At 71.1% G+C, this 56,528-nt stretch carries 55 protein-coding genes, 1 pseudogene and 1 riboswitch (2 of these 57 running past the window's edge); of the genes and pseudogenes, 44 read left to right on the top strand and 12 right to left on the bottom strand.

Features of this window, described 5'->3' with window-relative positions:
• The 7 genes in view from F6W97_RS05575 to ccsB are tightly spaced (at most 49 nt apart) and all read left to right on the top strand, a layout consistent with a single transcriptional unit that may run on beyond the window.
• On the top strand, positions 1-264 hold the 3' portion of the coding sequence (locus F6W97_RS05575) for an FAD-binding oxidoreductase (protein WP_155369052.1). 933 nt of this gene lie to the left of the window's left edge; only the last 264 of its 1,197 coding nucleotides appear in the window; the start codon falls outside the window, past its left edge; its stop codon occupies positions 262-264.
• A 10-nt stretch (positions 265-274) separates the two neighbouring features.
• Complete coding sequence (gene hemL, locus F6W97_RS05570; RefSeq protein WP_155369051.1) at positions 275-1,600, top strand: glutamate-1-semialdehyde 2,1-aminomutase; 1,326 nt, start codon at positions 275-277, stop codon at positions 1,598-1,600.
• Positions 1,597-2,226 carry a histidine phosphatase family protein gene (locus F6W97_RS05565; RefSeq protein WP_155369050.1) on the top strand — a complete coding sequence of 210 codons (630 nt, stop codon included), beginning with the start codon at positions 1,597-1,599 and terminating at the stop codon, positions 2,224-2,226. The genes hemL and F6W97_RS05565 overlap by 4 nt, the downstream gene beginning before the upstream one ends.
• 8 nt (positions 2,227-2,234) lie before the next feature.
• Positions 2,235-2,801: a TlpA family protein disulfide reductase gene (locus F6W97_RS05560; protein ID WP_230686440.1), complete on the top strand. Its 567-nt coding sequence runs from the start codon at positions 2,235-2,237 to the stop codon at positions 2,799-2,801.
• 32 nt (positions 2,802-2,833) lie between these two features.
• Entirely contained in the window at positions 2,834-3,613 is a 780-nt protein-coding gene (locus F6W97_RS05555; RefSeq protein ID WP_155369049.1) for a cytochrome c biogenesis CcdA family protein, read from the top strand.
• A gap of 49 nt (positions 3,614-3,662) precedes the next feature.
• Positions 3,663-5,216 (top strand): cytochrome c biogenesis protein ResB, encoded by a 1,554-nt coding sequence (resB, locus tag F6W97_RS05550; RefSeq protein WP_155369048.1) that lies wholly within the window; start codon positions 3,663-3,665, stop codon positions 5,214-5,216.
• Positions 5,216-6,208, top strand: coding sequence for a c-type cytochrome biogenesis protein CcsB (ccsB, locus tag F6W97_RS05545; RefSeq protein ID WP_155369047.1), 993 nt, complete (start codon positions 5,216-5,218; stop codon positions 6,206-6,208). Before resB ends, ccsB begins: the two co-directional genes overlap by 1 nt.
• A 255-nt stretch (positions 6,209-6,463) precedes the next feature.
• Here ccsB and F6W97_RS05540 read toward each other — a convergent pair whose 3' ends face one another.
• The gene (locus F6W97_RS05540) at positions 6,464-7,108 is read right to left on the bottom strand and encodes a GNAT family N-acetyltransferase (protein ID WP_155369046.1); all 645 of its coding nucleotides are present in this window, start codon (positions 7,106-7,108) and stop codon (positions 6,464-6,466) included.
• Between the two features lie 180 nt (positions 7,109-7,288).
• Positions 7,289-8,134 carry a hypothetical protein gene (locus F6W97_RS05535; RefSeq protein ID WP_230686439.1) on the bottom strand — a complete coding sequence of 282 codons (846 nt, stop codon included), beginning with the start codon at positions 8,132-8,134 and terminating at the stop codon, positions 7,289-7,291.
• A gap of 102 nt (positions 8,135-8,236) precedes the next feature.
• Between F6W97_RS05535 and F6W97_RS05530 the strand changes: the two genes are divergently transcribed.
• Both F6W97_RS05530 and mqnP read left to right on the top strand, forming a co-directional pair.
• Complete coding sequence (locus tag F6W97_RS05530; protein WP_155369045.1) at positions 8,237-9,730, top strand: menaquinone biosynthesis decarboxylase; 1,494 nt, start codon at positions 8,237-8,239, stop codon at positions 9,728-9,730.
• A complete protein-coding gene (mqnP, locus tag F6W97_RS05525) occupies positions 9,727-10,653 on the top strand; it encodes a menaquinone biosynthesis prenyltransferase MqnP (protein WP_155369044.1) in 927 nt (308 codons plus the stop codon). Before F6W97_RS05530 ends, mqnP begins: the two co-directional genes overlap by 4 nt.
• Before the next feature lie 141 nt (positions 10,654-10,794).
• Here the strand turns inward: mqnP and F6W97_RS05520 are convergent, their stop codons facing one another.
• Positions 10,795-11,436 carry a UbiX family flavin prenyltransferase gene (locus tag F6W97_RS05520; RefSeq protein WP_155369043.1) on the bottom strand — a complete coding sequence of 214 codons (642 nt, stop codon included), beginning with the start codon at positions 11,434-11,436 and terminating at the stop codon, positions 10,795-10,797.
• Between the two features lie 58 nt (positions 11,437-11,494).
• Between F6W97_RS05520 and F6W97_RS05515 the strand changes: the two genes are divergently transcribed.
• On the top strand, positions 11,495-11,956 hold the full coding sequence (locus F6W97_RS05515) for an SRPBCC family protein (RefSeq protein ID WP_155369042.1): 462 nt from the start codon (positions 11,495-11,497) through the stop codon (positions 11,954-11,956).
• A 113-nt stretch (positions 11,957-12,069) separates the two neighbouring features.
• Here the strand turns inward: F6W97_RS05515 and F6W97_RS05510 are convergent, their stop codons facing one another.
• Both F6W97_RS05510 and F6W97_RS41360 read right to left on the bottom strand, forming a co-directional pair.
• Positions 12,070-13,386, bottom strand: a complete 1,317-nt coding sequence (locus F6W97_RS05510) for a VirB8 family type IV secretion system protein (protein ID WP_155369041.1) — start codon at positions 13,384-13,386, stop codon at positions 12,070-12,072.
• A gap of 203 nt (positions 13,387-13,589) precedes the next feature.
• A complete protein-coding gene (locus F6W97_RS41360) occupies positions 13,590-13,859 on the bottom strand; it encodes a BldC family transcriptional regulator (RefSeq protein ID WP_155369040.1) in 270 nt (89 codons plus the stop codon).
• A gap of 223 nt (positions 13,860-14,082) precedes the next feature.
• On the opposite strand from F6W97_RS41360, the gene F6W97_RS05500 reads away from it, so the two are divergent.
• Together F6W97_RS05500 and cds1 are read left to right on the top strand one after the other, a co-directional pair.
• Positions 14,083-14,532 (top strand): Lrp/AsnC family transcriptional regulator, encoded by a 450-nt coding sequence (locus F6W97_RS05500; protein ID WP_155369039.1) that lies wholly within the window; start codon positions 14,083-14,085, stop codon positions 14,530-14,532.
• 31 nt (positions 14,533-14,563) lie between these two features.
• Entirely contained in the window at positions 14,564-15,655 is a 1,092-nt protein-coding gene (cds1, locus tag F6W97_RS05495) for an L-cysteine desulfhydrase Cds1 (protein ID WP_155369038.1), read from the top strand.
• Between the two features lie 214 nt (positions 15,656-15,869).
• Here the strand turns inward: cds1 and F6W97_RS05490 are convergent, their stop codons facing one another.
• Positions 15,870-17,648, bottom strand: coding sequence for a DEAD/DEAH box helicase (locus F6W97_RS05490; protein WP_155369545.1), 1,779 nt, complete (start codon positions 17,646-17,648; stop codon positions 15,870-15,872).
• 343 nt (positions 17,649-17,991) lie between these two features.
• Positions 17,992-19,395, bottom strand: coding sequence for a C40 family peptidase (locus tag F6W97_RS05485; protein WP_155369037.1), 1,404 nt, complete (start codon positions 19,393-19,395; stop codon positions 17,992-17,994).
• A gap of 150 nt (positions 19,396-19,545) precedes the next feature.
• Between F6W97_RS05485 and mqnE the strand changes: the two genes are divergently transcribed.
• From mqnE to F6W97_RS05455, 6 genes are all read left to right on the top strand, one after another.
• Positions 19,546-20,715, top strand: a complete 1,170-nt coding sequence (mqnE, locus tag F6W97_RS05480) for an aminofutalosine synthase MqnE (protein WP_155369036.1) — start codon at positions 19,546-19,548, stop codon at positions 20,713-20,715.
• Between the two features lie 3 nt (positions 20,716-20,718).
• Positions 20,719-21,153 carry a hypothetical protein gene (locus F6W97_RS05475; protein WP_155369035.1) on the top strand — a complete coding sequence of 145 codons (435 nt, stop codon included), beginning with the start codon at positions 20,719-20,721 and terminating at the stop codon, positions 21,151-21,153.
• A 59-nt stretch (positions 21,154-21,212) separates the two neighbouring features.
• Positions 21,213-21,515 (top strand): DUF4229 domain-containing protein, encoded by a 303-nt coding sequence (locus F6W97_RS05470; RefSeq protein ID WP_155369034.1) that lies wholly within the window; start codon positions 21,213-21,215, stop codon positions 21,513-21,515.
• A gap of 84 nt (positions 21,516-21,599) precedes the next feature.
• Positions 21,600-21,658, top strand: a riboswitch (cobalamin riboswitch).
• A gap of 129 nt (positions 21,659-21,787) precedes the next feature.
• Entirely contained in the window at positions 21,788-22,705 is a 918-nt protein-coding gene (locus F6W97_RS05465) for an ABC transporter substrate-binding protein (RefSeq protein WP_155369544.1), read from the top strand.
• Positions 22,706-22,713: 8 nt separating this feature from the next.
• Positions 22,714-23,742, top strand: coding sequence for a FecCD family ABC transporter permease (locus F6W97_RS05460; RefSeq protein ID WP_155369033.1), 1,029 nt, complete (start codon positions 22,714-22,716; stop codon positions 23,740-23,742).
• A complete protein-coding gene (locus tag F6W97_RS05455) occupies positions 23,742-24,509 on the top strand; it encodes an ABC transporter ATP-binding protein (RefSeq protein ID WP_155369032.1) in 768 nt (255 codons plus the stop codon). The genes F6W97_RS05460 and F6W97_RS05455 overlap by 1 nt, the downstream gene beginning before the upstream one ends.
• Here the strand turns inward: F6W97_RS05455 and F6W97_RS05450 are convergent.
• Positions 24,502-25,821 carry an aminotransferase class V-fold PLP-dependent enzyme gene (locus F6W97_RS05450; RefSeq protein ID WP_155369031.1) on the bottom strand — a complete coding sequence of 440 codons (1,320 nt, stop codon included), beginning with the start codon at positions 25,819-25,821 and terminating at the stop codon, positions 24,502-24,504. The two genes, F6W97_RS05455 and F6W97_RS05450, sit on opposite strands and share 8 nt — an antisense overlap.
• Positions 25,822-25,927: 106 nt before the next feature.
• Positions 25,928-28,030: a HelD family protein gene (locus tag F6W97_RS05445; protein WP_155369030.1), complete on the bottom strand. Its 2,103-nt coding sequence runs from the start codon at positions 28,028-28,030 to the stop codon at positions 25,928-25,930.
• A gap of 134 nt (positions 28,031-28,164) precedes the next feature.
• On the opposite strand from F6W97_RS05445, the gene F6W97_RS05440 reads away from it, so the two are divergent.
• Together F6W97_RS05440 and F6W97_RS05435 are read left to right on the top strand one after the other, a co-directional pair.
• Positions 28,165-28,734 (top strand): ArsR/SmtB family transcription factor, encoded by a 570-nt coding sequence (locus tag F6W97_RS05440; RefSeq protein ID WP_230686438.1) that lies wholly within the window; start codon positions 28,165-28,167, stop codon positions 28,732-28,734.
• Between the two features lie 76 nt (positions 28,735-28,810).
• Positions 28,811-29,659 (top strand): menaquinone biosynthetic enzyme MqnA/MqnD family protein, encoded by an 849-nt coding sequence (locus F6W97_RS05435; protein WP_407924544.1) that lies wholly within the window; start codon positions 28,811-28,813, stop codon positions 29,657-29,659.
• Position 29,660: 1 nt separating this feature from the next.
• On the opposite strand, the gene F6W97_RS05430 is transcribed toward F6W97_RS05435, so the two are convergent.
• Both F6W97_RS05430 and F6W97_RS05425 read right to left on the bottom strand, forming a co-directional pair.
• A complete protein-coding gene (locus tag F6W97_RS05430) occupies positions 29,661-30,599 on the bottom strand; it encodes a serine hydrolase (protein ID WP_155369029.1) in 939 nt (312 codons plus the stop codon).
• A 70-nt stretch (positions 30,600-30,669) separates the two neighbouring features.
• Entirely contained in the window at positions 30,670-31,671 is a 1,002-nt protein-coding gene (locus tag F6W97_RS05425) for a serine hydrolase (protein ID WP_407924543.1), read from the bottom strand.
• A 225-nt stretch (positions 31,672-31,896) separates the two neighbouring features.
• Between F6W97_RS05425 and paaA the strand changes: the two genes are divergently transcribed.
• The 9 genes from paaA to F6W97_RS05380 all read left to right on the top strand — a co-directional run bounded on the left by paaA (position 31,897) and on the right by F6W97_RS05380 (position 38,719).
• Positions 31,897-32,919, top strand: coding sequence for a 1,2-phenylacetyl-CoA epoxidase subunit PaaA (gene paaA / locus F6W97_RS05420; protein ID WP_155369027.1), 1,023 nt, complete (start codon positions 31,897-31,899; stop codon positions 32,917-32,919).
• Complete coding sequence (gene paaB, locus F6W97_RS05415; protein WP_155369026.1) at positions 32,916-33,200, top strand: 1,2-phenylacetyl-CoA epoxidase subunit PaaB; 285 nt, start codon at positions 32,916-32,918, stop codon at positions 33,198-33,200. The genes paaA and paaB overlap by 4 nt, the downstream gene beginning before the upstream one ends.
• Complete coding sequence (gene paaC, locus F6W97_RS05410; protein WP_196278988.1) at positions 33,197-33,895, top strand: 1,2-phenylacetyl-CoA epoxidase subunit PaaC; 699 nt, start codon at positions 33,197-33,199, stop codon at positions 33,893-33,895. Before paaB ends, paaC begins: the two co-directional genes overlap by 4 nt.
• A 47-nt stretch (positions 33,896-33,942) precedes the next feature.
• Positions 33,943-34,416 (top strand): 1,2-phenylacetyl-CoA epoxidase subunit PaaD, encoded by a 474-nt coding sequence (gene paaD / locus F6W97_RS05405; protein WP_155369025.1) that lies wholly within the window; start codon positions 33,943-33,945, stop codon positions 34,414-34,416.
• Positions 34,417-34,426: 10 nt separating this feature from the next.
• Positions 34,427-35,476, top strand: a complete 1,050-nt coding sequence (locus F6W97_RS05400; RefSeq protein WP_155369024.1) for a 2Fe-2S iron-sulfur cluster-binding protein — start codon at positions 34,427-34,429, stop codon at positions 35,474-35,476.
• A 62-nt stretch (positions 35,477-35,538) separates the two neighbouring features.
• Complete coding sequence (mqnC, locus tag F6W97_RS05395) at positions 35,539-36,729, top strand: cyclic dehypoxanthinyl futalosine synthase (RefSeq protein WP_155369023.1); 1,191 nt, start codon at positions 35,539-35,541, stop codon at positions 36,727-36,729.
• A gap of 167 nt (positions 36,730-36,896) precedes the next feature.
• Positions 36,897-37,703, top strand: a complete 807-nt coding sequence (locus F6W97_RS05390; protein WP_155369022.1) for a hypothetical protein — start codon at positions 36,897-36,899, stop codon at positions 37,701-37,703.
• 55 nt (positions 37,704-37,758) lie between these two features.
• Positions 37,759-38,454 (top strand): demethylmenaquinone methyltransferase, encoded by a 696-nt coding sequence (locus tag F6W97_RS05385; protein WP_155369021.1) that lies wholly within the window; start codon positions 37,759-37,761, stop codon positions 38,452-38,454.
• A 49-nt stretch (positions 38,455-38,503) separates the two neighbouring features.
• Positions 38,504-38,719 carry a hypothetical protein gene (locus F6W97_RS05380; RefSeq protein WP_155369020.1) on the top strand — a complete coding sequence of 72 codons (216 nt, stop codon included), beginning with the start codon at positions 38,504-38,506 and terminating at the stop codon, positions 38,717-38,719.
• 311 nt (positions 38,720-39,030) lie between these two features.
• Here the strand turns inward: F6W97_RS05380 and F6W97_RS05375 are convergent, their stop codons facing one another.
• A complete protein-coding gene (locus tag F6W97_RS05375) occupies positions 39,031-40,026 on the bottom strand; it encodes an LPXTG cell wall anchor domain-containing protein (protein ID WP_155369019.1) in 996 nt (331 codons plus the stop codon).
• A gap of 262 nt (positions 40,027-40,288) precedes the next feature.
• Here F6W97_RS05375 and F6W97_RS05370 point away from each other — a divergent pair, with 262 nt between their 5' ends.
• From F6W97_RS05370 to nuoN, 15 genes and pseudogenes are all read left to right on the top strand, one after another.
• The gene (locus F6W97_RS05370; RefSeq protein WP_155369018.1) at positions 40,289-41,557 is read left to right on the top strand and encodes a geranylgeranyl reductase family protein; all 1,269 of its coding nucleotides are present in this window, start codon (positions 40,289-40,291) and stop codon (positions 41,555-41,557) included.
• Positions 41,558-41,635: 78 nt separating this feature from the next.
• On the top strand, positions 41,636-42,004 hold the full coding sequence (locus F6W97_RS05365; RefSeq protein ID WP_155369017.1) for an NADH-quinone oxidoreductase subunit A: 369 nt from the start codon (positions 41,636-41,638) through the stop codon (positions 42,002-42,004).
• Between the two features lies 1 nt (position 42,005).
• Positions 42,006-42,662: a NuoB/complex I 20 kDa subunit family protein gene (locus F6W97_RS05360; RefSeq protein WP_155369016.1), complete on the top strand. Its 657-nt coding sequence runs from the start codon at positions 42,006-42,008 to the stop codon at positions 42,660-42,662.
• The gene (locus F6W97_RS05355; RefSeq protein ID WP_230686436.1) at positions 42,635-43,294 is read left to right on the top strand and encodes an NADH-quinone oxidoreductase subunit C; all 660 of its coding nucleotides are present in this window, start codon (positions 42,635-42,637) and stop codon (positions 43,292-43,294) included. The genes F6W97_RS05360 and F6W97_RS05355 overlap by 28 nt, the downstream gene beginning before the upstream one ends.
• Positions 43,291-44,619, top strand: coding sequence for an NADH-quinone oxidoreductase subunit D (locus tag F6W97_RS05350; RefSeq protein WP_155369014.1), 1,329 nt, complete (start codon positions 43,291-43,293; stop codon positions 44,617-44,619). Before F6W97_RS05355 ends, F6W97_RS05350 begins: the two co-directional genes overlap by 4 nt.
• Positions 44,616-45,308, top strand: a pseudogene (gene nuoE, locus F6W97_RS05345) (NADH-quinone oxidoreductase subunit NuoE); the annotation flags it as partial. The gene F6W97_RS05350 and the pseudogene nuoE, both read left to right, overlap by 4 nt.
• A 26-nt stretch (positions 45,309-45,334) precedes the next feature.
• Positions 45,335-46,651 (top strand): NADH-quinone oxidoreductase subunit NuoF, encoded by a 1,317-nt coding sequence (nuoF, locus tag F6W97_RS05340; protein ID WP_155369013.1) that lies wholly within the window; start codon positions 45,335-45,337, stop codon positions 46,649-46,651.
• Positions 46,652-46,653: 2 nt separating this feature from the next.
• On the top strand, positions 46,654-49,083 hold the full coding sequence (locus tag F6W97_RS05335; protein ID WP_155369012.1) for an NADH-quinone oxidoreductase subunit G: 2,430 nt from the start codon (positions 46,654-46,656) through the stop codon (positions 49,081-49,083).
• Positions 49,080-50,453 (top strand): NADH-quinone oxidoreductase subunit NuoH, encoded by a 1,374-nt coding sequence (gene nuoH, locus F6W97_RS05330; RefSeq protein ID WP_155369011.1) that lies wholly within the window; start codon positions 49,080-49,082, stop codon positions 50,451-50,453. The genes F6W97_RS05335 and nuoH overlap by 4 nt, the downstream gene beginning before the upstream one ends.
• Positions 50,454-50,463: 10 nt before the next feature.
• Positions 50,464-50,991 carry an NADH-quinone oxidoreductase subunit NuoI gene (nuoI, locus tag F6W97_RS05325; protein ID WP_407924557.1) on the top strand — a complete coding sequence of 176 codons (528 nt, stop codon included), beginning with the start codon at positions 50,464-50,466 and terminating at the stop codon, positions 50,989-50,991.
• Positions 50,991-51,776, top strand: coding sequence for an NADH-quinone oxidoreductase subunit J (locus tag F6W97_RS05320; protein WP_155369539.1), 786 nt, complete (start codon positions 50,991-50,993; stop codon positions 51,774-51,776). Before nuoI ends, F6W97_RS05320 begins: the two co-directional genes overlap by 1 nt.
• A gap of 4 nt (positions 51,777-51,780) precedes the next feature.
• The gene (gene nuoK / locus F6W97_RS05315) at positions 51,781-52,080 is read left to right on the top strand and encodes an NADH-quinone oxidoreductase subunit NuoK (protein WP_120317851.1); all 300 of its coding nucleotides are present in this window, start codon (positions 51,781-51,783) and stop codon (positions 52,078-52,080) included.
• 7 nt (positions 52,081-52,087) lie between these two features.
• Positions 52,088-54,052: an NADH-quinone oxidoreductase subunit L gene (gene nuoL / locus F6W97_RS05310; RefSeq protein WP_407924542.1), complete on the top strand. Its 1,965-nt coding sequence runs from the start codon at positions 52,088-52,090 to the stop codon at positions 54,050-54,052.
• A 2-nt stretch (positions 54,053-54,054) separates the two neighbouring features.
• Complete coding sequence (locus F6W97_RS05305; protein ID WP_155369009.1) at positions 54,055-55,596, top strand: NADH-quinone oxidoreductase subunit M; 1,542 nt, start codon at positions 54,055-54,057, stop codon at positions 55,594-55,596.
• A gap of 2 nt (positions 55,597-55,598) precedes the next feature.
• A protein-coding gene (nuoN, locus tag F6W97_RS05300) for an NADH-quinone oxidoreductase subunit NuoN (protein ID WP_155369008.1) crosses the window boundary here: on the top strand, positions 55,599-56,528 show its 5' portion. It continues 624 nt past the right edge of the window; the window shows 930 of its 1,554 coding nt (coding positions 1-930); the start codon lies at positions 55,599-55,601; its stop codon lies off the right edge, out of view.

Raw genomic sequence — 56,528 nt, 5'->3', positions numbered from 1 at the left:
GCGGTGCGGCTGTATGCGCCCGAGGGCGACCTGCACTCGGTCTGCTACACGCTGGTCGACGCGATCGGGTCGCCGGTGCCGGTGCGCGGCAGCATCGGCGTCGGGCAGGCCTGGGCCGCGGTGCCCGGCGAGCTGCCCGCGGGGCGGCTGGTGTCGGTGCTGGAGACGTTGCGGGAGGTGCTGCTGGCACGCAGCGGCTCCGCTGTGGTGCAGGCCGCCCCACCGCACCTGCGTGGGCTGCTCGCGCCGTACCGCGTGCCATAATTCGTACGCTGTGATCGACTTCAACGAGCCGGTGGGTTATCCGGCAGACGCACCCGCCTCCCAGGAGCTTTTCGACCGGGCGGCGGCGATCGTGCCAGGCGGTGTGAACTCGCCCGTACGGGCGTTCCGCGCCGTCGGTGGCACCCCGCGCTTCATGGTTCGCGGCGAGGGCCCCTGGCTCTTCGACGCGGACGGCCGCCGCTACGTGGACCTCGTCTGCTCGTGGGGCCCACTGCTGCTCGGCCACGCCCATCCCGAGGTCGTCGGCGCCATCCAGGCCGCCGCCGCGCGGGGCACCAGCTTCGGCACGCCCACCCCGGGTGAGGTCGACCTGGCCGAGGAACTGGTCTCGCGCACCGCCGCCGAGCAGGTCCGGCTGGTCAACTCGGGCACCGAGGCGACCATGTCGGCGATCCGGCTGGCCCGCGGATTCACCGGGCGGACGAAGATCATCAAATTTGCGGGCTGCTACCACGGGCATGTCGACGCGCTGCTGGCCGCGGCCGGCTCCGGCGTCGCGACCCTGGCGCTGCCCGACTCGCCCGGGGTCACCGGTGCGGGCGCGTCCGAGACCATCGTGCTCAAGTACAACGACCTCGACGCGGTGGCGCAGGCGTTCGAGACGCACGGCGCGGACATCGCCGCGATCATCACCGAGGCCGCCGCGGGCAACATGGGCGTGGTCGCGCCGCTGCCCGGCTACAACGCGGGCCTGGCCGAGATCGCGCACCGGCACGGCGCGCTGCTCATCATGGACGAGGTGATGACCGGCTTCCGGGTGTCGCGCGGCGGCTGGCAGGGCCTCGACCCCGTCGACGCCGACCTGTGGACGTTCGGCAAGGTCATGGGCGGTGGCCTGCCCGCCGCGGCGTTCGGTGGGCGCGCCGACGTGATGTCGAGGCTGGCCCCGGCCGGCCCGGTCTACCAGGCGGGCACCCTGTCCGGTAACCCGCTGGCCTGCGCCGCCGGCCTGGCCACGCTGCGGCTGGCCGACGACGCGCTGTACGCCAAGCTGGACGCCACTGCCGCGACCATCGGCGAGCTGGCCACGAAGGCGCTGGCCGAGGCGGGCGTGCCGCACCGGCTCGCCACCGCGGGCAGCATGTTCTCGATCTTCTTCACCGACGCCGAGGTGCGCGACTACGACGACGCCCGTCGCCAGGACACCGCCGCGTTCAAGGCGTTCTTCCACAGCATGCTGTCGCAGGGGGTCTACCTGCCGCCGAGCGCCTTCGAGTCGTGGTTCGTCTCGGGCGCGATCGGTGACGAGGCCCTCGAACACATCGCCGCCGCCCTGCCGGGCGCGGCCAGGGCGGCGGCGGCAGTTCAGCGATGAGGACGATCGTCCACCTACTCCGGCATGGAGAGGTGCAGAACCCCGCCAAGATCTTGTACGGGCGGCTGCCCGGCTTCCAGCTCAGCGGTCTGGGCCAGCAGATGGCGAAGGCGGCCGCCACGGCGCTGGCCGACCGGGATGTCACCTACCTGGTGTCGAGCCCGCTGGAGCGGGCCCAGCAGACCGCCCAGCCGTTCGGCGAGCAGCTCGGGCTCGACGTGCACCTCGACCCGAACCTGATCGAGAGCGGCAACTACTTCGAGGGCATGCGGGTCGGCGTCGGCGACGGCGCACTGCGTGATCCGCGCCACTGGTGGGTGCTGCGCAACCCGATGACCCCCAGCTGGGGCGAGCCGTACCGGCTGATCGCGGCCCGCATGATCATGGCCCTGGACGCCGCCCGCGAGCACGCCCGCGGGCACGAGGCGGTATGCGTGTCGCACCAGCTTCCGATCTGGACGCTGCGCATGGCCATGGAGGGCAGGCGGCTGTGGCACGACCCGCGCCGCCGCGAGTGCGGGCTGGCCAGCCTCACCTCGTTCGTCTTCGAAGGTGATCAGTTGGCGCAGATCACATACTCCGAGCCGGCAGCCCACCTGGGGACCGGAGCCGGGCGCGGGGCATGATGGGGCGCGTGACATCACGCCCCCGCACCCGCCGCGCCGTGCTGGCGCTCGCCGTGGCCGGGCTGGCCACGACCGCGCTGGCGGCCTGCGGCGACGACGAGAAACCGCCCGCTGTCGGTGACGTGCTGCGCTTCCCGCCGGCCGAGCGCAAGGCGGCCCCCGCGGTCACCGGCGAGCTGCTCGACGGCAGCGCGTACGACATGGCGGCCCAGCGGGGCAGCGTGGTGGTCGTCAACTTCTGGGCGAGCTGGTGCGCGCCCTGCCGGCTGGAAGCCGCCGACCTGGAGCAGACCGCCAAGGACACCGCCGCCTCGGGCGTGGTGTTCCTCGGCGTCAACAACCGCGACGACCGCGACAAGGCCAAGGCGTTCGTGGCCGCCCGCAATTCGTACCCCAGCATCTTCGACCCGGGCGGCCGGCTGTCGCTGCGCTTCGTCGACGTGCCCCCGGTGTCCACCCCCTCCACGCTGATCATCGACCGGCAGGGCCGGGTCGCCGCCGTGCTGCGCAAGGCGACCAACGCCGCCGAGCTGGGCCCGATCGTGCGCGAGATCGCCGCCGAGCAGGCCGGCTGATGACGGTGCCTGCTGATGCGTGAGGACCGCTGATGGGTGAGGACTTCGCCGCCGTGGTCAACGGCGGCCCGCTGGTGCTGGCCGTCGCCGTCGCCGCGCTCGCCGGGCTGGCCAGCTTCCTGTCGCCGTGCGTGCTGCCGCTGGTGCCCGGCTACCTGTCGTACGTGACCGGCCTGGTCGGCGCGGACCTCGACGCCACGCTGGGCGACGACCGCACCGGCCTGGGCCGGGCCCGCCGCGGCCGGGTGCTGGCCGGGGTGCTGCTGTTCATCGCCGGGTTCGCCGCCGTGTTCCTGACCACCACGATCGTCGCGGCGCAGGTCGGCCGCCTGCTGCTCACCTACGAGCGGGCGCTGCAGGTCGGCATCGGCGCGCTGATCGTGCTGTTCGGCCTGGCCTTCCTCGGCGTCATCCCAGGCCTGGACAACGAGAAGCGCATCCAGCGCCTGCCCCAGGCCGGGCTGTGGGGCGCGCCGGTCTTCGGCGCCGTGTTCGCGCTGAGCTGGGTGCCGTGCCTGTCCCCGACGCTCGCCGCGGTCGGCGCGCTGGCCGGGGCGTACGGCGACACCGGCCGGGCCGTGGTGCTGGGTCTGGCCTACTGCCTGGGCATCGGCATCCCGTTCCTGGTGCTCGGCCTGGGCATGCGCAAGCTCACCGGTGTGGTCGGCTTCATCCGGCGCAACTCGCGCTGGGTCACCCGCTTCGGCGGGGCGCTGCTGATCCTCGTCGGCCTCGCCCTGATCACGGGCGCGTGGGGCGACTTCGTGATCTGGCTGCGGGTCACCTTCGGCGCCGGGGAGATCTCGATATGACCGCGCGCAGCACGACTCGCCGCCTCGCGACGGGCCCGGGGACCGCCTCATGAGCGTCACCGAGGCCGCCGTCGAGAACCCGCCCACGGGCGAGCCGCCACGCCGGCGTACCCCCCGGATCGTCGCGGCCGGATGGGCCGCGGCGCGCAACGGATGGCGGCAGCTCACCAGCATGCGCACCGCGCTGATGCTGCTGTTCCTGCTGGCCGTCGCGGCGATCCCCGGCTCGGTCCTGCCGCAGCGCTCGGTCAAGGTCGAGGACGTGCAGGGCTTCTACGCCGCCAACCCCGACCTCGCGCCGGTGCTGGACCGGCTGTGGGGCTTCGACGTGTACGCCTCGCCCTGGTTCGCCGCGATCTACCTGCTGCTGTTCACCTCGCTGATCGGCTGCATCGCCCCGCGCCTGCGCGACCACGTGAAGGCGCTGCGTTCCGCCCCGCCGGACGCGCCCAAGCACCTCGATCGGCTGCCGCAGTCGGCGGTGCTCGACACCGTCACCGACGAGGCGGCAGCCAGGGCCGCGCTGCGCGGCTGGCGCACCGTACGCCGCGAGCACGCCGACGGCACGGTCACCCTCGCCGCCGAGAAGGGCTACCTCAAAGAGGCCGGCAACCTGCTGTTCCACAGCTCGCTGCTGGTCATCCTGGTCGGTGTCGGGCTCGGCTCGCTGTGGGGCTGGCACGCCGGCCGGCTCATCGTCACCGGTCCGGAGCAGGTCTTCTGCAACACGGTGCAGCAGTACGACGACTTCGGGCTCGGCCCGCGGGTCGGCGCGGGCGACCTGCCCGACTTCTGCCTGGAGCTGCTCGACTTCCGCGCCGAGTACCGCCCGGACGGCATGCCGATCTCCTTTGCCGCCGACGTCGCCGCCACCGACTCCGCGCACGGCGACCTGGGCCGGCACACGTTCAGCGTGAACCACCCGCTGCGCCTGTCCGGGGCCAACGTGTACCTGCTCGGCCACGGGTACGCCCCGGTGCTGCGCTACACCGACGCCGCCGGGGTCACCCAGGAGACGGTGGCGCCGTTCCCGTACACCGACGCGACGCTGACCAGCGAGGGCGTGGCCGCGTTCCCGGACGCCAACGGCAGCGACAAGACCAAGCAGATGGCGTTCTCCGGCACGTACATGCCGACCCGTGACGGCCCGCCCTACCTGCGCTCGGACCACCCCGAGGAGCGCAACCCCGCGCTCATGCTCACCGCGTACCGCGGTGACCTGGGGCTGGACGCGGGCATCCCGAGCTCGGTCTACGACCTCGACCAGCGCCAGCTCGACGCCGGACGGCTGACGAAGTACGGCGAGCCGAAGCTGATGCGGCGCGGCGAGACGTGGACGCTGGCAGACGGCAGCAAGCTCGAGTTCGTCGGCACCCGGCAGTGGATCACGGTGTCCATCCGGCACGACCCCGGCGAGCCGATCGTGCTCACCGGCGCGGTCCTGCTGCTGGTCGGCCTGCCGCTGTCGCTGTACGGCAAGCGCCGCCGGGTCTGGCTGCGGCTGCGCCCCGACGGCAGCGCCGCGGCGGGCGGCCTGCCCCGCACCGAGTACCCCGGTTTCGAAGACGAGTTCCGTTCCCTGGTCGAGAGGTGGCAACGGTAGTGGCAGAACTGTCCGACGGTCTTCTGATCGTCACCCTGCTTTCGTACCTGGCCGCGATGCTGCTGCACGCGGGCGAGTACGCGTTCGGCAGCCGCGGCCGGATCGCGAACGCGGTCGCCGCCCCGGCTCCCGCCCGTGAGCTGGTCGGCGCGGGCGCGCCGGTGGTGACCGAGGCCCCGCACGCGTACGCCGCCCCGGCGGTCACCACCCCGGACGGCCCCGCCGAGGCCCGCTCCAAGGCCGCGTGGCTCGGGCCCGCCGCGGTCCTGGCCACCGGAGTCGGCGTGGTCGCACACGCGATCACCGTGGTGACCCGGGGCATCGCCGCCGAGCGGCTGCCGTTCGGCAACATGTACGAGTTCGTGCTGGCGATCACGCTGCTGGGCACCGTGGTCTGGCTGGGCACGCTGTTCTTCCAGCGGCAGGTGCGCCACCTGGGCCTGTTCGTGATGGTCTTCGAGGTGCTGCTCGTCGGCGTGGCCGGCATGATCCTCTACACGCCGGTCGGGCCGCTGGTCCCGGCGCTGGACTCGTACTGGTTCGGCATCCACATCGGTGCTGTCATCACCTCGTCCAGCCTGTTCATGATCGCCGGCGCGGCTTCGATCATGTACCTGGTGCGGACCGGCTACGACAACGGCAAGCGCGGCTTCCTGTACGCCTTCGGCGGCCGCCTGGCCAACGCCGAGGCCGTCGAGCGGCTCTCCTTCCGGCTGCACGCCTTCGCGTTCCCGATCTGGACCTTCGGCGTGACCGCGGGCGCGATCTGGGCCGAGGTCGCCTGGGGCCGGTACTGGGGCTGGGACCCGAAGGAGGTCTGGGCGTTCATCTCCTGGGTCGTCTACGCCGGCTACCTGCACGCGCGGGCGACCCCGAGCATCAAGCGCTCCACCGCGGCCTGGATCGCCGTCATCGGCTTCCTGACGATGATGATGAACCTGTTCGGCGTCAACATCTTCTTCACCGGCCTGCACTCCTACGGCGGCGTGTAACCCGCGTCCCAGCCTGGGTCCGAAGGAAGGGCACCTTCTTAACGCTATGCGTTATAGAAGGTGCCCTTCCTAACGTCTCTGCCGCGCTGAGCTGGGACGCGGCGAGGTGGGGGGCGGTTTCGGGGTGGCCGCAGCGGTGGAAGCGTATTGATCGCTGTTTCGTGTCGGAACCTGCGGTCTGACCCCAGGTTTCGACACGAAACAGCGATCAAGCCTGGTCGACGGGACGATCCGCCGAGTAGGGGCAGGTTGCGTTCACCAGAGGCGGTCGATGAGGCCGGGGTGCAGCGCGATGCGGGCGTCGGTGAAGGAGTCCGCGTGCCGGCGGGCGGCCGGCGAGAAGAAGCCCGCCATGGTGACCTTGTCGAACAGGTCGCTGGGAAAGGGATCGTCGGCGGTGCCGCCCACCAGCACCGCGCCCGTCACCAGCTGCCAGCCGGCGCTCTCGTAGAAACCCTGCAGCGCCCGGTCGCAGGTGAAGATGCCCAGGTCCGCGCCGCTGAGACGGATCGCTTCGCGCGCATGCGAGACCAGCTGCCGGCCATGCCCCCGCCCGCGGTGTGCCGTACCGGTGACCACCCTGCTGAGCCCCCGGGCGCGGTAGCCCCGGCCGTCGTGCCGGATCTCCTTGGACAGCACGTCGAGACTCGCGAGCAGCGTTCCGCCGTCGTCGACCAGCAGCATCGTCACCGGGTCGAGTGCCGGATCGTGCCAGTCGCCGCTGCCTGTGCGCTGCTCGCCGTCCTCGCCGTCGGTGCCGCTGCCGCTGATGTCGTCAGCGTCGGCAGCGCCGTCGGCAGCGCCGTCGGCCGTGGGCGGCCAGGCCTGCGCCTGCAGAGCCACCACCTGCGCCCGCAGCGCGTCGGGGGTCTGCCGTTCGGGAAAGGTCAGGATTCGCACGAGGCCGAAGGCTAGCGGAGCCGGCCGCCTGGCGGCCTGCGATTTCATCGGCTCCCGCCGGTTCACCGGCATCCGCCCTGCGACTCGTCACCCTGCCTGGTCAGGGCGCTGAGATGGAGGAGGGGCACCCTCTACGACGCCGACCGTCAAGAAGGTGCCCTTCCTTCGCCCCGGGAGGGGCTAGCAGGTGGTGGTGGTCCAGGAGGTGTACGGGAGGCGCCAGTCGAGGCAGTAGGTGGCGAAGTCGGCACCGGGGCTGGTGGGGACGTCGGCGTTCCAGGGGCGCAGCCCGGCATCCGGGGACGACTTGAGCTGGACGTTGTCGATCGCGAGCCGGGGGATGGTGACCGTGCCCGGGTCGGCGGGGTCGGCGTGCACCTCGACGTACTGCTCGATCTCGGCCTGGCCGGACAGCGGCAGCGGGCGGCTGGTGAGCAGGTTCCACCGGTCGCCCCACCACAGCCAGGCCTGCCAGGACGGCTGGTCGCCGGCGGACTCGGTCTGCAGGTGCAGCCACAGCCGGTCGCCGGGAGCCACCGCGTACTGGTCGTAGAAGGCCCAGGCGCGGGTTGCCGTGTCGTAGGTGTAGACGCGCTGGCGGGCGTCGCCGGACCAGCCGGTCTCGGTCCAGCCGACCTCGAGCCAGGCCTGCTCGGCGCCCCGGCCCGCCTTGGCCATGAACCGGGCCGCGACGAAGTCGTACGTGCCCGGCCGCACCCCGGTGTCGCCGACCTCGATTCGGCCCAGCACGCCGGACCAGCGGCCCCGCGTCGTCGCGCCGAGGTGGTGGTAGCCGGGGCTGGGCACCGCATGGGCGACGGGCTGCACCACGGTGGCGTGCGAGCGGCAGACGCCCGGCGTGGACAGGCTGGGCGGCCCGGTGGGCGCGCTGGTGGAGGCGGGCCGGTCGGCGGGGCAGTCGGGCATCGCGCCGGCGGTGGTTGCGGGGGCGCATCCGGCGGCCAGCGCCAGCAGCGTCGCCGCGAGCAGCGCCACCTTCGCGACGTGGGTGAGGCGGGGGTTCACATCCGGGTCAACCGGCCGGGCCGGGCGGGGGTGACGATGGCGTACGCCGCAGCGCGTCGCCCCTCCCCGGCGGAGTGACGGGGCAGATGCGAGGATGCCAGCATGGCGGCACCGCGTTTCCCGTTCGACGACCTGCAGGGCTTCCTCGGCGCGCTGGAGCGGGCCGGGGAGTTGCACCGGGTCACCACCCCCGTCGATCCGACGCTGGAGATCAGCGAGATCGTCACCCGTACCGTGCGGGCCAAGGGCCCGGCGCTGCTGTTCGAGAAGCCGACCCGCGGCATGATGCCGCTCGCGATCAACATCTTCGGCAGCGACCGCCGGATGGCGATGGCGCTGGGTGTGCAGGACTTCGACGAGATCGGGGCCCGGATCGCCGACCTGGCCAAGCCCGAGCTGCCGCAGGGCTTCAGCGGGATGATGGACGGCCTCGGCAAGATCATGCAGCTGAAGTCGCTGCCGCCGAAGAAGGTCAAGAGCGCGCCTTGCCAGGAGGTCGTGCTCAAGGGCGACGAGGTCGACCTCAACATGCTGCCCGGCCTCGTGATGTGGCCCGGCGACGGCGGCATCTACCACAACTACGGGTTGACCCATACCAAGCACCCGGAAACCGGAAAGCGCAACCTTGGCCTCTACCGGCTGCAGCAGCACTCGCACAACACCGTCGGCATGCACTGGCAGATCCACAAGGACTCGACCGCGCACCACGCCGTCGCGGAGCGCCGCGGCGAGCGGCTGCCGGTCGCGATCGCGTTCGGCGCGGACCCGGTGGTGTCGTACGCGGCGAGCGCGCCGCTGCCCGGTGACATCGACGAATACCTGTTCGCGGGGTTCCTGCGCGGGGAGCGGGTCGAGCTGGTCGACTGCCTGACCGTGCCGCTGCAGGTGCCCGCGAGCGCCAACGTGATCCTGGAGGGCTGGGTCGAGCCCGGCGAGCGGCTGCCCGAGGGTCCGTTCGGCGACCACACCGGCTTCTACACCCCCGTCGAGCCGTTCCCCGTGCTGCACGTCGAGTGCATGACGATGCGCCGCGACCCGGTCTACCACTCGATCATCACGAGCAAGCCGCCACAGGAGGACGGGCCGATCGGCCGCGCCACCGAGCGCATCTTCCTGCCGCTGATCAAGATCCTGGTGCCGGACATCGTGGACTACCACATGCCCGAGGCGGGGGTTTTCCACAACTGCCTGATCGTCGCGATCAACAAGCGGTACCCCAAGCACGCGCAGAAGGTGATGAGCGCGGTCTGGGGCGCGCACCTGCTCAGCCTCGTCAAGCTGATCGTGGTGGTGGACGACGACTGCGACCCGCGCGACCTGACCGAGGTCGCGTTCCGCGCCTTCGGCAACGTCGACTACGCGCACGACCTGGTGCTGACCCAGGGGCCCGTCGACCACCTCGACCACGCGTCGTACCAGCAGTTCTGGGGCGGCAAGGCCGGCGTCGACGCCACCCGCAAGCTGCCCACCGAGGGCTACACACGCGGCTGGCCGGAGGAGATGCGGATGGCCCCCGAGATCGTCGCGAAGGTCGACAAGCGGTGGAAGGAGTACGGGTTCCCGGAGAGCCCGTCGCGGAAGGGTTGGGGCAAGTGAGCACCGCTTCGCAGGACTCCGTCGGCGTCACCGCGTCCGGTGGCCCCGCGCTCAAGGAGCCGGGCCGGGTCAAGGCGTTCCTCAAGCTGGTCGCGATCGAGCACTCCGTGTTCGCGCTGCCGTTCGCGTACCTGTCGGCGCTGGTCGCCATGGACCGGACGCTCGGCCGGGTGGACTGGCTGACCCTGCTGCTGATCACGATCGCGATGGTCGGGGCGCGCACCTTCGCCATGGCCGCGAATCGGATCATCGACCGGCACATCGACGCGCGCAACCCGCGTACCGCCCAGCGTGAGCTGGTCACCGGAGCGGTGAGCGTGCGCACTGCCTGGCTCGGCGCGGCGGCGGCCCTGGTCGTGTTCATGGGCGCGGCGCTCGCGCTCAACCCGCTGTGCGCGCTGCTGGCGCCGCTGGCCGTGGTGCCCCTGGTGCTGTACCCGTACGGCAAGCGCTTCACCGACTGGCCGCACGCGATCCTGGCGCTGGCGCAGGCCGTCGGACCGATCGGTGCCTGGCTCGCGGTCACCGGCGCCTTCGCCGGATCCGGCCCGGCCTGGCTGCTCGGTCTCGCGGTGGGGCTGTGGATCGGCGGCTTCGACCTGATCTATGCCTGCCAGGACGCCGAGGTCGACCGGCAGATCGGCGTTCGCAGCGTGCCCGCCCGGTACGGCGTGCGCAACGCGCTGCTGATCTCGACGCTGACCCACGTGGTGACGTTCGTGCTGTTCGTGGCGTTCGGCGTGTGGGTCGGCCTGGGCTGGCCGTGGTGGATCGGCCTGGCACTGACCGCGGCGGCCTTCGGATACCAGCACGTCATCGTGACCCCCACCGACCTGTCCAAGGTCAACCGCGCCTTCTTCACCGCCAACGGCTTCGTCGGGATCGCCCTGTTCGTCTTCGCCGTCCTCGCCCTCCTGGTCTGACCCGCCACCCCCACCTGCGCAACTCTTAAAGAGTCGCGCCTTCCGGGCAGTCCGGAGGCCGCGACTCTTTAAGAGTTGCGGCCGGGCGGCCGGGCGGCCGGGCGGCCGGGTGGGCGGGCGGCCGGGTGGGCGGGGCGCGGGTCAGCGGTGGCCGAGGTGGCCGGTCCAGCGGGTGAGGAGGGTGTGGGGGACGGCGGCGGCGTCGAGGACCTTTCCGGCGACGAAGTCGATGAGCTGCTGGGCCTGGGCGTTCGCGCCGGTGCCGTAGAAGCCGGGGCTGGCCGGCAGGACCACCGCGCCGGAGTCGATCAGCTCGACCAGGTGCAGCAGGTGGCTGCGGGTCACCGGCGTCTCGCGCGGCACGATCACGACCGGGCGGCGCTCCTTGAGGTTCACCTCGGCCGCCCGCTGCAGCAGGTCCTTGGACAGGCCCAGCGCGATGCCGGCGCACGCCGCGGTCGAGGCCGGGACGACGATCATGCCCTTGGCCCGGTACGAGCCGCTGCTCGGTCCCGCCGCGAGGTCGCCGGCGGGCCAGTAGCGCAGGTCTGCGTCGTCGAGCGGGTTGTCGAGCCAGGTGGCGAGGTCCTCGCGCCAGTGCGCGTCCCGGAACGGGTGCCCGGTCTCGTCGAGGATGGTCAGCCGGGCCGCCCGGGACACCACCAGGTCGACCGCCTCGCCCGCCGCGCACAGCCCCCGCAGCACGGCGGCGGCGTACGGGGTGCCGGAAGCCCCCGACACCCCCAGCACCCAGGGCGTGCGCGGTGTTACGTCGGCAGACACACCGATGACACTAGCCGGGCTGGTTGACCGGCTGGACACGGCTGCCTAGCCTCAGCGCATGCCAGCCCAGCCAGCCAGTTTCCGGGTCGCGGTCGAGATCGTGGTGAACCGGCCCGTCGCGCAGGTCTTCGCGTACCTGTCCGACCTGAGGCACGATCCGCAGTGGTGGGGCGGCCTCCACTCGTCGCGCCGGATCAGCGGCGACGGCGGCGTCGGCACGCTGTACGAGCTGGACGCGACCCTGCTGCGGGTGCGGCACCGGACCCGGATCGAGGTCACCGCGCAGGAGCCGCCGCGCCGCCAGACGATCACGGTCCGCAGCGGACCGCTGCCCTACACAGCCCACTACGAGTGGTCCGAACTCGCCCCCGGGCGCACCCGCTTCGGCCTGGTCGCCGAGATCGTCGCCGCCCGCCCCTGGGCCTGGTTCGGCCCCCTCCTCAGCCCCCTGCTGTCCCTCCTGGCCCGCCGCTACTTCCGCCGCGTCCCCGCCATCATCGAAGCCGCCACCCCAGCCTGACCCCCACCTCGGCCACATGATCGCGACGATCTTGCGCGAGCGGTCGCCCTTACGACCGGTTCGCGTGTGTCGTCCCCACAGTTCACGCAAGATCGTCCCGCGGTCGGGGTGGGTCAGATGGCGTACTCGCCCAGGGGGTCGGTGTGGGTGTGGGAGTACATGCGCTCGTGGAAGCGGACGAAGCGGTCGATCAGGGTGGTGGCGCGGCGGTCGTCGAGGCGGGCGTCGAGGGCGGCCAGGCCGGCGGCGAGGCGGGCGCTGTGCAGGGCGTAGAGGCCTGCGTGGTAGCTGAGGCTGTCGGCCAGGGCGGTGAGGGCCGCGGTGGCGTCACCGGCCCGGCGGGCGTGCCAGAGCGCGACGTTGGCCTCGCCGTTGACGATGTCCTTCTGGAGCCGGGTGAAGGCGGTGTCGGGGTCGACGGCGAGCACGTCGAGGGCGGCTGCGGCGGTGTCGTGGCCGTCGGCGTCGCAGGCCCGCAGGATGCGGTTGATCAGCGCGTGCTGCTGCACCGCGGGCATGCGCAGCAGGCGGGTGCCCAGGTCGTTCTGCAGGCGCACCAGTAGCGCGGCGTCGGACAGCAGGTCGCTGAGGGTGCCGTCGGCGAGCACAGCCCGGTGTGCGGGCACCGGGGCCACCACGTCGTTCAGCACGCAGACGAAGTAGGCCAGCGTCGGCACCACCAGGATGCTCTGGCCGCCGAGCGAGGCCAGGTCGAGCCTGGACAGGTGTTCGGCGCGCAGGGTGCGCTCGACGGCCCGGTACCGGTCGGCGAGGCCCTGGCGGACCAGGGAGGCGGTGGGTGCGCCGTCGATGCCGTCGACGAGGTCGCGGCAGCTCTCGACGTTGGCGACGAGCGCGGCCCACAGGCCGTACTCGACGTCCTGCAGCAGGGGCGCGTCGGCGCCGACGTGGCGGGCGTAGTCCTCGGCCATGCCGGCGCGTTTGCTCTTGACCAGGCTCTGCTCGAAGCCGGAGGCGTGCCGGGCGGCGTCGCGGGCGGGCCCGGACAGCAGCAGCATGGCGGGAGTGTTCCGGCCGGGGGCCAGCGCCTGGAGCATGGCCCGGTTGAGCGCGCCGATCAGGTCGAGGCGGCGGCCCTGGGCGGCGTCGAGCACGGGGTGTCCCAGGCCGATGGCCAGGTCGTCGGAGACCACCTCGAACACCTGGTACGCGTTCATGCGCCCGGCGTGCTCCAGTAGGACGGGCCAGTCGTCCTCCTCGACCAGGCCGCTGAGCATCCGGGTGTTCATGGTGACGAGCTGGATCACACCGGTGCTCTGCAGGTATTCGTGCCGCCGGGGATTGTCCGCCGAGTAAGCCCACGCGGTGAAGTCCCGGTAGGGGCCGGCGGGCATGTGCCGCCCGATGGTCTCGGTCAGCGCCGAGCACGTCGCGGCCAGCAGCTGGGCGGCGCGCCGGTTGGTTGGCATGCGGCGACTCGATCCTCGGGTCCGGCACGGGCCACACGGTTCGGTGGCCCGTTCAAGGAACGTGGTGAGTCCCTTCCCTGACGGGAGGCGAGCGCCGGGACATGCCGTGTTCCTGGCGCCGGGTCAGCGCCGCTGATGAGGGTACGACCATATGGACCGCCGTGTCGTACCACTCGGTAGAGATCCTGGTTGGACCGTGGCGGTCAGTATCCGCCCGGCCGGCTGCCCGCCGCCCGCGGTGTGGCGCCGGCGCCGGGTTGCGGTGCCGGGCTGCCCGGAGGGTTGTCCTCGTCGAACTCGCCCTCGCCCTCCAGCAGTGCCCGCACCTCCGACTCGCGGAACCGGCGGTGGCCGCCCGGCGTGCGAATGCTGCCGATGCGTCCGGCCGCTGCCCACCTGGTCACCGTCTTTGGGTCGACCCGGAACAGCGCGGCCACCTCGCCAGGTGTCAACAGGCGATCTCCTGTGTCCACGCCCACCTCCTTGCGTCGACGGAGTTGGTTCGGGCGCACCCGGTGCCGCCTCCGCTGGCACGTACGCCCAATTAGAGCACCATCACTAGCTGATGTCCCTAAAATGGTCGTATGCACCTTTTGGGGGGTTCGCATCCATATGTTGCGAACCTCATTCGTATATTGCCCGAAGATGCGCCCCTCCGTGCCCACTCTGGAAGAAACTGCCTCTAAGGTGCTCTGTGTGGACGCGATCGACCGCAACCTGCTTGACCTGCTGCGCAACAACGCCCGCCTCTCGTACGCGGAGCTCGCGCGCCAGGTCGGCCTCTCCGCGCCGGCGGTGCACGACCGGGTCGGCAAGCTGGAGGCCTCGGGCGTGATCCGCGGCTACCACGCGGACGTGGAGCCCAGCTCCATCGACCTCGGCGTGACCGCGCTGATCGGCATCGTCGCCGACCCGGCCGTCGACATGGAGGACGTCTCCGCGGCACTGCAGGGACTCGACCAGATCGAGTCCTGCTACTTCATGGCCGGCGAGGAGTCATACCTGGTCAAGGCCAGGGTCGGCACCATCGCGGAGCTGGAGCAGCTCATCGTGCAGCTCTCGCGCACCCGCGGGGTGGCACGCACCCGCACCGCGATCGCGCTGTCCACCACCTTCGAGGGCCGCCCGAGGCCGCTGCTCAGCTGAAACTCATTCGCGAAATGTTACGGTCCGGGGCATGGAGCAGCTGGACAGGTGTTGTGACGACGACCGGGCCTGGGTGACGGAGGCGATCGGCAAGGTCGCGGCGGACGCCAACCGCAGCGCCGACACCCACCTGCTGCCGTTCCCGCTGCCGCTGTCCTGGGGCATCGACCTCTACCTCAAGGACGAGTCGGTGCACCCCACCGGCTCGCTCAAGCACCGGCTGGCCCGCTCGCTGTTCCTCTACGCGCTGTGCAACGGCTGGATCCGGGCCGGCACGACGGTGGTGGAGGCGTCGTCGGGCTCCACCGCGGTCTCCGAGGCGTACTTCGCGCGCATGCTGGGGCTGCCGTTCATCGCGGTGATGCCGGCCTCCACCAGCAAGGAGAAGATCGAGCTGATCGAGTTCCAGGGCGGCGAGTGCCACCTGGTCAACGATCCGGCGCAGGTCGTCGTGGAGGCGAAGTGGCTGGCCGAGGACCGCCGCGGCCATTTCATGGACCAGTTCACCTACGCCGAGCGGGCGACCGACTGGCGCGGCAACAACAACATCGCCGAGTCGATCTTCCAGCAGATGGAGCTGGAGCGGCACCCGGTGCCGTCCTGGGTCGTGATCGGCGCGGGCACCGGCGGCACCTCGGCCACCATCGGCCGGTACGTCCGCTACCAGCGCCACTGCACGAAGATCCTGGTGGTCGACCCGGAGAACTCCGCCTTCTACCCGTCCTACGAGTCGGGCGATCCGACGGTGACGACCGCCAGGGGCTCCCGGATCGAGGGCATCGGCCGGCAGCGGGTGGAAGCCTCGTTCCAGCCCCACATCGTGGACCGCATGGTGCGGGTGCCCGACGCTGGCTCGCTCGCCGCGATGCGGGTCGCCTCCGAGGTGCTGGGCCGCAAGGTTGGCGGCTCCACCGGCACCAACCTGTGGGGCGCGTTCGGCCTGATCGCCGGGATGCTGTCGCGGGGCGAGACGGGTTCGGTGATCACGCTGCTGTGCGACGGCGGCGAGCGGTACGCCCACACCTACTACGACGACACCTGGCTGGCCGCACAGTCCCTCGACCTGGCCGCCCCGCTGACCACCGTCCGCCACTTCCTCGCCACCGGCGCCTGGCAGGACTGACCCGGGTCGGCCGCGGCCGAAGGTCGCCCGCGAAGATCGCTGTTTCAGGTCATGATCTGCGGTCGGACCTGACATGTTGACACCAAACGGCGATCATGGCCGCCATGCGCCGCCGCAACCGCGCCCCGCCGGCAGCCCGGTCGGCGACTGGACATGGAGAAGGGCCCCGGTCCGCCACGAGGCGGTGGACCGGGGCCCTTCCAGGTTCGGCAGGTCAGCCGGCGTTGCGGCGGTCGCCGTAGGAGCGGTCGCCCTGCGGGCGGTCGCTGAACGAGCGCTCGCGGAACGGCCGGTCGCCCTGGGGCCGGTCACCGAAGGTCCGCTCGCTGCGGACCGGACGGTCACCCTGCGGGCGGTCACCGCGGAACGGGCGGTCACCCTGGGGCCGGTCACCGTACGTGCGGACCGGGCGGTCACCCTGCGGACGGTCGCCGTACGTGCGGACCGGGCGGTCACCCTGCGGACGGTCGCCGTACGTGCGGACCGGACGGTCGCCCTGCGGACGGTCACCGTAGGTGCGCTCGCTGCGGACCGGCCGGTCGCCCTGCGGGCGGTCACCGAAGGTGCTGCGCTCGCGGAACGGCCGGTCACCCTGCGGGCGGTCGCCGAACGTGCGCTCGCGGAGCGGCCGGTCGCCCTGGGGACGGTCGCCGCGGAACGGGCGGTCGCCGTACTGGCGCGGGCCGCGGTCGCCGTAGCCACGGCCACCGCCGTCGCGACGCTGGCCGCCGCGCTGGAAGCGCGGCTCCGGCTCCTCGACCACGGGCTGGCCCGACGGCTCCACGGCGCCGGTCAGCTCGACCAGCTTCGGGTCGTCCACGCGCAGCCGGTGCTCGGCGGGCTTGGCCACGCCGGCCTTCTCCATCATCGAGATGGTGGAGCGGCGCTGCTTGGGCAGCACCAGGGTGGCCACCGCGCCGGACTCGCCGGCACGCGCGGTGCGACCCGCGCGGTGCAGGTAGTCTTTCGGGTCCTTCGGCGGGTCGATGTGCACGACGAGCGAGACGCCGTCGACGTGGATGCCGCGGGCGGCGACGTCGGTGGCGACGAGGACGCTCATCCGGCCCTCCTTGAACTGCGCCAGGGTCCGCGTACGGACACTCTGGGTCTTGCCGCCGTGCAGGCCGCCGGCCCGCACACCGACCTCGCGCAGCTGGTCGACCAGGCGGTCCACGCCCATCTGGGTGCGCGCGAACATGATCGTCCGACCCGGACGGTTCGCGATCGCCGCGGTGACCTTGAACTTCTCCTGCGGCGGGATCAGCAGCATCATGTGGTCCATGGTGGACACAGAGGCCTCGGCCGGGTTGGTCGAGTGCGTCACCGGGTTGTTCAGGAACCGCTTGACCAGCGTGTCCACGTCACCGTCGAGGGTGGCGGAGAACAGCAGGCGCTGCCCGCCGGCCGGGGTCTTGGCCATCAGCTCGGTGACGTCGGGCAGGAAGCCCATGTCGGCCATCTGGTCGGCCTCGTCCAGGACAGTGACCTCGATGTCGTCCAGCGCGCAGGCACCGCGCTGGATCAGGTCGCCGAGGCGGCCCGGGGTGGCGATCATCAGGTCGAGACCGCGCTGCAGGCCGAGGATCTGCCGGTCGTACGGCACGCCGCCGACCGCGGTGCCGGTGTAGAGGTCCATCGCCTTGGCCAGCGGGCGCAGCGCGTCCGCGACCTGCATGGCCAGTTCACGGGTGGGCACCAGGATCAGGGCCTTGGGGTGGTGCGGACGGGCCGGCTTGCCCTCGGCGATGCGCGCCAGCAGCGGCAGTCCGAAAGCGAGGGTCTTGCCGGAGCCGGTCTGGCCGCGGCCGAGCACGTCGCGTCCGGCCAGCGCGTCCGGCAGGGTGGCGGCCTGGATCTCGAAGGGCTGGGTGATGCCGGCCCGGGTCAGCTCGCGCACCAGGGCGCGCGGCACGCCGAGCTCGGCGAAGCTGGGGACGTGCTCGGTGGTGTCCTCGACGGCGGCGGCGGTGTCCGCGGCCTCCGTGACGGTCACGACATCCGGGACGTCGGTGGTGGTGACGGTCGCCGCTGCGGCGTCCTTCTCGGCGGCGGCCTTCGCGGCCGCGGCCTTGCCCTCGACATCAATGTTGATCTCGAAGACGGACGGGAACAGGGCAGGGTCGTGCTGAGTCAAAGCGAAACCTCTCGGGTGGCGCATCCCCGCGCCGCGCGGCCTCGTGCCGCTGCAAGTCACCCGCAGGAACGCTCAAGGGCGCGCCGAGCGCGCCCAGAACAATCCCGTTCAGTGTACCGGGCTTTGCCGCCACCGCCGCGCGATTAACACGGCGGTGTAGTGGGCGTCACCCCGCGGGCCTGTCGTGGCGGGGTGACCTGCGTCACGCCGCGGGCGCCGGGCTGGGGCTCGGCTCCGGCGACGGGCTCGTTTTCGGGCTGGTGCTCGCGGGTGCGACGGGCGACGGCGAGTCGGCCGGCTCAGGAGACGGCGACGTGCTGGCCGGCGGGGCGCTCGGCGAACTGCTGCTCGACGGCGACGTGCTGGCCGACGGGCGCGGCGAGGTGGTCTTCGTGGGCGACGGGCCGGCGGTCTGCGTCGGGCCGGGCTGGTTCGGGGCCGGCAGCGCGTCCACCACCCGGGTGGCGAAGTCGATGCTGCTCAGGCTCACCGGCGCGATCCGCACCACGTCGCCCGTGCGGGGGGCGTGGACCATCTTGCCGTCGCCGAGGTACATGCCGACGTGGTGGATGGTGCGCCAGTCGCTCGGGTCGGTCGCGAAGAACACCAGGTCACCGGGGAGCAGCGCGTACTTGCTGACGGTCTTGGCGCGGGTGCCGTAGTACTGGTCCTTGGCGACGCGGTTGAGGCGGACCCCGGCGGAGTTGTAGGACGCCAGCATCAGGCCGGAGCAGTCGTAGGTGTTCGGCCCCTCGTCGCCCCAGCGGTAGGGCTTGCCGCGCTGGCTGAGCGCGAACAGCACGGCCTTCTGCGCCTTGGCGGCCGCGACCAGGCCCGCGTTGCTCTTGCCGGGGCTGTAGCCCGAACCGAGGTTCTGCTCCTGGAGCTCGCGCAGCCGGTCCGCTTCGGACTGAAGCTCGGCGAGCCGCCGCTTCAGCTCCAGGAACGCGGTCTCCTTGCGCTTGAACTCCTTCTCCACGGTCGAATACGCCGTGGACGCCTGCTGCTCGGCGGTGATGGCCGCGGTGAGCACCGTGTAGGCCTGGCGCTCCTCGTGCTGCGCGGTGGCGAGGTCGTTGAGCACGGCCTCGGTCTCCGGTGTCGACTCGGTGCGCGGGATGAGCTGGCCCAGCTCCCCGAGCGAGTCGCCGAGCCGCGGCGGCGCCTTGACGGCGGCCTGGTACTCCGCGACCGCGGCGGCCTCGGCGGCCTCCTTCGCGGTGCGCAGGGTGTCGGCGGTGGCGCGCCAGGCGTAGTCGGCCATCGCCTTGGCCACGGTCGCGTTGGCGTAGGCCTGGTAGAGCTCGCTGCGGCGCGCGCCGAGCACGGACAGCTCCAGCTCGGCGGCGCTGTACTGCGCCAGCAGCGCGGCCTGGGCCGTCAGCGGCGTGGTGCGCGGCAGGCTGAGCGAGCCGAACGGAAGGGACGGCAAACCGTCAGGCTGGGGGCGCAGGCCGGCATCCGGAATCGCAGTGATCTTCGAACCGACCGGCGGATCAGCGGCGGCGGGCACGGCGATGCCACCGGCGATGAGCGCGCTGAGCACGGCCGATCCGACTGCGATCTGGCCCTGCCGTCGAGCCTGCCCGCTTCGACGCTTGGACATCAGTGGCCCCGTCCTCCCCTTTGTTCCCACAGAGTTCCTACCGGAAATCAGGTTCCGTGTCGACCCTTCTGTCCCGGTGGCGTCAAGCTGAACAGTCGCTGTCAAGGGCCGCAACAGGCACGCGGGACGGCACGTCGTAGGCTCACTGCCATGGACGTGGGTTTGAAGCGGGAGCTGGAGCAGAAGGTCTATGCCGGAGAGCGGCTCAGCCGCGAAGACGGCGAGGCTCTCTACGCGAGTGACGATCTGGCCTGGCTGGGGCGGCTCGCGCACCACGTCCGGACGGAGAAGAACGGCGACCGGGTGATGTTCAACGTCAACCGGCACCTGAACCTGACGAACGTCTGCTCGGCCAGCTGTGCATACTGCTCGTTCCAGCGCAAGCCGGGCGAGAAGGACGCATACACCATGCGGGTGGAGCAGGCCGTCGCCAAGGCGCTGGAGATGAAGGACGAGCAGCTCACCGAGCTGCACATCGTCAACGGTCTGCACCCGACGCTGCCGTGGCGCTACTACCCGCGCGTGCTCAAGGAACTGAAGCAGGCGCTGCCGAACGTCAAGCTGAAGGCGTTCACCGCGACCGAGGTGCAGTGGTTCGAGAAGATCTCCGGCCTGACCGCCGACGCGATCCTCGACGAGCTGATGGAAGCCGGCCTGGAGTCGCTGACCGGCGGCGGGGCCGAGATCTTCGACTGGGAGGTCCGCCAGCACATCGTCGACCACGCCTGCCACTGGGAGGACTGGTCGCGCATCCACCGGCTGGCGCACAGCAAGGGCCTGCGCACCCCCTCGACGATGCTGTACGGCCACATCGAGGAGCCGCGGCACCGCGTCGACCACGTGCTGCGCCTGCGCGAGCTGCAGGACGAGACCGGCGGCTTCACCGTCTTCATCCCGCTGCGCTACCAGCACGACTTCCACGACAGCGCGGACGGCAAGATCCGCAACCGGATCCAGGCGCAGACCACGATGGCCTCGCCGGCCGAGTCGCTGAAGACGTTCGCGGTGTCCCGGCTGATGCTGGACAACTTCGACCACATCAAGTGCTTCTGGGTCATGCACGGCCTGTCGCTGGCGCAGCTGTCGCTGAACTTCGGCGTGGACGACCTCGACGGCTCGGTGGTCGAGTACAAGATCACGCACGACGCGGACTCGTACGGCACCCCGAACACCATGCACCGCGACGATCTGCTCCACCTGATCTGGGACGCCGGGTTCACCCCGGTCGAGCGGGACACCCGCTACCAGGTCGTCAAGGAGTACGGCGCGCCGGTCAGCATGGCCGAGCGGCGCAGCGAGCCGCAGCAGGTCTGGGCCTGACGGGTGGCCGACCCGCAGTCCCCGGCCGAGGAGCAGCGCAAGGGCCCGCGGCGTGACGCCTCCGGGCGCATCGTCTCGCTGACCGACCTGGTGGCGTACGCGCTGGCCGGGTTCGTCATCAGCGTGCTCGGCATGGTCGCCTTCGACGGCCTGTTCGCGCTGCTGGGCATGGGCGAGTTCGGCGACCTCACCGGCTGGCTCGCGGTGATCTTCCCGGCGATCATCTTCGTGGAGCAGTTCAAGGCGGCGGCGGGCCACCGCGGGCGGCTCGCGGTGGCCCCGGCCGCCGCCCTGCTCGCGGTGGTGCTGGGCGTGCTCGCCGTCGGCGCGGCGTCGGGGTTCCCGCCGCTGGTGTCCGGCGGGCTGGGCGCGCTGGTCACCACGGTGGCGTACGCCGTGCTCTGGCACCTCGGCCTGGCGGCCGCGGACCGGGGCTGACCCGCGGCCCCGAGCGGGGCTGACCGAGGGCGGGCAGGTTCGGCGGCTACCCTGGAGCGGTGAGTCCTGCTGTCAAGTACACGCTCGCCAGGCTGGTCCTCTTCCTGGCCTTCTTCGCCGCCCTGTGGTTCGTCCCGAACCTGAGCCTGCTGCTCAAGCTGATGATCGCCATTCTGGCCTCGGCCGCGGCCAGCTGGTTCCTGCTGCGCAACCTCCGTGACGACGTGACCGCCCAGGTCGAGAGCGCCGTGGACCGCCGCAAGGCGGAGAAGGACCGGCTGCGCGCCGCCCTGGCCGGCGAGACCGAGCCCACCGAAGACGTGCCCGTCGACGTCGAAGAGGTCCACAAGACCCAGGCGTGATGAGCCTGCGCACATCCTCCACTCCGGGTCGCGAGCATCGGCCCGGGTGTGTATTAGCGTGTCGCCTGACTGTCCCGCAGCGAAGCCGGTGCGAACCCGGCGCTGTCCCGCAACTGTGATCCCACCTCGGTGGGCGAGCCAGGTCGCCTGCGGCAGTCGCGAACCACGCTCTCGAGGAAGGGCGTCTCGCGGACCGGGCTGCCCCACCTGATCGGGCCCTGTCGGCGAAGGACCTGCCTCGACCGATAGGAGGATCAGTGCGTACCCGTTTCCTGTCCCGCCGCGCCGTCGGCGCGCTCGCCGCCGCCGGCCTGGTGGCCGCGCTCGCGGCCTGCGCGACGAACGACCCGGCGACCCCTGCCCAGCCCAGCGCCGCCGCGGCGTACCCGGTGACCGTCGGCAAGGTGACCCTGCCCGCGCAGCCGGTGAAGATCGTCTCGTTGTCGCCGACGCTGACCGAGATGCTGTTCGCCATCGGCGCCGGCGGCCAGGTGAGCGCCGTCGACGACAACTCGAACTTCCCGGCGAACGCCCCGAAGACCGAGCTGTCCGGCTTCCAGCCCAACGCCGAGGCCGTCGCGGCCAAGAGCCCCGACCTGGTCGTGCTCGACACCGACGCCAACAACGTGGTGGCCCAGCTGACCACCCTGAAGATCCCGGTTTACGTGGCCCCGGCCGCGGCCACTCTGGACGCCACCTACCAGCAGATCGCCGACCTGGGCACGCTGACCGGGCACAGCGCCGAGGCCACCGCGCTCACCGGGCAGATGAAGGACGACATCGCCAAGCTGGTCAAGGACCTGCCGAAGCGCGCGACCCCGCTGTCCTACTACTACGAGCTGGACCCGACGCTGTACTCGGTGACCTCGAAGACCTTCATCGGCTCGCTGTTCGAGCTGGCCGGCCTGAAGAACGTGGCCGACGCCGCCGACACCAAGGGCAGCGGATACCCGCAGCTCAGCGCCGAATCGCTGATCAAGTCGAACCCTGACCTGATCTTCCTGGCCGACACCAAGTGCTGCAAGCAGAACCTGGACACCGTGAAGGCGCGCGCCGGCTGGGCCGGCCTGACCGCCGTCAGCAAGGGCCAGGTCGTGGCGCTGGACGACGACATCGCCTCGCGCTGGGGCCCGCGCGTCGTCGACCTGGTCCGCGCGATCGTCGACGCGGTCAACAAGGTCCCGGCCTGACCACGGCGATGACGACACTGCGACCGGCACGGCTCAGTCTCGGGTGGCTCGCCGCCGGGGTCGGAGCCGTGCTGGTCGCGCTCGTCGCCGGGGTCGCTCTCGGCCCGGTGACGCTGCCGCCCGGCTCGGTCGCGGCGGAGCTGCTCAACCTGATCCCCGGCGTGGACCTGCCGTCGGGGCTGAACGAGCGCGAGACAGCCATCATCACCGAGCTGCGGCTGCCCCGGGTGGTGCTCGGGCTGCTGGTCGGCGCGATGCTGTCCCTGGCCGGCGGCTGCTACCAGGGCGTCTTCCGCAACCCGCTGGCCGACCCGTACCTGCTGGGCGTCGCGGCGGGCGCCGGTCTCGGCGCGACCATGGCGATCGCGTTCCGGGCCGGGGCGGTGCTGCCGCTGGCCGCGTTCGCCGGGGCCGGGATCGCGGTCGTGGTCACCTACCTGCTCGGGGTGGCCGGGGGGCGGGACCGCTCGTCGGCGACGCTGATCCTGGCCGGGGTGGCCGTGTCGAGCTTCCTCGCCGCGATCCAGACCTACCTGCTGCAGCGCAACGTGGACACCATCCGCGAGGTGTACTCCTGGCTGCTCGGGCGGCTGGCCACCAACGGCTGGCACGAGGTGACCCTGCTGCTGCCGTACGCGCTGGTCACCACGATCGTGGTGCTGGCCCTGCGCCGGGAGCTGGACGTGCTCAGCGTCGGCGACACCGAGGCGGCGAGCCTGGGCCTGCACCCGCAGCGCTCCCGGATGATCCTGCTGGCCGCGGCCTCGCTGGGCACCGCCGCCGCGGTCGCCGTGTCCGGGCTGATCGGCTTCGTCGGCATCATCGTGCCGCACGTGGTGCGGCTGCTGGCCGGTGGCTCGTACCGGTCGATCCTGCCGCTGTCGCTGCTGTTCGGCGCGGCGTTCCTGGCCCTGGCGGATCTGGCCGCGCGCACCCTGATCGCCCCGGGCGAGCTGCCGATCGGCGTGGTCACCGCGTTCTTCGGCGCGCCGTTCTTCATCCTGGTGCTGCGCTCGACCAGGCGGGTGAGCGTCTGATGCTGGCGGTGGAGGGCGTCCGGGTGACCCTGGGCGACGCCGAGATCCTGCATGGCGTGGACCTGGCCGTGGCCTCCGGCGAGTGGGTCACCGTGATCGGCCCCAACGGCGCGGGCAAGTCGACCCTGCTGCGGGCGGTGGGTGGCGCGGTCACGCACCACGGGAAGATCATCATTGACGGTACGCCGACCAGCGCGCTGCCGCGCCGCCGCCGGGCCCAGCTCGTGGCCACCGTCGCCCAGCAGCCCGTGGTGCCGCCCGGCATGCGTGTGCTGGACTACGTGCTGCTCGGCCGCACCCCCTACATCGCCCCGCTGGGCCGCGAGTCGGCGCAGGATCTGTCCATCGTGGAGCAGGTGCTCGACTCCCTCGAACTGCGCCGGTTCATCGGCCGCGAACTGGAGACGCTCTCCGGCGGCGAGCGCCAGCGGGTGTTCCTGGCCCGCGCGCTGGCCCAGGGCGCGCCCCTGCTGCTGCTCGACGAGCCCACCTCGGCCCTGGACATCGGCCACCAGCAGGAGGTGCTGGAGCTGGTCGACCGGCTGCGCCACGAACGGGCGCTGACCGTGCTGGCCACCATGCACGACCTGTCCGTGGCCGGCGAGTACGCCGACCGCCTGGTGCTGCTGGCCGAGGGCCGGATCGCCGCCGACGGCCCGCCGGCCCAGGTGCTGACCGAGGAGCTGCTCGCGCTGCACTACCGCGCGCGGGTACGGGTGATCGCGGGCGAGTTCGGCCCGATCGTGGTCCCGGTGCGGCTCAGCTGATCTCGCGCACCGCCGCGATCGCCTTGTCCACGTCGGCCTCATCGGTCACGATGCTCGTCCCGAACCGCAGGTAGGACGGGTTGTACGGGGTCGTGCTGGTGACGATGTCCTTGGTCAGCAGCACCGAGACGGCCGCTGTGGGGCTCATCGACTCCAGCTCGCAGCAGACCAGTCCCGCGGACAGGTCGGCCGACTTCGGGGTGATCAGTTTGACGCCGTCGATCCCGGCGAGGCCCTCCTTGAGCCGCGTCGCCAGGGCGGTGGTGCGCTCGGCGACACGGCGGCGGGTCAGCGCGGCGTGGAAGTCGAACGCCTGCTCCAACGCCCACAGGTGCTCGAAGTTGTGATAGCCGCCGGGCGACGCCGACGCCGCGGGCAGCGTGGGATCGAGTCCCAGCCAGTTCGCGAAGCCGGCCTGCTCGAAGGTGGGGATGGCGGGACGGAAGCGGGCCCACGCCTCCGGACGTCCCCAGATCAGACCGGTGCCACGCGGCCCGAACAACCACTTGTGGCATCCCGAGACGAGGAAGTCGCAGCCCATCTCGACCGGCCCGGCGTCGACCGCGCCGAACCCGTGCACTCCGTCGACGCACAGCAGCGCCCGCCGGTCCGGAGGCAGATCCCGGTTGTGCACGGCGAGCGCGTCGGCGATGGCCCGGATCGGCATCCGTAACCCGGTGCTGGAGTGCACCCAGGTCACCGCGACCACCCGGGTCGCCGGGGTGAGCGACTTGGTGAGGGCCTGCACGATCTGGTCGGCGCTCGCCGTGGCGGGGTCGGTGAACAGCCGTACCCTGCGGACCGTCACGCCCTCGCGGGCGGCGCGCAGGCGCAGCGACTCGTGCGTGGAGTAGAAGTCGTGCTCGGTGGTCAGCACCTCGTCGCCGGGCCGCAGCGCGATACCGCCGTAGAGCAGGCCGAGCCCCATGGTGGTCGAATCGGTGAAGTACACGTGGTCGACGGACCCGCCGAGGTACTTGCCCGCCGCCAGGTGCAGCCGCTGCCGCGCGTTCTCCTCCCGCGAGTGCAGGTAGCCGACCGTGTCCCGGTCCAGGCCCTCGCGGTGCTCCGCGATCGCCTTCCGCACGGCGGCCGGCGGGCTGGCGAACACGAACGCCGCGAACTGCGCCCGGCCCGTGTCCAGCAGGAACTGGTGGCGCACGCTGTCCCAGCTGGTCGGGTCGAGCGGGGCGTACACCGGCGGCGGATTCTCGATGACGGGGTCGGCGTCGCATGCGGACAGTGCGCCCAGCGCGGCGGTGGCGGTCAATCCGCCCAGCAGCCCCCGACGGCTGACAGAAAGCTCACCCATCGCCATATCGGATCACGCCCGCCCTCAGTCCGCTATCGGTCGCGGGGCCGGGTCCTGACGTCCGGAGCCTGCCACCGGCCCGGCAACGTCCATATGTTGCCTGTCCTCAGGCGCGCAGTGGTTCCGGGAGGGGTTCGGTGTGCAGGACGATGAGGCTGGTCACGGCACGGGTGAGGGAGACGTAGAGGCGGTTGAGGCCGCGGGGTTCGGCGGCGACGATCGCGGCGGGTTCGAGCACGATCACGTGGTCGTACTCCAGACCCTTGACCATGGTGGCGGGCACCACGACAAGGCGGCCGTCGCCGTCCAGGTCGGACGGTTGGAGTCCGGCCGCGAGCAGGGCTTCGAGCACCGCGGGCACGGCCGCGTCGGCCGCGATGACGCCGACGGAGCCCTCGCGGGTGAGCGCCGTGCGGGCCGCGGCGACCACGTCGGCGGACTCGGTGACCTCCAGGGAGCCGTCCCGCCGCAGCGAGCGGGCCGGCGGCACGGCCACGTCGAGGGCGGGCAGCAGGCGGTTGGCCAGTGCCACGACCGCTTCCGGCACCCGGAAGCCGGTGCTCAGCGGCACGATGCGGCCTTCGGGGCGGCCCAGGTGGCCGAGCATGTCGCGCCAGTCGCGGGCGGCCCACGGCGTGGTGCCCTGAGCGAGGTCGCCGAGGATGGTCAGCGAGCCGTGGCCGCTGCGCCGGGCCAGCGCCCGTGCCTGCATCGGGGACAGGTCCTGCGCCTCGTCGACGACGATGTGGCCGAAGCCCGCCTGCCGGTCGAGCAGGCCGGCGACCTCGTCGGCCAGCACCGCGTCGGCCGCGGTCCACGGCGCGCTGCGCAGGCTGCGCGGCGGCTTGGCCCAGTGCAGCAGCTCCTGCTCCTCGGGCGTGAGCAGCCCGTCGGCGGCCCGGCTCAGCGCCTCGGCGTCGGTGTAGAGGTCGGCCAGCAGCTGCTGCGGGGTTGTCGCGGGCCAGCAGTGGTCCAGCAGGTCGGCCACCGGCTTGACCTTGCCCATCTTGCGCAGCCAGGAGTCCGCCGGGGAGTCGCCGCGGCGTGCCTCGGACTGGCGCTGCAGCAGCCCCACCACCCGGGCGCGCACCCGCTCCCGGCCCAGGGCGTATGGCGGCTGCTCGCGGCGCACCTCGTCGACGACCCGGCGCAGGACCCCCTCGTCGACGCGCCAGCGGTAGGAACCGTCGGACACGGTGATCGGGCCGGTGGGGCGGGCGATCCTGGCCCACAGGGCGCGGTGCAGCACCTCGGCCATGCGCGCGTCGTGCTTGAGGGTGGCGGCCGCGACGCCGTCCTCGGCGCGTACCGGCAGGTGGTCGAGCAGTTCGGCGACGGTGGCCTGGGTGACCTCCAGCTCGCCGAGGGCGGGCAGCACGGCCGAGATGTAGTGCAGGAAGGCGCGGTTCGGGCCGATGATCATCACGCCGGACCGGCGGAGCCGCTCCCGGTGCAGGTAGACCAGGTACGCGGCGCGGTGCAGGCCGACCGCGGTCTTGCCGGTGCCGGGCGCGCCCTGTACGCAGATGGTGTCCTCCAGCTCGGCGCGGACCAGCTCGTCCTGCTCGGGCTGGATGGTCGCGACGATGTCGCGCATCGGTCCGACGCGGGGCCGCTCGATCTCGGCGGTGAGGATGGCACTGCCGGTGCCCAGCTCCTGGCCGTGGTCGAGGTGCTCGTCCTCGAAGCTGGTCAGCACGGTGGCTCCGCCTGGTGCGGCGGGCGACCAGCCGAACCGGCGGCGCACCGCCACTTCCTGCGGCTCGCGGGCGCTGGCCTGGTAGAACCGGCGCGACATGGGGGCGCGCCAGTCGAGCACCAGCGGCTCGCCGACCGCGTCGGAGACGTGCCGGCGGCCGATGTGCCAGCGCTCGGCTCCGCCGGCGGCTCGTCCCGGCGGTCCGCCGGGACCGGGGACTGCCGACGACTCCCCGCCGGCGGCGGCCATGGTCAGCTTGCCGAAGAACAGCGGCACTGCGGGGTCGTCGGACAGCTCCTTGATGCGCTGGGCCATCTGCCGGCCGAGCTGCTCGGCGGTGTACGCGTCCCCGGCGACCTGGTCGCCGACGGTGAACAGCTGCTCGGCGCGCTCGCGCATGGCCTTCAGCGCGGCCCGGGAGGCGGTGAGGTGGGCGCGCTCGGCGGCGAGCTCGTCGGCGGGCGCCGGTGTCACGGAAGTCACAGGGGTGGTCGGTGCTTCGGCGGTCATGGCCGTCCTCTCGGGTGAGAAAGATCGGCCGCCCGGCGCTGCGCTCGAAGGATAAGCGCTGTCGGCAGTGCCCTTCACAATCGACCGACCATGCTAGCTGTCATCGACGGGCAGTCACGTGATTTTCTTTACCGGTGAGCTCCGAGGGACTGCTGAAGATCACCGACCCGTCGGTGATGCGGGCGCTGGCGCATCCGGCCCGTATTGCGATCATGGATCATCTCTCCGCCACCGGTGAGGACGCTACGGCCACCGAGTGTGCGGAGATGGTCGGCCTGTCCCCCAGCGCGACCAGCTACCACCTGCGGGCGCTGGCCAAGGCGGGGCTGATCGAGGACGCGCCGAGCCGGGGCGACGGCCGGGAACGGGTGTGGCGCGCCCGCACCCGCGGCTGGTCGCTGGAGATCGGCCCGGACGGGGGCTCCGAGGCCCGCGCGGCCGAGAACGCCGTGGCCGGGGTGTTCCTGGCCCAGGGCGACGAGCGGGTGCGCCGCTGGCTGTCGCGCTCGCACGACGAGACGACACAGTGGGTCGACGCCGCGCTGATGAGCGAGTTCGGCATCGTCATCACCGCCGACGAGCTGACCGCGCTCACCGACAAGATGGCCGAGCTGCTGGAGCCGTACAAGGTGAGCCAGCGCCAGGACGTGCCCTCCGACGCACGGCGGGTCACCTGCCAGATACGTGCGGTGCCGGTCGACTGAGCGGGCACGCCGCACAGGTCACACCTTCCGCGGGCACCGCCCGAATGGTCGCCCGCGGCGGGTAGGCTCCCTGATCATGAACGCGGTGCAGCGTCCCCGGGTAGGGCACATCCAGTTCCTGAACTGTCTCCCGATCTACTGGGGACTGATGCGTTCGGGCGCCCTGATCGACGTGGACCTGCACAAGGACACCCCGGATCGGCTCAGCGAGGCGCTCGTCGCCGGCGACCTGGACATCGGCCCGATCTCGCTGGTGGAATACCTGCGCCACGCGGACGAACTGCTGCTGCTGCCCGACCTCGCGGTCGGCTCGGACGGCCCGGTGCTGTCGGTCAACGTGGTCTCCACCAAGCCGCTGCAGGAGCTGGACGGCACCCGGGTCGCCCTGGGCAGCACGTCGCGCACCAGCGTGCTGCTCGCGCAGATGCTGCTGCTGGAGCGCTACGGCGCGAGCCCCGACTACTTCACCTGCCCGCCCGACCTGACGCAGATGCTGCTGGAGGCCGACGCGGCGGTGCTCATCGGCGACACCGCGCTGCGTGCGCTGTTCGAGGCGCCCAAGCGCGGGCTGGCCGTCACCGACCTGGGCCAGGCCTGGCGCGAGTGGACCGGGCTGCCGATGGTGTTCGCGGTGTGGGCGGTCCGGCGCGACTTCGCCGCCGCGCACCCCGGCCTGGTCAAGGACGTGCACCAGGCGTTCCTGCGCTCGCGCGACCTGTGCGTGGACAACCTGGACGAGGTCGCCGCATCGGCGGCCCGCTGGGAGCCCTTCGACGCCGCCACGCTCGCCTCGTACTTCCGCGTGCTGGACTTCTCGCTGGGCGGCCGTCAGATCAACGGCCTGCGCGAGTTCGCCCGCCGGGCCGCGCTGGCGGGCCAGGCCCCGGCCCTGCCCGAGGGCGGCCCGGAGTTCATGGAGCTGTAGCTCAGACCAGCTCGGTCTTGCTGCGCAGCTGGGCGGCGACGGACTTGGCGATCGTGCCGCCGTGCGTCCAGGACGTGCTCAGCGGGAACCGGGTCAGCACGGCCATGGTCCAGTCGTCGCCGAGGGCCAGGCAGTTGACGTTCCACTCCTTGGTGGCCTGCCGGTCGACCCAGCCGTTCTTGATCGCGATGCGGGACTGCTCCGCGGCCGGGAAGGCCTTGCGGATGCCGAAGTCGCCGGTGCCGCGCACCGCCCGCATCTCGCCGACGAGGTAGCTGGTCCAGGTGGGTCCGGCCGCTTTGCCGCTGCCGATGGCGTGCGCGATGCGGCAGGTGTCGCGGGCGGACAGCCGGGTGGTGCTCCAGCCGTCGCCGGCCTTGGAGTCGGTCAGCCCGCAGACGTCGATCAGGCGCGCGATCGTCGCCGAGCGGCCCAGCTCCGCGTACAGCGTGGAAGCGGGTCCGTTGGCGCTGTCCCGGATCATCGTGCGGATCTCGTTCATCCGCGTGGAGCTGGGCGTCTGGCCCGCTTCGGCGGCCCGGCGCAGGTAGTCCGCGGCCAGCCATGCCTTGATCATCGAGGCGGTCATGTTGGTCTGGTTGAGGTTCTTGGACCCGACGATCTTGCCGGTCTGCCGGTCCATCAGCGCCCAGCTCCACCAGGCGCTGGTCTGCACGGTGACCAGCGAGCTCAGGTTCGCCGAGCGCATGATGTCGGCGTGCCCCAGGCCGGGCGGGCCGGGCTCCGCCGGCATGCTGCGGGCGGTCGCGGACTCCGGGCTCGCCGCGGTGCTGGGCGACACGGACGGGTCCTGCCAGGTCGCGGCGGCGGCGGGGTCGGCACTGCCGCGTCCGGCCAGCCAGAATCCGCCGCCGGTCAGCGCGGTCAGTCCGGCGGCGCCGGCCAGCAGCGCGCGCCGACGGGTGAACAGCTCTGTCATGAGGGGGGGCTCCGGGGGAGGAGGGCGGGGGTGGAGGGCAGGCAGGGAACGCGGAGGGGTGGTCCGCCGGTCAGGTCTGCGGTGGCGTCACCAGCTGTCGCGCCACGTCGGCGCAGACGTCGGCCCCGTACTGCAGGCCGTTGTCGACGGGGTAGCGGGTCATCACGTTCATGATCCAGTCATCGCTGATGGCGAGGCAGTTCAGGTGCCAGTTGCCGTCGGCGCCGATGGCCGTCCAGCCGTTCTTGATGGCGAGGGTGCGGGCGAGGGTGTCGGGTACGCCGTCGATGATGCCCCATCGGCCGCCGCCCGTGGTGGCGAACTGTTCGTCGGCGGCCGTCGAACCGGTCACCTGTCGCATCTCGGAGAGCACCCAACCGGTCCACTGCGGGCCCGCCGCGGTGCCGTCGGCGACGCACTGCGCCAGCCGGACCGCGTCCCGGGGCGACATCTGGGTGCGGCTCCACCACTGGTCGAACAGGGTGGTGTCGGTGAGTCCGCAGATGTCGATCATGCGCTGCACGACCTCGTTCCCGCCGCCGGCCAGGTAAAGGGCCTGCGCGGCGCGGTCGTCGGAGTGCCTGATCGCGGCACTGGCCTGGGACAGCTCCGACGAGGTCACGGTCTGGCCGGACTCGGCGGCGCGGCGCAGGTGGTCGGCGACCAGCCACACCTTGATCATCGATTCGGTGCTGCTGGTCTGCGTGGCGTTGCGGGACGCGACCACCTCGCCGGTACGCCGGTCGAGCATGGCGTATCCGATGAAGTCGCCGGTGAAGGCGAGGTTGACCCGGCCCGCGGTCAGCGATCGGCTCGGCCGGTCGGCGGCACGCGTCGAGGCGCCCTGCTTCGCGGCGGCGCGGGTCGCGGTCGGGGCGGGGGTTGCGGCGGTCGACGGGGCCGCACTGGGCGCGGCGGTCGTGGCCGGGGGCGGTGGGGTGCCGCCTGCTTCTGCGCTCACCTGGACATTCTGCGATCCGGTGAGGGCCGTGGCGGCGCTTGGGGCCACCAGCGCGAAAACCAGGACGCCCAGCGCGATCGTCGCGGCGGAGAGAGGGGTACGGCGGCGCATATGAGGAGTGCTCCCGTTCGACGGCATTGTCGTGGGTCGCCCGGGTATGGGGTGGTCCCGGATTGGCAGCAACGGTAGGTCGTACCGCCGTGAGCTGCCATTTCCGAGTCTTGCTCACGCTCATTCCGGCTGCCACCGGTGACGCAGGTCACGGCTGAGCGCCCGCGCCGGGGCTCGTTGTGACAGTTGTTGCGCCGATACGCGCAAAGCTGTAACACTGGCCGCATGGAGACGGGTATGCCTGGGGTGACCGGCGCGGAGAGCCTGCTCGGCGAGGTCGAGGAGGCCGAGGCCGCGCTGCGCGAGGCCGCCGACCGGGCGCTGGACGGCGAAGCCTCGTTCGAGGCCGTGATCGCCGCCGACCAGAAGATCGAACCGCGCGACGCCATGCCCGACGCGTACCGGGCCGGGCTGATCCGACAGATCGCCCAGCACGCGCACTCCGAGATCATCGGGATGCAGCCCGAGGGCAACTGGATCAGCCGCGCCCCCTCGCTGCGGCGCAAGGCGATCCTGCTGGCCAAAGTGCAGGACGAGGCCGGCCACGGGCTCTACCTCTACGCCGCCGCGGAGACGCTGGGCGTCAGCCGGGCGGAGCTGGACACGGCGTTGCTCACCGGTAAGCAGAAGTACAGCTCGATCTTCAACTACCCCACGCTCAGCTGGGCCGACGTCGGCACGATCGGCTGGCTGGTGGACGGCGCGGCGATCGTGAACCAGGTGCCGCTGTGCCGCTGCTCGTACGGGCCGTACGCGCGCGCCATGATCCGCGTGTGCAAGGAGGAGTCCTTCCACCAGCGCCAGGGCTACCAGTCGCTGTACGTGCTCGCGCAGGGCACCCCGGAGCAGCGGGCGATGGCGCAGGACGCGGTGGACCGCTGGTGGTACCCGTCGCTGGCGATGTTCGGGCCGCCGGACGCCGACTCCACCCACTCCGCGCAGTCCATGGCGTGGAAGGTCAAGCGCTTCTCCAACGACGAGCTGCGCCAGCGTTTCGTGGACATGTGCGTGCCGCAGGCGGAGATCCTCGGCCTGACCCTGCCCGACCCCGACCTCAAGTGGAACGAAGAGCGCGGGCACTACGACTACACCTCCCCCGACTTCGACGAGCTGATGCGGGTGGTGAAGGGCGACGGTCCCTGCAACCGCCAGCGCATGGCCCACCGCAACCGGGCACACGAGGACGGCGCCTGGGTGCGCGAGGCCGCCGCGGCGTACGCGGCGAAGAACAGGAAGGTGTCGGCGTGACCAGCGACCAACCTCTGTGGGAGGTGTTCATCCGGCCCCGGCGCGGGCTGGCGCACACCCACGCCGGCAGCCTGCACGCACCGGACGCGGGCATGGCCCTGCGCCACGCCCGTGACCTCTACACCCGCCGCCAGGAGGGCGTCTCCATCTGGGTGGTGCCCGCCGCGGAGATCACCGCGTCGAGCCCCGACGAGAAGGACTCCTTCTTCGACCCGGCCGCCGACAAGATCTACCGGCACCCGACCTTCTACGAGCTGCCCGAGGGGGTGGCACACCTGTGAGTGAGGTCGTGGAGCAGGTCGAGCTGCTGGCGCTCGGAGACGACGCGCTGATCGCGGCGCAGCGACTGGCCGAGTGGGTGTCCCGCGCGCCCACGCTGGAGGAGGACGTGGCGCTGGCCAACATCGCCCTCGACCAGCTCGGCGCGGCCCGGATGCTGCTGGCCACCGCGGGCGACGAGGACGAGCTGGCGTACCGGCGCGACGACCACGGCTTCCGCAACTGCCTGCTGGCCGAGCTGCCGCTCGGGCCGGGCCGCGGCGACCTGGACTTCGGCTGGACGATGAGCTGGCTGCTGATGCTCTCGGCGGCGCAGCTGCTGCGCTACACCGACCTCGCGAGCGGCTCCGACGAGCAGGCCGCGGGCATCGGGGCGAAAGCGGTCAAGGAGTCGACCTACCACCTCGACCACGCGACGCAGTGGATGCTGCGGCTGGGCGGCGGCACCGAGGAGTCGCACCGCCGGGTGCAGCAGGCCCTCGACGGGCTCTGGCCGTACGGCCACGAGCTGACCGAGGGCATCCGCGACCGCTGGCTGGCCATCGTCGAACCGGTGCTGGCCGAGGCCGGGCTGACCCGCCCCGCCGACCGCTGGCGGCCCGACGGCGGCCGCATCGGCCGGCACACCGAGCACCTGAGCTTCCTGCTGTCCGAGATGCAGTCGCTGCACCGGGCACACCCCGGGGCGCAGTGGTGAGCACGGCCGTCGGGACGGCGGCGCGAGGCGACCGGAAGGAGGGCGTGATGACGGCGCAGACGGAGATCGCCCTGATCGCAGGCGCGGTGCCCGATCCGGAGTTGCGCGTGGTGACGATCGGCGAGCTGGGCATCGTGCGCGGGGCCGAGACGGCGGAGGACGGCAGGGTGGTCGTGACGATCACGCCGACGTACTCCGGCTGCCCCGCGATGGACGCCATCCGCGACGACATCCGGTCCGCGCTGCGCAGCGCCGGGTACGCCGACGTCGAGGTCAGGACTGTGCTCAGCCCGGCCTGGTCCACCGACATGATCACCGAGTCGGGCTGGGCGGCGCTGGAGCGCACCGGCATCGCCGCGCCGGGGGCGTCCGGCACGCCGGCCTGCCCGCGCTGCGCGCACGCGCACGGCGGGCAGCCCACGCCGGTGCTGCAGATCAGCCGGTACGCCTCGACGCCGTGCCAGAGCCTGTGGAGCTGCCGCTCCTGCCTGGAACCCTTCAACGCCATCAAGAAACTGTGAGCACGCCGCTGTGAGCACGACCTTCCACGAGCTGACCGTGACCGCGGTCGAGCCGCTGACCCCGTCCGCGGTGGCGCTGACCTTCGCGGTCCCCGCCGAGCTGCGGCAGGCCTTCGCGTTCCGGCCGGGACAGCACGTCACGGTACGGCTGGACGGCGAGCTGCGCCGTTCGTACTCCATCTGCTCGACCCCGGCGCAGCTGCGCGAGCGGGGCACGCTGACGATCGGCGTGAAGCGGGTGCCGGGCGGGGTCTTCTCCACCCGGGCGCAGGGGCTCGCGGCGGGCGAGACGCTGCCGGTGCTGCCACCGCTGGGCCGGTTCACCACCGAGCTGGACCCGGCCCGCTCCCGCCGGTACGGCGCGATCGTGGCGGGGTCCGGGATCACGCCGGTGCTGTCGCTGGTGTCGTCGGCGTTGGAGACCGAGCCGGGCAGCACGTTCGCGGTGGTCTGCGGCAACCGCAGCGCCGCCGAGGTGATGTTCGCCGACGCGCTGGCCGACCTGAAGGACCGCTTCCCCGGGCGGCTGCAGCTGGTGCACGTGCTGTCGCGGGAGATGCAACCGAGCGAGCTGTTGTCGGGCCGGCTGGACGCCGACCGGGTGACCATGCTGCTCAAGGAGTTCGACCTGGCCGGGGTGCAGGAGTGGTTCCTGTGCGGGCCGCTGGGCGTGGTGCGTGGGGCGCGCGAGGCGCTGGCGGCGGTGGACGCGACCGGCAAGGTGCACGTCGAGCTGTTCCACGCCGAGGAGGCGCCGCCGGTCGTCGTCGACGTCGCGGGCGGGGACGTGGAGGTATCCATCGTCCTGGACGGGCGGTCGACCGACTTCACCATGGACCGGTCCGAGCGGGTGCTGGACGCGGCGCTGCGCCACCGCGGCGAGCTGCCGTACGCGTGCAAGGGCGGGGTGTGCTCGACCTGCCGCGCGAAGGTCGTCTCGGGCGCGGTGCAGATGGCCGCGAACTGGGCGCTGGAGCCCGACGAGCTGGCTGCCGGATACGTGCTGACCTGCCAGTCCAGCCCGACGAGCGAAGAGCTGGTGCTCGATTTCGACGCCTGATCTGCGCTGGTGTGACGGACCAGCCAGTTCCGGCACGGCGGCGACCCGATAGTCTCGGGGACGTGAGTGCGAACCGGGAGATCGACAGCATCGTGCAGCGGGCCGCGGACGGCGGCCGGATCAGCTCCGAGGAGGCGCTGCTGCTGTACACCGACGCGCCGTTCCACGCGCTCGGCGAGGCCGCGGACGCGGTGCGCCGCCGCCGCTACCCGGACGGCGTCGTCACGTACCTGATCGACCGCAACATCAACTACACCAACGTGTGCGTGACGGCGTGCAAGTTCTGCGCCTTCTACCGGGCCCCCAAGCACAGCGAGGGCTGGACCCACGACACCGCCGAGATCCTGCGCCGCTGCGGCGAGGCGGTCGAGCTCGGCGCGACCCAGGTGATGCTGCAGGGCGGCCACCACCCCGAGTACGGCGTGGACTACTACGAGAACCTGTTCTCCTCGGTGAAGCAGGCGTACCCGCAGCTCATGATCCACTCGATCGGGCCCAGCGAGATCCTGCACATGGCCAAGGTCTCCGGCGTCTCCATCGAGGATGCGGTCGTCCGCATCAAGGCGGCCGGGCTCGACTCCATCGCGGGAGCCGGGGCTGAGATGCTGCCCGACCGCCCGCGCAAGGCGATCGCCCCGCTCAAGGAGTCGGGCGCGCGCTGGCTGGAGGTCATGGAGGTGGCGCACCGGCACGGCGTCGAGTCCACCGCGACCATGATGATGGGCACCGGCGAGACCAACGCCGAGCGCATCGAGCACCTCACCATGATCCGCGATGTGCAGGACCGCACCGGGGGCTTCCGCGCCTTCATCCCGTGGACCTACCAGCCGGAGAACAACCACCTCAAGGGGCGTACGCAGGCGACCTCGCTGGAGTACCTGCGCCTCATCGCGGTGGCCCGGCTCTTCTTCGACAACGTGGCGCACCTGCAGGCGTCCTGGCTGACCACCGGCAAGGACGTGGGCCAGGTCGCGCTGCACATGGGCGTGGACGACCTGGGCTCGATCATGCTGGAGGAGAACGTCATCTCCTCGGCGGGCGCCAAGCACCGGTCCAACCTGCACGACCTGGTGCAGCTCATCCGCACCGCCGGCCGCATCCCCGCCCAGCGCGACACCCTCTACCGGCACATGAAGGTCCACTGGACCCCGGCCGACGACCCCACCGACGAGCGCGTGACCTCCCACTTCTCCTCCATCGCCATCGCGGGCGGCGGCGTGGGCAAGCAGCTGCCGCTGGTGGAGGCGCGCTGAGCGGGTAGCAGCCAAGATCACTGTTTCAGGTCAGGAAGCGCGGCCAGACCGCACTTCCTGACCTGAACTCGTGATCACCCCTGCGCTGTGCGTGACTGAACGGCCTATGGGCCGGTCCGGGGATGCACGGATACCGTCCAGGGTTGGCGAATCGTGGGAGGACGGCGATGGAACGGCACGTGATCAGGCTTGCGACGGTGCTGACGGCACTGCTCGCCGGGCTCGGCCTCGTCGCGTCGCCCGCCTGGGCGGCCGGCTCGGATCTCGCGGCGCAGTCCAGGGACGGCCGCCAGGGCGACGTCGGGCAGACCGTGAGCGTGCCCGTGGGCATCGCCAATCTCGGGCCCGACCCGATCGGCGGCAAGTCGGTGACGCTCGCCTACCGTGCCCCCGCGGGTGCGGTGATCGTCCGGGCGAACGGCGGGACGAACTGCGAGTTCAACGCCTCTCGCACGACGGCCCGCTGCCAGCTCGGGGCCGATTGGCGGGGGGCGATCGTCCTCCAGCCCGGCGTGGTCGTCTACCGGAACCTCGACCTGCGGATCGAGGGCAAGATCATCGCGCCCGGCGCATTCAGTGCGGCCTGCGAATGCGATCCGAAGAAGGCGAACAACGCCACGAACATCGTGCTCAACGGCGTCACCAAGCCGCTGCCGAGCGCCTCGCCCAAGCCGTCGGCGAAGCCGTCACCCTCCGCGTCGCCGTCGGCCAGCCCGTCCGCGACCCCGAGCGAGACGCCCGAGACGACGGACGAGCCGAGCGCCGACGAGTCGACCGAGCCGGTCGTGGCCGAGCCGTCGGAGGCCGGGGAGTCCGGCGACGCCACGCTCAGCGGGATGATGCTGGTCGGCTTCGGGATCGTGCTGCTCGGCCTGGTCGGGCTGGGCGGCGCGGTGTACCTGTGGCGGGTGCGCGCCGGTCGTGACGACGACGACGGCGGCGACGACATGGACGCCACACAGGTGATCCGGTAGCGCAGTGTGGCGGCCGCCGCAGCGCGCCCGGACGGCGTTTGGCAGAGTGGCGATTGTGAGCCGCGCAGACCTGGATAAAGAGCCGTACGAGATCGCCGCCATGTTCGACGGCGTCGCGGAGAAGTACGACAAGACCAACTCCGTGCTGTCGTTCGGCCAGGACAAGGGCTGGCGTCGCGCCACCCGGTCCGCGCTGGGCCTCAAGCGCGGCGAGAAGGTGCTCGACCTGGGCGCGGGCACCGGTGTCTCCACCGAGGAGCTGGCCCGCTCGGGGGCGTACGTGGTCGGCGTCGACCTGTCCCTGGGCATGCTGGCGGTGGGCCGCCGCGACCGGCCGCACGTCCCGCTGGTCGCCGGGGACGCGCTGGCGCTGCCCTTCCCCGACGCGACCTTCGACGCGGTGACCACGTCGTTCGTCATCCGCAACGTGGCGAACACCCCGGCCGCGCTGCGTGAGCTGGCCCGGGTCACCAAGCCGGGCGGCCGCCTGGTGATCTGCGAGTTCTCGCACCCCGTCAACGGCGCGTTCCGCACCGTGTACCTGCAGTACCTGATGCGCTCACTGCCCGCGGTGGCCCGCAAGGTGGCCAGCAACCCCGAGGCGTACGTCTACCTCGCCGAGTCCATCCGGGCCTGGCCCAACCAGAACGAGTTCGCCAAGATCATTGGAGAGAACTCCTGGTCGCAGGTGAAGTACCGCAACCTGACCGGCGGCATCGTGGCGCTGCACAGGGCCTTCAAGCCCGCCTGATCCGCGCGTTCGCCGGACAGGGCGCGTCCGCCCGCCGGACGATCAGTGCATGGGATACGACGAGAGCGCGGTGATCGGCGTCCTCGGCGGCGGTTACGGCGAACCACCGGTGCGCGTCGCGGACCTGGAGGAGGCGGCTCGCCGTGCGGCGATCCGCCGCGCCAGCGTCCGTGAACCCGTGCCTGCCGAACCCGCGCCTGCCGAACCCGCGCCTGCCGAGGCGACCGCGCTCCGCGAGGAGCGACCAACGGGCGACTCCACCTGAACCTCGCCACCCACCTGTCTTGCCCGAGCGGGTGGGCCCGGAGGCCGTCGTGAGCCTGCCGGGCCGTGGGGGTGGGCCCCGGTGCCGGCCGTCAGCCTGCCGGGCTGCGGCGGGTGGGCCCGGGAGCTTCGCATTCATCCTGCCGGGCCGCAGGTGGGGCCGGGATCCGTCGTCAACCTGCCGGGCCGCGACGATCGGAGCGCCGCTCCGGAACGCGCCGGATGGGGCGGCGAGTCACCAAGATCTGTTTTTGTGGACGCCTGCTGCCCCTCTAGGGGCGTCCAGCGTCCACAAAAACAGATCTTGGCGCGTCAGGCGCGGCGGCGGCGGCCGATCAGCATCAGGATCGCGCCGGCGAGCAGGACCGCGGCGCCCATGCCGGCCATCGTGTAGATCTTGGTGCCGGTCAGCGGCAGCTGCCCGGTCCCCGTCCCGGGGGCGGCGGAGGTCGGAGCGCCGGAGGCCGTGGCGCTGCCGGTGGCCGACGGCGAGACGCTCGCTGACGGGCCGGCACTGTTCGACGGGCTCGCGCTCGCCGAAGGGCTGACGCCGACCGGAGGGCTCACCGTCGCCGAGGGGCTCACGCTGGCCGAGGGGCTCACGCTGGCCGAAGGGCTCACGCTGGTCGACGGCGACGCCGACGGGCCGGTGGACGTGCTCGGCGACGTGGAAGGGCTCGCCGACGCGGACGGCGAGGCCGACATCGACGGGGAGGCGGACGTCGACGGGGACGCCGAAGCGGACGGGGTCGGCGTCGGGGCCGTTCCGTTCGACAGGATCGTCACGCCGGTCTGGTTGTTGTCCGGGTTGTCGTCCAGCTCGTCGTTGCTCTCGTAGGCCCAGTCGTCGGCGAAGAACCACATGCCCTGCTCGGAGTTCTCGGTGAGCTTGACCGTGACCTGCCGGGTGACGGTCGCGCCGGCGTTGAGCGACGCGAGCACGCAGTCGAAGTACGAGCCGACCGTGGCCTCGTCCAGATCGACCTCGGACGCGTCGTACTCGGTGCACTCGCCGGGAGCGGTGACCACGTCGACACCGGGGGAGGTGAGGAAGCCGTAGTAGGGCTCCTTCGCGTTCGCCGAGCCGTGGTTCTTGACGGTCAGCGTGAACTTGGCCGTCTCACCGACCTTGATCTTCGTGGTGGCGGGCGTCACGGACAGCGAGATGTCGCGGGGCTTGGCGGGGGCGGCGGCCGGAGCGGGGGTGGGCTCGGCGTTGGCGGGACCGGCCAGCGCCATCGCGGCCAGCGGGGCGAGGGCGGCGGCGCCGATCGCGGTGGCGATCCGGCGTCGGGGTGCGACGGGCACGGTGGAACTCCAGGTGACAGGGGTGTGGGTGCGGCGCGAATCGTAAATGACCTGGTCAGAGCATGTCAAACAGGGGTATGCATGAATGTCTCGACCTGATTGGGGGGACATTTCGGAAACAGCGCGCAGGGTGCCCCGGTACTGCACTTAGGTTCACCTAACCAGTAGGGGGTCCCGGCGCAGTTCTAGACTGCACGCCGGACTAGCTTGTGAAGACTTTCACGAGCCCCTAACGAGCGTTAAGGCCGAGGTGGAGGTGAGCATGACACCGACCGATGTCGATGCGGATGTGATCGTCGTTGGAGCCGGTCCCGGTGGCTCCGCCGCCGCCTATCACCTTGCCAAGCATGGTGCGAAGGTGCTGCTGCTGGAGAAGACCGAGTTCCCGCGGGAGAAGGTCTGCGGCGACGGGCTGACCCCGCGCGCGGTCAAGCAGCTGATCGACATGGGCGTGGACGTGAGCCCCGAGGCCGGTTGGCTGCACAACAAGGGCCTGCGCGTCATCGGCGGCGGCGTCCGGCTGGAGCTGGACTGGCCCGACCTGGCCAGCTTCCCCGACTTCGGCCTCGTGCGCACCCGCATGGACTTCGACGACATGCTCGCCCAGCGCGCCGTCGCCGCGGGCGCCGACCTGCGGACCGGCCACAACGTGACCGGGCCGGTGCTGGACACTGACGGCCGCGTGGTCGGCGTCGAGGTGCGCACCCCCGAAGGCGACAAGACGCTGCGCTCGCACCTGGTGGTGGCCGCCGACGGCGTGTCCGGCCGGTTCGCGCTGGCGCTGGGCATGGCCAAGCGCGAGGACCGCCCGATGGGCGTCGCGGTGCGCCGCTACTACCACTGCCCGGTCAAGGCGAACGACGACTACCTGGAGTCCTGGCTCGAACTGCGCAGCCGCGAGGCGGGCGCAGCCCAGCTGCCGGGCTACGGCTGGATCTTCGGCCTCGGCGACGGCCGCGTGAACGTCGGCCTGGGCGTGCTGAACTCGTCGAAGGCCTACCAGGCGACGAACTACCGGAACATGCTCACCGACTGGATCGGCAGCACGCCCGAGGAGTGGGGCCTGAACGAGGCCAACGCCGACGGCAAGATCCTCGGCGCGGCGCTGCCGATGGGGTTCAACCGCACGCCCCACTACACCCGGGGCATGATGCTGGTGGGCGACTCGGGCGGCATGGTCAACCCCTTCAACGGCGAGGGCATCGCGTACGCGATGGAGTCCGGCCAGCTGGCGGCGGAGGTCCTGATCCAGGCCCTCGCGCGCCCAGCGGGCCCGGCCCGGGAGCTGGCCCTGCAGGCCTACCCGGCGGAGCTCAAGCGCCGGTTCGGCGGTTACTACCGAATCGGCGGGATCTTCGTGAAGCTGATCGGCAATCCGCAGATCATGAAGGTGGCGACGAAGCACGGCATGCCGCACCCGACGCTCATGCGGTTCGTGCTCAAGCTGCTGGCGAATCTCACCGATCCGCGGGGTGGGGACTCCATGGACCGGATCATCAATGCCATGTCCCGCGTGGCACCCGCGGTGTAGCGGGCCGCGGGGCGAGGATCATATCCGAGCTGCAAGCAGGCGAAACACTAATCAACCGGGAAGAAAGGACGTAGGCAGGTGTCGCTCTCCGCGTACGTGCCCATCGTTGGGCTCTTCGCGCTGGCCGCGGCCTTCGGGCTTTTCTCGGTCACGGCCGCGCCCTTCATCGGACCCCGCCGCTTCAACAAGGCGAAGCTCGACGCCTATGAGTGCGGCATCGAGCCGACCCCGCAGCCGATCGGCGGCGGGCGCTTCCCGATCAAGTTCTACTTGACCGCGATGCTCTTCATCGTCTTCGACATCGAAATCATCTTCCTCTACCCCTGGGCTGTCACCTTCGACAACTTCCAGGGGTGGTTCGTCTTCGTCGAGATGCTTCTGTTCATCGGCACGGTGTTCGTCGCGTACGCCTACGTATGGCGCCGCGGCGGCCTGGATTGGGACTGACATGGGACTCGAAGAGAAGCTCCCCTCCGGGGTGCTGCTCACCACCGTCCAGGGGCTAGTCAACTGGACCCGTAAGGCCAGCTTCTGGCCGGCCACCTTCGGCCTGGCCTGCTGCGCCATCGAGATGATGGCCACCGGTGCGGCCCGGTTCGACTCGGGCCGCTTCGGCATGGAGGTCTTCCGGGCGTCGCCCCGCCAGGCCGACCTGATGATCGTGGCCGGCCGGGTGAGCCAGAAGATGGCCCCGGTGCTGCGCCAGATCTACGACCAGATGCCCGACCCCAAGTGGGTGCTGTCCATGGGCGTCTGCGCCTCGTCGGGCGGCATGTTCAACAACTACGCGATCGTGCAGGGCGTGGACCACATCGTGCCCGTCGACATGTACCTGCCCGGCTGCCCGCCGCGGCCGGAGATGCTGCTCGACGCGATCCTGAAGCTGCACGACAAGATCCTCGCCGAGCCGCTGGGCGCCGGCGGCCGCAAGATGCTGGCCGCCAAGGAGGCCCGCGAGGGCAAGCCCGTGGTCGCCCCGGGTGCGATGCCGTCGAGCTACCGCTACAACAAGGCGCTGCGCGCCGAGTGGGAGCAGGCCGTCGCGGAGGGCCGCGAGGAGCAGCTGCGGATCACGAAGTGGATGGAGCGGGGGACCCACCGGTGACTCAGCCTGAAGGACTTTTCGGCGTCACCGGCACCGGTGACACCTCCGGCATGGGCGGCCTGGTCCGCAAGCGGCCGGTGCAGCTCGACGCGCAGCGGCCGCTGGGCGGCTGGTACGACGAGGTCGTCGACGCGCTGGAGGAGGCCTACCCGGGCTTCGCCGACGCGATCGAGCGGGTCGTCATCGACCGCGGCGAGCTGACCCTGCACATCGTCCCGGCGAAGATCGCCGAGGTGTGCCAGATCCTGCGCGACGACCTGTCGCTGCGCTACGAGCTGTGCTCGTCGGTGTCCGGCGTGGACTACATCGCCGAGGAGCGCCGCCTGCACGCGGTGTACCACCTCACCTCGATGACCTACCGCCGCCGCATCCGGCTGGAGTGCGCGGTCACCGCGGCCGACCCGCACCTGCCCAGCGTCACCTCGGTCTACCCGACCGCGGACTGGCAGGAGCGCGAGACGTACGACATGTTCGGCATCGTCTTCGACGGCCACCCGAACCTGACCCGAATCCTCATGCCGGACGACTGGGACGGCCACCCGCAGCGCAAGGACTACCCGCTGGGCGGCGTGCCGGTCGAGTACAAGGGCGCCGAGATCCCGCCGCCCGACAGCCGGAGGGCTTACCGATGAGCAGCAACGCTGGATACGCGCAGGAGCGCGAGACGACCGAGGGCAAGGTCTTCACGGTCACCGGCGGCGACTGGGACAGCATCGTCTCGGGCGTCGACCCGATGCACGACGAGCGCATCGTCGTCAACATGGGCCCCCAGCACCCGTCCACGCACGGCGTGCTGCGCCTGGTGCTGGAGATGGAGGGCGAGACCGTCACCGAGGCCCGCCTCGTCGTCGGCTACCTGCACACGGGCATCGAGAAGAACATGGAGTACCGCACCTGGACGCAGGGCTCCACGTTCGTGACGCGCATGGACTACCTCGCGCCGATCTTCAACGAGACGGCGTACAGCCTCGCGGTGGAGAAGCTGCTGGGCATCGAGGACCAGATCACCGAGCGCGCGAACACCATCCGCGTGCTGATGATGGAGCTCAACCGGATCTCCTCGCACCTGGTGTGGCTCGCCACCACGGGTATGGAGCTCGGCGCGCTGTCGATGATGATCTACGGCTTCCGCGAGCGTGAGTTCATCCTCGACATCTTCGAGATGATCACCGGTCTGCGCATGAACATGGCCTACGTGCGTCCGGGCGGCGTCGCCCAGGACGTGCCGGACACCGCGATCGTGAAGATCCGCGAGTTCCTCGACTTCATGCCCAAGCGCATCAAGGAGTACGAGGACCTGCTGTCCGGCCAGCCGATCTGGACCGCGCGCACCAAGGGCGTCGCGGTGCTGGACGTCACCGGCTGCGTGGCGCTCGGCGTCACCGGCCCGGTGCTGCGCAGCTCGGGCCTGGCCTGGGACCTGCGCAAGACCATGCCGTACTGCGGCTACGAGACCTACGACTTCGACGTGCCGACCCAGCCGGAGGGTGACGTGTTCGCGCGCTACCTGGTCCGGCTGGCCGAGATGCGCGAGTCGCTGAAGATCATCGAGCAGGCGCTGGACCGGCTCAAGCCCGGCCCGGTCATGGTCGAGGACCGGAAGATCGCGTGGCCCGCGCAGCTCGCGCTCGGCACCGACGGCCTGGGCAACTCGCTGGAGCACGTGGCGCACATCATGGGCCAGTCCATGGAGTCCCTGATCCACCACTTCAAGCTGGTCACCGAGGGCTTCCGGGTCCCGGCCGGCCAGGTGTACGTGCCGATCGAGGGCCCGCGCGGCGAGCTGGGCGCGCACGTGATCTCGGATGGGGGCACCCGGCCGTTCCGGGTGCACATGCGGGAGCCGAGCTTCGTGAACCTGCAGGCAATTCCGGCCATGGCCGAGGGCGGCCTGCTGGCAGACGTGATCGCGGGTGGGGCCAGCCTCGACCCGGTGATGGGTGGGTGTGACCGATGACAGCGCCGCAGCAGTCGGTGGACGTGTTCGACCAGCAGACCCGGGAGCGGGCGCGGGAGATCGTCACGCGCTACCCGGAAGGCAAGGAGCGCTCGGCACTGCTGCCGATGCTGCACCTGGTCCAGTCGGTCGAGGGCTACGTGTCCCCGGCCGGTGTCGCGTTCTGCGCCGAGCAGCTGGGCCTGACCAAGGCCCAGGTCGGCGCGGTCGCCACCTTCTACACCATGTACAAGCGCCGCCCGACCGGTGAGTACCTGGTCAGCGTCTGCACCAACACCATGTGCAACGTGCTCGGCGGGCAGGAGGTCTACGACACCCTGTCGGAGACCCTGGGCGTCGGCCACGACGAGACCACCGAGGACGGCAAGATCACGCTGGAGCACGCCGAGTGCCTCGCCGCGTGCGACTACGGCCCGGTGCTCACCGTCAACTACGACTTCTTCGACAACGTGACCCCGGAGAGCGCGCTCGACGTGGTCGGCAAGCTCAAGTCCGGGCAGCGGCCGATGCCGACCCGCGGCGCGCGGCTGTGCTCGTTGAAGGAGACGGCCCTGCAGCTGGCGGGCTTCGCCGACGAGCGCGAGGGCGCGGTCGCCGACGGCCCGGCGGGCGACTCCACGCTGCGCGGCGTGCGCCTGGCGCAGCAGCACGGGATCAGCCCGGCCGGTTTCGACATCAACACGCCCATCCCGACTCCCTCGAAGGAGGCGGCGAAGTGACCACGCCCAGTGCAGCCACCCTGGCCAAGCTCACGCCCGTCCTCACCAAGCGCTGGCTGTCGCCGGACGCCTGGCGGCTCGACGTCTACGAGCGCCTGGACGGCTATGCCGCCCTGCGCAAGGCGCTGGCCGTGCACCCGGACGACCTGATCGCCCTGATCAAGGACTCCGGCCTGCGCGGCCGCGGCGGCGCGGGCTTCCCGACCGGGCTCAAGTGGGGCTTCATCCCGCAGAACGACGGCAAGCCCCACTACCTGGTCGTCAACGCCGACGAGGGTGAGCCGGGCACTTGCAAGGACCTGCCGCTGATGTCGCACGACCCGCACTCGCTGGTCGAGGGCGTCATCATCGCCTCGTACGCGATCCGCGCCAACCGCGCCTACATCTACATCCGCGGCGAGGCGGTGCACGCAGCCCGGCGGCTGCGCCATGCGGTGAACGAGGCGTACAAGGCCGGCTACCTCGGCAAGAACATCCTGGGCAGCGGGTACGACCTCGACCTGGTGGTGCACTCCGGTGCGGGTGCCTACATCTGCGGCGAGGAGACGGCGCTGCTGGACTCGCTGGAGGGCTTCCGCGGCCAGCCGCGGCTGCGCCCGCCGTTCCCGGCGACGCACGGCCTCTACGCCAGCCCCACCGTCGTCAACAACGTGGGCACCATCGCCAGCGTGCCGTACATCGTGCTGGGCGGGGCCGCCTGGTGGAAGACGATGGGCACGGAGAAGTCGTCCGGCCCGATGATCTACTCGCTGTCCGGGCGGATCAAGAACCCCGGCCAGTACGAGGCCTCGATGGGCATCACCCTGCGCGAGCTGATCGAGCTGGCCGGCGGTATGCAGGACGGCCACCAGCTGCGCTTCTGGACCCCGGGCGGCTCGTCGACGCCGCTGCTGGCCGCCGAGCACATCGACACCGCGATGGACTTCGAGTCCGTGGCGGCGGCCGGCTCCATCCTCGGCACCACCGCCACCCAGATCTTCAGCGACCAGGACTGCCCGGTCTACGCGACCTACCGGTGGCTGGAGTTCTACCACCACGAGTCGTGCGGCAAGTGCACCCCGTGCCGTGAGGGCAACTACTGGATGGTGCGGGTCTACCGCCGCATCCTCTCCGGCGAGGGCACGCTCGAGGACCTGGACACCCTGCTGGACACCGCGAGCAACATCCTGGGCCGCTCCTTCTGCGGTCTCGGTGACGGCGCGACCAGCCCGGTGACCTCCTCCCTGCAGTACTTCAAGCAGGACTACCTGGACTACATCGAGGGTCGCAAGGCGCCGAAGCTCAGCGCCCACGCCCTGGCAGGAGCGCACTGACAATGAGCCAGGAAGTACAGAAGCACACCGACACCGTCACGCTCACCATCGACGGCATCGAGGTGACCGCGCCCAAGGGCGAGCTGGTCATCCGCACCGCCGAGCGGCTGGGCATCGACATCCCGCGGTTCTGCGACCACCCGCTGCTGGCCCCGGCCGGCGCCTGCCGCCAGTGCCTGGTGGACGTGGAGGGCCAGCGCAAGCCGGTCGCCTCGTGCACCCAGACGGTGGCCGACGGCATGGTGGTGCGTACGCAGCTCACCTCCGAGGTCGCCCGCAAGGCACAGGAGGGTGTGATGGAGCTGCTGCTCATCAACCACCCGCTGGACTGCCCCATGTGCGACAAGGGCGGCGAGTGCCCGCTGCAGAACCAGGCCATGCAGGTCGGCCGGCCGGAGACCCGCTTCCACGAGCACAAGCGCGAATACGAGAAGCCGATCAACATCTCCGCGCAGGTGCTGCTGGACCGCGAGCGCTGCGTGCTCTGCCAGCGCTGCACCCGGTTCTCCGAGGAGATCGCGGGCGACAAGTTCATCGACCTGATGGAGCGCTCGTCGGTCGAGCAGATCAACGTCTACAGCGACACCTTCTTCGGCGTGGACGCCGAGGACGCCAAGGACGTGCCGTTCAACTCGTACTACTCGGGCAACACGATCCAGATCTGCCCGGTCGGCGCGCTCACCAGCGAGCAGTACCGCTTCCGCGCCCGGCCGTTCGACCTGGTCTCCTCGCCGAGCAAGTGCGAGCACTGCGCGTCGGGCTGCGACATGCGCACCGACCACCGCCGCGGCAAGGTGCTGCGCCGGCTGGCCGGTAACGACCCGCAGGTCAACGAGGAGTGGAACTGCGACAAGGGCCGGTGGGGCTTCCGCTACGCCACCGCCTTCGACCGGCTCACCACCCCGCTGGTGCGCGACGCCGAGACCGGCGAGCTGCGCGAGGCCTCCTGGACCGAGGCGATGACCGTCGCGGCCGAGGGCCTGCGGGCGGCGCGGGACGGGGCGTACGGCGTCGGCGTGCTGACCGGCGGCCGGCTCACCGTCGAGGACGCGTACGCGTACGCGAAGTTCAGCCGCATCGTGCTGGGCAGCAATGACATCGACTTCCGGGCCCGCCCGCTGTCCGCCGAGGAGGCCGAGTTCCTGGCCTCGTCGGTCGTCGGCGAGCAGGCGGTCACCTACACCGACCTGGAGCAGGCCAAGCACGTGGTGCTGGTCGGCTTCGAGCCGGAGGAGGAGAGCCCGATCATCCTGCTCCGCCTGCGCAAGGCGGCGGCCAAGGGCAAGATCAAGGTCACCTCGGTGGCCCCGTTCCTGACCCGCGGCGCGGAGAAGGCCGGCGCTGTGCTGGCCGAATGCGTGCCCGGCCAGGAGCCGGCGGTGCTGTCGAACCTGGAGGGCGTCGAGCCGGGCACGATCGTGCTGGTCGGCGAGCGCCTGGCCACGGTGCGCGGCGGCTTCTCCGCGGCGGCGAGCCTGGCGGCCCGTACCGGCGCGAAGCTGGCCTGGGTGCCGCGGCGCGCTGGTGACCGCGGCGCGGTCGACGCGGGCTGCCTGCCCACGCTGCTGCCGGGTGGCCGCCCGGTCGCCGACGCGGCGGCGCGGGCCGAGCTGTCGGCGGCCTGGGGCGTCGCGGCCGGTGTGATCCCGAGCCAGACCGGCCGGGACACCGACGCGATCCTGGCCGCGGCCGCCTCCGGCAAGCTGGGCGCGCTGGTCGTGGCGGGCGTCGACCCGGCCGACCTGAGCGACCCGAAGGCCGCCGAGCAGGCGCTGGACAAGGTCGGCTTCCTGGTCTCGCTGGAGCTGCGGATGAGCGCCGTGTCGCGGCGCGCGAACGTGGTGTTCCCGGTCGCCGCGCCCGCCGAGAAGGCGGGCTCGTACGTGAACTGGGAGGGCCGCCTGCGCACCTACGAGCAGGCGCTGGACACCCCGAACACGGGTGCGAAGCTGACCGACGCCCGGGTGCTCGACGCGCTGGCCGCCCGCCTGGGCGTCACGCTGGGCACCGGCGACGTGCTCGCGGTGCGCCGCGAGCTGGGCAGCCTGCCCGCGACGGGCGGGCAGCGCCCGGCGGCCCCGGCCGAGACGGGCGCGGCAGCCCCCGCGCTGAAGCAGAACGAGGCGATCCTGGCCAGCTGGGCGCAGCTGATCGACCTGGGCAGCCTCACCGACGGCGACGAGGTGCTGGCCGGCACCGCCCGCCCGCCGGTGGTGCGCCTGTCGAAGGCTCGCGCCGCGGCACTTGGTGTCGCCGACGGGGACCCGGTGACCGTCGGGACCGAGCGGGGTGCGATCACCCTGCCGGCCGCGATCACCGAGATCTCCGATGACGTCGTCTGGGTGCCGACCAACTCGCCGGGTTCCACGCTGCGCCGCACGCTCAGCGCGAACCCGGGCGCGGTCGTGACCGTGAGCGGAGGAAGCAAATGATCCTCTCCCCCCACCTCCTCGCCGAAGATCCGGCGACGGGGGATCCGACACTGGCCTCGTTCGGCCATGACCCGTGGTGGATCGTCCTCATCAAGGTGGTCGGCGTCTTCGTCTTCCTCGTGGTGATGACCCTGTTCACCATCTGGTACGAGCGCCGCGTGGTGGCCCGGATGCAGGTGCGTCCCGGCCCGAACCGGCACGGTCCCTTCGGTCTGCTGCAGTCGCTGGCCGACGGTCTGAAGCTGGCGTTCAAGGAAGACATCATGCCGCTCAAGGCGGACAAGGTGGTCTTCTTCATCGCCCCGGTGATCTCGACCGTGTGCGCGTTCACCGCGTTCTCGATCATGCCGTTCGGCCCGTTCGTGTCGATGTTCGGCGTGCGCACGCCGCTGCAGCTCACCGACATCTCGGTGGCGGTGCTGCTGGTGCTGGCCTGCTCGGGCATGGGCATCTACGGCATCGTGCTGGGCGGCTGGGCCTCGGGCTCGACCTACCCGCTGCTCGGCGGCCTGCGCTCCAGCGCCCAGCTGATCTCGTACGAGGTCGCGATGGGCCTGTCGTTCGTGGCCGTCTTCATGACCGCGGGCACGATGAGCACCTCGGAGATCGTCAACGCGCAGGCGCAGGGCTCGCCGGTGAACCTGTTCGGCTTCGAGTTCACCGCGCCGAGCTGGTTCTTCCTGCTGCTGCTGCCGAGCTTCATCATCTACTCGATCTCGGCGGTCGGCGAGACCAACCGGGCCCCGTTCGACCTCCCCGAGGCCGAGTCGGAGCTGGTCGGCGGCTTCCACACCGAGTACTCGTCGCTGAAGTTCGCGCTGTTCTTCCTGGCCGAGTACATCAACATGGTGACCGTCTCGGCCCTGTGCGCCACGCTGTTCCTGGGCGGCTGGCGCGCGCCGACGTCGTTCGAGAGCTTCTGGCCGGGCATCAACTCCGGCTGGTGGCCGCTGGCGTGGTTCACCATCAAGGTGCTGCTGCTGCTGTTCGTCTTCATCTGGCTGCGGGGCACGCTGCCCCGCCTGCGCTACGACCAGTTCATGCGCTTCGGCTGGAAGGTCCTCATCCCGGTCAACCTGGTGTGGATCCTGGTCCTGGCCGGCATCAAGACGCTGCAGAAGCAGAACATCCCCACCCAGGAGAAGCTGATCTACGCGGGCCTCGCGGTCGGCGTGATCCTGCTGCTGGCCCTGCTGTGGCCGCAGAAGAAGGAGGAGACGCCGCTGCCGCTCGAGGAGCAGGTGGCCAAGCGTCCCGAGGGCAGCTTCCCGCTGCCGCCGATGGACCTGCAGGTGCCGGTCAGCCCGCGCGCCAAGCGGCTGACCGCCGAGCGCGAGACCGTGCCCGCGACTAGCGAAGAGGAGGTGTGACGTGGGTTCGATGACGGATGCCGTCAAGGGCTTCGGCGTGACGTTCTCTCACATGTTCAAGAAGACCGTCACCACGCACTACCCGGAGAAGCCGGACGCGACGGCCCCGCGCTACCACGGCCGCCACATCCTCAACCGCTACCCGGACGGCCTGGAGAAGTGCATCGGCTGCGAGCTGTGCGCGTGGGCCTGCCCGGCGGATGCGATCTTCGTCGAGGGCGGCGACAACACCGACGCGGAGCGTTTCTCGCCCGGTGAGCGGTACGCCGCCAACTACCAGATCAACTACGCCCGGTGCATCTTCTGCGGCCTGTGCATCGAGGCCTGCCCGACCCGTTCGCTGACCATGAGCAACGAGTACGAGCTGGCCCGGGACAACCGGCAGGACCTGATCTTCACGAAGGAGCAGCTGCTCGCGCCGCTGCTGCCCGGCATGGAGCAGCCGCCGCACCCGATGCGCCTGGGCGACACCGAGAAGGACTACTACCTGGGCGCCCCGGCGAACCCGGGTACGTCGGCGGGAGCTGAGACCCGATGATGCTTTCGACTCAGGTGCTCGCCGCGGCGGCCGAGACGGCGGGCCAGGTGTCCGGCGGGGAGAAGTGGACCTTCTTCCTGCTGGCCCCGCTCGCGGTCATCGGCGCCCTGGGCATGGTGATCGCGCGCAACGCGGTGCACTCCGCGCTGTGGCTGGTGCTCACCATGCTCAGCCTGGGCGTCTTCTACATCGTGCAGGCCGGTCCGTTCATCGGCATGGTGCAGATCATCGTCTACACCGGCGCGATCATGATGCTCTTCCTGTTCGTGCTGATGCTGGTCGGCCGCGACGCGTCCGACTCGGTGATCGAGACGCTGCGCGGGCAGAAGGTCGTCGCGATCCTGCTCGGCCTCGGCTTGGCCGGGCTGCTCGGCACCGGCGTCTACCAGGCCACCCGCAACATGCCGAGCGTCGGCCTGGAGCTGGCCAACGCCAACGGCAACGTGCAGGGCATCGCCTCGCTGCTGTTCACCCGGTACGTCTACGTCTTCGAGGTCACCTCCGCGCTGCTGATCACCGCGGCGGTCGGCGCGATGCTGCTGGCCCACCGCGAGCGCGCCAAGGGCGAGCGGGTCGGCCAGGTCGCGCAGATGCGGGCGCGCTTCGAGCCGGGCAACTACCCCGGCCCCAAGCCCGGCCCGGGTGTCTTCGCGAACTCCACCTCGGTGGCCACCCCGGCGAAGCTGCCGGACGGCACCCCCGCCGAGCGGAGCATCTCGCCGATCCTGCCGACGCGCGAACTCACCTCGGCGGAGATCGCCAACAAGCACACCGAGGGGAAGTGAACCGATGACCCCCATGTACTACATCGTGCTGTCGGCCGTGCTGTTCAGCATCGGCGCCGTCGGCGTGCTGATCCGCCGCAACGCCATCGTGCTGTTCATGTGCGTCGAGCTGATGCTCAACGCCGCGAACCTGGCGCTGGTCACCTTCGCCCGGATGAACGGGACGCTGGACGGCCAGGTCATGGCGTTCTTCTCGATGGTGGTCGCGGCAGCGGAGGTCGTCGTCGGTCTGGCCATCATCATGTCGATCTTCCGCACGCGACGCTCGGCGAGCGTCGACGACGCGAACCTGCTGAAGTACTGAGGCGGAGATGCAACCAACTCTGATGCTCGCCGAGGGGGCGCAGGCGCCCGTCGTCTACGCCTCGGCCACGGGCCTCCTTTCCTACATGTGGCTCCTGATCGCCGTCCCCGCGGTCAGCGCGCTGATCCTGCTGACGACCGGCCGCTGGGCCGACAAGTGGGGCCACTGGCTCGGCTGCGCGGCGGTGCTGTTCTCCTTCGTGCTCGGCGCGGGCATGTTCTTCGAGCTGCGCGACCTGCCCAACCGGGCCGTGCAGCTGGACCTCTACAGCTTCATCCCGGTCGGGTCGCTGCAGGTCGACTTCGGCTTCCTGTTCGACCCGCTGACCGCGGTCTTCGTCCTGCTGATCACGGGCGTGGGCTTCCTGATCCACGTGTACGCGACCGGCTACATGGCCCACGACGAGGGCCGGCGCCGCTTCTTCGGGTACTTCAACCTGTTCATCGCGGCGATGCTGCTGCTGGTGCTCGGCAACAACTACGTGATGCTCTACTTCGGCTGGGAAGGCGTGGGTCTCGCGTCCTACCTGCTGATCTCCTTCTGGTACGGCCGGCCGTCCGCGGCCACCGCCGGCAAGAAGGCGTTCATCATGAACCGCATCGGTGACGCGGGCCTGGTGCTCGGCATCTTCCTGATGTTCGCCCAGCTCGGTTCGGTCAACTACGACGTGGTGTTCAGCACCGCCGGCCTGATGCCGAGCACGACGATCCTGGTACTGGGCCTGCTGCTGCTGATCGGCGCGTGCGGCAAGTCCGGCCAGTTCCCGCTGCAGGCGTGGTTGCCCGACGCGATGGAGGGCCCGACCCCGGTCTCGGCCCTGATCCACGCCGCGACGATGGTGACCGCCGGTGTCTACCTGATCGCCCGCTCCAACCCGATCTTCTCGGCGAACCTGACGCTGCAGACGGTCGTGGTCAGCGTCGGCGCGCTCACCCTGCTGCTGGGCTGCATCATCGGCTCGGCCAAGGACGACATCAAGCGCGTGCTCGCCTGGTCGACCGTCTCGCAGATCGGCTACATGTTCCTCGGCGTCGGGCTGGGCGGCGGCGCGTACGCGCTGGCCATCATCCACCTGCTGGCGCACGGCTTCTTCAAGGCCAACATGTTCCTCGGGGCCGGCTCGGTCATGCACGGCATGAACGACCAGGTGGACATCCGCCGCTTCGGCGGGCTGTGGAAGTACATGCGCATCACCTGGCTCACCTTCATGATGGGCTGGCTGGCCATCATCGGCATCCCGCCGCTGAGCGGCTTCTTCACCAAGGAGCCGATCATCGTGGCCGCGTTCGCGCGGCCCGGCTGGACCGGCTGGCTCTACGGCCTGGCGGCGCTGATCGGCGCGGGCCTGACCGCGTTCTACATGACGCGCCTGTTCATCCTGACCTTCCACGGCCCGAAGCGGTGGACCACCGCCAAGGAGGGCTCGGTCGACCAGCACCCGCACGAGTCCCCGCTGGTGATGACGATCCCGCTGATCCTGCTGGCGCTCGGCTCGATCTTCGCCGGCTGGCTCATGGCCTCCCCGGTCGCGGAGTGGCTCACCCCCGTGCTGGGCCCGCCCGTCGAGGAGCACCCGACGACGCTGAGCCACACCACCATCACCGTGCTCAGCCTGGTGCTGACGGTGGCCGGTGCCGGTCTGGCGTACGCGCTGTTCAACAAGGGCACCGCGCTGGTGCCGCAGCCGGCCGGACCGGTGGTCACCGCCGCCCGCAACAACCTCTACACCGACGCCTTCAACGAGGCCGTGTTCGAGAAGCCGGGCAAGTGGCTCACCCGGGCGCTGGTCTTCGTCGACAACAAGGGCGTCGACGGACTCGTCAACGGGCTCGCCGCGCTGGTCGGCGGGGGCTCGGGCAGGCTGCGCCGACTCCAGACCGGCTTCGTGCGGTCATACGCGCTCTCGATGCTTCTCGGCGGGGTGCTGGTGCTCGGCGCCTTCGTCGCGGTGCAGCTCGGCTGGATGGGATAACGATGAAATACCTGTCAATCCTGACTCTCGCGCCGTTGATCGGTGCGCTGGTCGTCGCGTTCGTCCCGCGCTCGAAGCCGGAGCTGGCCAAGCGGCTGGCGCTGATCTGGTCGGTCGTGGTGCTCGCGGTGGGTGTGGCGACCTGGGTCGCCTACTCCCCCGGCGGCGCGCGCCTGCAGCTGCAGGAGTCCTACACCTGGATCCCCGCGTGGGGGGCGAAGTTCAGCTTCGCCGTCGACGGCATCGCGCTGGTGATGATCGCGCTGATCGTGCTGCTGGTGCCGCTGGTGATCCTGGCCAGCTGGCACGACGCGGAGAAGAGCAAGCGCAGCGTCCCGGCGTACTTCGCACTGCTGCTCGCGCTCGAAGGCACCATGATCGGCACCTTCACCTCGGCCGACGTGCTGCTGTTCTACCTCTTCTTCGAGGTCATGCTGGTGCCGATGTACTTCATCATCGGCTCGTTCGGCACCGACGTGCCGACCAGGCAGCGCCAGTACGCCGCGGTGAAGTTCTTCCTCTACTCGCTGGTCGGCGGTCTGCTGATGCTGGCCGCGGTCATCGGCATGTGGGTGTACGGCGGCCACACCTTCGACTGGCAGACGCTGACGAACGTCGAGTTCACCACCACCGTGCAGCGGTGGCTGTTCCTCGGCTTCTTCATCGCGTTCGCCATCAAGGCGCCGTTCTTCCCGTTCCACACCTGGCTGCCCGACGCCGGCGGGGCGGCTCCGGCCGGCGCCGCGGCGCTGCTGGTGGGCGTGATGGACAAGGTCGGCACCTTCGGCATCCTGCGCTACTGCCTCCCGCTGTTCCCGGAGGCGTCGCGCTGGTTCGCGCCGTGGGCGATCGGCCTGTCACTGGTCGGCATCATCTACGCGGCGCTGGTCGCGATCGGCCAGAAGGACCTCAAGCGCCTGGTCAGCTACACCTCGATCGCGCACTTCGGCTTCATCGGCGTCGGCATCTTCGCCTTCACCTACCAGGCCGGCTCCGGGGCTGTGCTGTACATGGTCAACCACGGTCTCGCCACCGGCCTGCTGTTCCTGGTCGTCGGCATGTTCGTGGCGCGCCGCGGCAGCACCCTGGTGACCGACTTCGGCGGGGCCGGCAAGCTGCTGCCGGTGCTGGCGGGCGTCTTCTTCATCGCGGGCATGGCCTCGCTGGCGCTGCCGGGCCTGGCCCCGTTCGTCAGCGAGTTCCTGGTGCTCATCGGGACGTTCACGGTCAACAAGCCGGTGGCGGTCATCGCGACGGTCGGCATCATCCTCGCCGCCGCCTACGTGCTGTGGATGATCCAGCGGACCACGCAGGGCAACACCAACCCCGTGCTGAAGGATCTCGCGCCGATGCGGCGTGACCTCTCGCTGCGCGAGGGCATCGTGGTGGCGCCCCTGATCGTGCTGCTGATCGTGCTGGGCTTCTACCCCAAGCCGGTGCTCGACGTGATCAACCCGGCGGTGGAGTACACGCTGTCGGACGTGGTCACCCCGGAGCGGGCCGACCCGGCGCCCGCCACCTCCACTGTGGAAGCAGGAAAGTGACCATGGGCGAAGAACTTGTCCTCAAGCTGCCGGAGCTGAACTACGCCGCGCTGGCGCCGATGCTGATCCTGCTCGGCGCGGCGTGCCTCGGGGTGCTCGTCGAGGCGTTCGTGCCGCGGGCGGCCCGCAACGCCGTGCAGCTGGTGCTGGGCCTGGTGGCCCTGGTCGCCTCGCTGGTCGCCGTGGTGCTGCGCGCCCCGCACATCACCGACGCCAACGCGCAGACCGCCGAGCGGGCGATCTCGATCGACCAGGCGGGCCTGTTCCTGCAGGGCGCGATCCTGGTGCTCGCCATCGTGTCGCTGCTGCTGTTCGGCGAGCGGACGCTGGAGAACGGCGGCCCGTTCGTGGCGCAGGCGGCGATCACCGTCGGCTCGGACCTCGACCGCCAGCAGGCGGCCAAGGAGTCCGGCGCGACCGAGGTCTACCCGCTGGCGCTGTTCGCCGTCGGCGGCATGATGCTCTTCGTGACGGCGAACGACCTGCTGATCATGTTCGTGGCGCTGGAGGTCTTCTCGCTCCCGCTCTACCTGCTCTGCGCGCTGGCCCGCCGCAAGCGGCTGCTGTCGCAGGAAGCCGCGCTCAAGTACTTCCTGCTCGGCGCGTACGCCTCGGCGTTCTTCCTGTTCGGCCTGGCGATGGTGTACGGCTTCGCGGGTGCGGTCGACTTCCGCGCGATCCACGCCTCGGTGAACAGCTCGTCCAACAACATCATCCTGCTGATCGTCGGCCTGGCGATGCTGTCGATCGGCCTGCTGTTCAAGGCCGCCGCGGCGCCGTTCCACGTCTGGACGCCCGACGTCTACCAGGGCGCGCCGACCGCGGTCACCGCGTTCATGGCGGCCTGCACCAAGGTCGCCGCGTTCGGCGCCCTGGCCCGCGTGCTCTACGTCGGCTTCGACGGGCTCGGCTGGGAGTTCAACCCGGTGCTG

It is taken from the genome of Catellatospora vulcania (assembly GCF_009720385.1).
Classification (GTDB): Bacteria; Actinomycetota; Actinomycetes; order Mycobacteriales; family Micromonosporaceae; genus Catellatospora; species Catellatospora vulcania.
Note: the sequence above shows the minus strand (reverse complement) of the source record. Positions and strands in the feature narration are given on the sequence as shown.

Excerpts from the sequence above, each read along its gene's own strand:
- paaA (WP_155369027.1), top strand. The coding sequence starts at position 31,897 with ATGGAGACGGGTATGCCTGGGGTGACCGGCGCGGAGAGCCTGCTCGGC.
- F6W97_RS05350 (WP_155369014.1), top strand. The coding sequence starts at position 43,291 with ATGAGCAGCAACGCTGGATACGCGCAGGAGCGCGAGACGACCGAGGGC.
- F6W97_RS05565 (WP_155369050.1), top strand. The coding sequence starts at position 1,597 with ATGAGGACGATCGTCCACCTACTCCGGCATGGAGAGGTGCAGAACCCC.
- F6W97_RS05530 (WP_155369045.1), top strand. The coding sequence starts at position 8,237 with ATGGCGGCACCGCGTTTCCCGTTCGACGACCTGCAGGGCTTCCTCGGC.
- F6W97_RS05455 (WP_155369032.1), top strand. The coding sequence starts at position 23,742 with ATGCTGGCGGTGGAGGGCGTCCGGGTGACCCTGGGCGACGCCGAGATC.
- F6W97_RS05430 (WP_155369029.1), bottom strand. The coding sequence starts at position 30,599 with ATGACAGAGCTGTTCACCCGTCGGCGCGCGCTGCTGGCCGGCGCCGCC.
- nuoH (WP_155369011.1), top strand. The coding sequence starts at position 49,080 with ATGATCCTCTCCCCCCACCTCCTCGCCGAAGATCCGGCGACGGGGGAT.
- F6W97_RS05390 (WP_155369022.1), top strand. The coding sequence starts at position 36,897 with ATGGAACGGCACGTGATCAGGCTTGCGACGGTGCTGACGGCACTGCTC.
- nuoK (WP_120317851.1), top strand. The coding sequence starts at position 51,781 with ATGACCCCCATGTACTACATCGTGCTGTCGGCCGTGCTGTTCAGCATC.
- F6W97_RS05485 (WP_155369037.1), bottom strand. The coding sequence starts at position 19,395 with ATGTCCAAGCGTCGAAGCGGGCAGGCTCGACGGCAGGGCCAGATCGCA.
- F6W97_RS05380 (WP_155369020.1), top strand. The coding sequence starts at position 38,504 with ATGGGATACGACGAGAGCGCGGTGATCGGCGTCCTCGGCGGCGGTTAC.
- F6W97_RS05450 (WP_155369031.1), bottom strand. The coding sequence starts at position 25,821 with ATGGGTGAGCTTTCTGTCAGCCGTCGGGGGCTGCTGGGCGGATTGACC.
- cds1 (WP_155369038.1), top strand. The coding sequence starts at position 14,564 with ATGGAGCAGCTGGACAGGTGTTGTGACGACGACCGGGCCTGGGTGACG.
- F6W97_RS05435 (WP_407924544.1), top strand. The coding sequence starts at position 28,811 with ATGAACGCGGTGCAGCGTCCCCGGGTAGGGCACATCCAGTTCCTGAAC.
- mqnE (WP_155369036.1), top strand. The coding sequence starts at position 19,546 with ATGGACGTGGGTTTGAAGCGGGAGCTGGAGCAGAAGGTCTATGCCGGA.
- F6W97_RS05425 (WP_407924543.1), bottom strand. The coding sequence starts at position 31,671 with ATGCGCCGCCGTACCCCTCTCTCCGCCGCGACGATCGCGCTGGGCGTC.
- paaD (WP_155369025.1), top strand. The coding sequence starts at position 33,943 with ATGACGGCGCAGACGGAGATCGCCCTGATCGCAGGCGCGGTGCCCGAT.
- F6W97_RS05360 (WP_155369016.1), top strand. The coding sequence starts at position 42,006 with ATGGGACTCGAAGAGAAGCTCCCCTCCGGGGTGCTGCTCACCACCGTC.
- F6W97_RS05515 (WP_155369042.1), top strand. The coding sequence starts at position 11,495 with ATGCCAGCCCAGCCAGCCAGTTTCCGGGTCGCGGTCGAGATCGTGGTG.
- F6W97_RS05445 (WP_155369030.1), bottom strand. The coding sequence starts at position 28,030 with ATGACCGCCGAAGCACCGACCACCCCTGTGACTTCCGTGACACCGGCG.
- resB (WP_155369048.1), top strand. The coding sequence starts at position 3,663 with ATGAGCGTCACCGAGGCCGCCGTCGAGAACCCGCCCACGGGCGAGCCG.
- F6W97_RS05510 (WP_155369041.1), bottom strand. The coding sequence starts at position 13,386 with ATGCCAACCAACCGGCGCGCCGCCCAGCTGCTGGCCGCGACGTGCTCG.
- F6W97_RS05305 (WP_155369009.1), top strand. The coding sequence starts at position 54,055 with ATGAAATACCTGTCAATCCTGACTCTCGCGCCGTTGATCGGTGCGCTG.
- F6W97_RS05460 (WP_155369033.1), top strand. The coding sequence starts at position 22,714 with ATGACGACACTGCGACCGGCACGGCTCAGTCTCGGGTGGCTCGCCGCC.
- nuoI (WP_407924557.1), top strand. The coding sequence starts at position 50,464 with ATGACGGATGCCGTCAAGGGCTTCGGCGTGACGTTCTCTCACATGTTC.
- nuoL (WP_407924542.1), top strand. The coding sequence starts at position 52,088 with ATGCAACCAACTCTGATGCTCGCCGAGGGGGCGCAGGCGCCCGTCGTC.
- F6W97_RS05335 (WP_155369012.1), top strand. The coding sequence starts at position 46,654 with ATGAGCCAGGAAGTACAGAAGCACACCGACACCGTCACGCTCACCATC.
- F6W97_RS05555 (WP_155369049.1), top strand. The coding sequence starts at position 2,834 with ATGGGTGAGGACTTCGCCGCCGTGGTCAACGGCGGCCCGCTGGTGCTG.
- F6W97_RS05370 (WP_155369018.1), top strand. The coding sequence starts at position 40,289 with ATGACACCGACCGATGTCGATGCGGATGTGATCGTCGTTGGAGCCGGT.
- F6W97_RS05320 (WP_155369539.1), top strand. The coding sequence starts at position 50,991 with ATGCTTTCGACTCAGGTGCTCGCCGCGGCGGCCGAGACGGCGGGCCAG.